At 70.1% G+C, this 56,444-nt stretch carries 51 protein-coding genes (2 of these 51 only partly in view); 26 read left to right on the forward strand and 25 right to left on the reverse strand.

The window, feature by feature from the left end:
• Positions 1–66 carry the 3' end of an MmcQ/YjbR family DNA-binding protein gene (locus KIK09_RS00780; RefSeq protein ID WP_214316654.1) on the forward strand. 279 nt of this gene lie to the left of the window's left edge, so the window shows 66 of its 345 coding nt (coding positions 280–345); the start codon falls outside the window, past its left edge; its stop codon occupies positions 64–66.
• On the opposite strand, the gene KIK09_RS00785 is transcribed toward KIK09_RS00780, so the two are convergent.
• Entirely contained in the window at positions 48–917 is an 870-nt protein-coding gene (locus KIK09_RS00785) for a D-alanyl-D-alanine carboxypeptidase family protein (RefSeq protein WP_214316655.1), read from the reverse strand. The two genes, KIK09_RS00780 and KIK09_RS00785, sit on opposite strands and share 19 nt — an antisense overlap.
• Positions 918–1,018: 101 nt before the next feature.
• Between KIK09_RS00785 and KIK09_RS00790 the strand changes: the two genes are divergently transcribed.
• From KIK09_RS00790 to ptsP, 8 genes are read left to right on the forward strand one after another with little or no spacing between them, the layout of a single operon-like run.
• Positions 1,019–1,780: a DeoR/GlpR family DNA-binding transcription regulator gene (locus KIK09_RS00790; protein ID WP_214316656.1), complete on the forward strand. Its 762-nt coding sequence runs from the start codon at positions 1,019–1,021 to the stop codon at positions 1,778–1,780.
• Complete coding sequence (locus KIK09_RS00795; protein WP_214316657.1) at positions 1,777–2,775, forward strand: 1-phosphofructokinase family hexose kinase; 999 nt, start codon at positions 1,777–1,779, stop codon at positions 2,773–2,775. The genes KIK09_RS00790 and KIK09_RS00795 overlap by 4 nt, the downstream gene beginning before the upstream one ends.
• 46 nt (positions 2,776–2,821) lie before the next feature.
• Positions 2,822–3,979, forward strand: coding sequence for a mannitol-specific PTS transporter subunit IIC (mtlA, locus tag KIK09_RS00800; protein ID WP_214316658.1), 1,158 nt, complete (start codon positions 2,822–2,824; stop codon positions 3,977–3,979).
• A 4-nt stretch (positions 3,980–3,983) separates the two neighbouring features.
• Positions 3,984–4,292 (forward strand): PTS sugar transporter subunit IIBC family protein, encoded by a 309-nt coding sequence (locus tag KIK09_RS00805; RefSeq protein WP_214316659.1) that lies wholly within the window; start codon positions 3,984–3,986, stop codon positions 4,290–4,292.
• Complete coding sequence (locus KIK09_RS00810; RefSeq protein WP_308163867.1) at positions 4,285–4,698, forward strand: PTS mannitol transporter subunit IIA; 414 nt, start codon at positions 4,285–4,287, stop codon at positions 4,696–4,698. The genes KIK09_RS00805 and KIK09_RS00810 overlap by 8 nt, the downstream gene beginning before the upstream one ends.
• Positions 4,695–5,699, forward strand: a complete 1,005-nt coding sequence (locus KIK09_RS00815) for a zinc-dependent dehydrogenase (RefSeq protein WP_214316660.1) — start codon at positions 4,695–4,697, stop codon at positions 5,697–5,699. Before KIK09_RS00810 ends, KIK09_RS00815 begins: the two co-directional genes overlap by 4 nt.
• 10 nt (positions 5,700–5,709) lie before the next feature.
• On the forward strand, positions 5,710–5,982 hold the full coding sequence (locus KIK09_RS00820) for an HPr family phosphocarrier protein (protein ID WP_214316661.1): 273 nt from the start codon (positions 5,710–5,712) through the stop codon (positions 5,980–5,982).
• Entirely contained in the window at positions 5,975–7,561 is a 1,587-nt protein-coding gene (gene ptsP / locus KIK09_RS00825; protein ID WP_214316662.1) for a phosphoenolpyruvate--protein phosphotransferase, read from the forward strand. The genes KIK09_RS00820 and ptsP overlap by 8 nt, the downstream gene beginning before the upstream one ends.
• A gap of 3 nt (positions 7,562–7,564) precedes the next feature.
• Here ptsP and KIK09_RS00830 read toward each other — a convergent pair whose 3' ends face one another.
• The 6 genes from KIK09_RS00830 to KIK09_RS00855 form a co-directional block, all read right to left on the reverse strand.
• On the reverse strand, positions 7,565–10,099 hold the full coding sequence (locus KIK09_RS00830) for an ATP-dependent Clp protease ATP-binding subunit (protein ID WP_214316663.1): 2,535 nt from the start codon (positions 10,097–10,099) through the stop codon (positions 7,565–7,567).
• A gap of 230 nt (positions 10,100–10,329) precedes the next feature.
• The gene (locus KIK09_RS00835; RefSeq protein WP_214316664.1) at positions 10,330–10,740 is read right to left on the reverse strand and encodes an SRPBCC family protein; all 411 of its coding nucleotides are present in this window, start codon (positions 10,738–10,740) and stop codon (positions 10,330–10,332) included.
• Between the two features lie 110 nt (positions 10,741–10,850).
• Positions 10,851–11,348, reverse strand: coding sequence for a helix-turn-helix domain-containing protein (locus tag KIK09_RS57250; RefSeq protein WP_250572472.1), 498 nt, complete (start codon positions 11,346–11,348; stop codon positions 10,851–10,853).
• Between the two features lie 862 nt (positions 11,349–12,210).
• Positions 12,211–13,332, reverse strand: a complete 1,122-nt coding sequence (locus tag KIK09_RS00845; RefSeq protein ID WP_308163868.1) for an RNA-guided endonuclease InsQ/TnpB family protein — start codon at positions 13,330–13,332, stop codon at positions 12,211–12,213.
• 394 nt (positions 13,333–13,726) lie between these two features.
• Positions 13,727–14,791: a DUF6461 domain-containing protein gene (locus tag KIK09_RS00850; protein WP_214316666.1), complete on the reverse strand. Its 1,065-nt coding sequence runs from the start codon at positions 14,789–14,791 to the stop codon at positions 13,727–13,729.
• 149 nt (positions 14,792–14,940) lie between these two features.
• Positions 14,941–20,721: a LamG-like jellyroll fold domain-containing protein gene (locus KIK09_RS00855; RefSeq protein WP_214316667.1), complete on the reverse strand. Its 5,781-nt coding sequence runs from the start codon at positions 20,719–20,721 to the stop codon at positions 14,941–14,943.
• 416 nt (positions 20,722–21,137) lie between these two features.
• Here KIK09_RS00855 and KIK09_RS00860 point away from each other — a divergent pair, with 416 nt between their 5' ends.
• Positions 21,138–22,139 carry an IS66 family transposase gene (locus KIK09_RS00860; protein WP_214316668.1) on the forward strand — a complete coding sequence of 334 codons (1,002 nt, stop codon included), beginning with the start codon at positions 21,138–21,140 and terminating at the stop codon, positions 22,137–22,139.
• A gap of 229 nt (positions 22,140–22,368) precedes the next feature.
• Positions 22,369–22,761, forward strand: coding sequence for a VOC family protein (locus tag KIK09_RS00865; RefSeq protein ID WP_250572473.1), 393 nt, complete (start codon positions 22,369–22,371; stop codon positions 22,759–22,761).
• Between the two features lie 111 nt (positions 22,762–22,872).
• On the opposite strand, the gene KIK09_RS00870 is transcribed toward KIK09_RS00865, so the two are convergent.
• Positions 22,873–23,949, reverse strand: a complete 1,077-nt coding sequence (locus KIK09_RS00870) for an epoxide hydrolase family protein (RefSeq protein ID WP_250572474.1) — start codon at positions 23,947–23,949, stop codon at positions 22,873–22,875.
• Between the two features lie 51 nt (positions 23,950–24,000).
• On the opposite strand from KIK09_RS00870, the gene KIK09_RS00875 reads away from it, so the two are divergent.
• Together KIK09_RS00875 and KIK09_RS00880 are read left to right on the forward strand one after the other, a co-directional pair.
• Entirely contained in the window at positions 24,001–24,933 is a 933-nt protein-coding gene (locus KIK09_RS00875; RefSeq protein ID WP_214316670.1) for a helix-turn-helix transcriptional regulator, read from the forward strand.
• A gap of 11 nt (positions 24,934–24,944) precedes the next feature.
• A complete protein-coding gene (locus KIK09_RS00880; RefSeq protein ID WP_308163869.1) occupies positions 24,945–25,712 on the forward strand; it encodes an acyl-CoA thioesterase domain-containing protein in 768 nt (255 codons plus the stop codon).
• Here KIK09_RS00880 and gnd read toward each other — a convergent pair.
• On the reverse strand, positions 25,709–27,133 hold the full coding sequence (gene gnd, locus KIK09_RS00885) for an NADP-dependent phosphogluconate dehydrogenase (RefSeq protein ID WP_214316671.1): 1,425 nt from the start codon (positions 27,131–27,133) through the stop codon (positions 25,709–25,711). The genes KIK09_RS00880 and gnd overlap by 4 nt on opposite strands.
• 66 nt (positions 27,134–27,199) lie before the next feature.
• Positions 27,200–27,892 carry an HAD family hydrolase gene (locus KIK09_RS00890; RefSeq protein WP_214316672.1) on the reverse strand — a complete coding sequence of 231 codons (693 nt, stop codon included), beginning with the start codon at positions 27,890–27,892 and terminating at the stop codon, positions 27,200–27,202.
• Between the two features lie 23 nt (positions 27,893–27,915).
• Here KIK09_RS00890 and KIK09_RS00895 point away from each other — a divergent pair, with 23 nt between their 5' ends.
• Entirely contained in the window at positions 27,916–28,563 is a 648-nt protein-coding gene (locus tag KIK09_RS00895) for an NAD(P)H-binding protein (protein ID WP_214316673.1), read from the forward strand.
• On the opposite strand, the gene KIK09_RS00900 is transcribed toward KIK09_RS00895, so the two are convergent.
• Together KIK09_RS00900 and KIK09_RS00905 are read right to left on the reverse strand one after the other, a co-directional pair.
• A complete protein-coding gene (locus KIK09_RS00900) occupies positions 28,532–29,404 on the reverse strand; it encodes a TIGR03854 family LLM class F420-dependent oxidoreductase (protein WP_214316674.1) in 873 nt (290 codons plus the stop codon). The two genes, KIK09_RS00895 and KIK09_RS00900, sit on opposite strands and share 32 nt — an antisense overlap.
• A 75-nt stretch (positions 29,405–29,479) precedes the next feature.
• Positions 29,480–30,616 carry an RNA-guided endonuclease InsQ/TnpB family protein gene (locus KIK09_RS00905; RefSeq protein WP_308163870.1) on the reverse strand — a complete coding sequence of 379 codons (1,137 nt, stop codon included), beginning with the start codon at positions 30,614–30,616 and terminating at the stop codon, positions 29,480–29,482.
• Positions 30,617–30,880: 264 nt separating this feature from the next.
• On the opposite strand from KIK09_RS00905, the gene KIK09_RS00910 reads away from it, so the two are divergent.
• From KIK09_RS00910 to KIK09_RS00920, 3 genes are all read left to right on the forward strand, one after another.
• Positions 30,881–31,309 carry a type II toxin-antitoxin system PemK/MazF family toxin gene (locus KIK09_RS00910; RefSeq protein ID WP_214316675.1) on the forward strand — a complete coding sequence of 143 codons (429 nt, stop codon included), beginning with the start codon at positions 30,881–30,883 and terminating at the stop codon, positions 31,307–31,309.
• A gap of 7 nt (positions 31,310–31,316) precedes the next feature.
• Positions 31,317–32,357 (forward strand): NAD(P)/FAD-dependent oxidoreductase, encoded by a 1,041-nt coding sequence (locus KIK09_RS00915; protein ID WP_250572475.1) that lies wholly within the window; start codon positions 31,317–31,319, stop codon positions 32,355–32,357.
• A 78-nt stretch (positions 32,358–32,435) separates the two neighbouring features.
• Positions 32,436–32,825 carry a pyridoxamine 5'-phosphate oxidase family protein gene (locus KIK09_RS00920; RefSeq protein ID WP_214316676.1) on the forward strand — a complete coding sequence of 130 codons (390 nt, stop codon included), beginning with the start codon at positions 32,436–32,438 and terminating at the stop codon, positions 32,823–32,825.
• A 9-nt stretch (positions 32,826–32,834) separates the two neighbouring features.
• Here the strand turns inward: KIK09_RS00920 and KIK09_RS00925 are convergent, their stop codons facing one another.
• Entirely contained in the window at positions 32,835–35,864 is a 3,030-nt protein-coding gene (locus tag KIK09_RS00925; protein ID WP_214316677.1) for an AfsR/SARP family transcriptional regulator, read from the reverse strand.
• Positions 35,865–35,923: 59 nt separating this feature from the next.
• On the opposite strand from KIK09_RS00925, the gene KIK09_RS00930 reads away from it, so the two are divergent.
• Together KIK09_RS00930 and KIK09_RS00935 are read left to right on the forward strand one after the other, a co-directional pair.
• A complete protein-coding gene (locus KIK09_RS00930; RefSeq protein WP_214316678.1) occupies positions 35,924–37,378 on the forward strand; it encodes an MFS transporter in 1,455 nt (484 codons plus the stop codon).
• Positions 37,379–37,513: 135 nt separating this feature from the next.
• Positions 37,514–38,950, forward strand: a complete 1,437-nt coding sequence (locus KIK09_RS00935) for a carboxylesterase/lipase family protein (protein ID WP_214316679.1) — start codon at positions 37,514–37,516, stop codon at positions 38,948–38,950.
• Here the strand turns inward: KIK09_RS00935 and KIK09_RS00940 are convergent.
• On the reverse strand, positions 38,947–39,504 hold the full coding sequence (locus KIK09_RS00940) for a TetR/AcrR family transcriptional regulator (RefSeq protein WP_214316680.1): 558 nt from the start codon (positions 39,502–39,504) through the stop codon (positions 38,947–38,949). The genes KIK09_RS00935 and KIK09_RS00940 overlap by 4 nt on opposite strands.
• Before the next feature lie 105 nt (positions 39,505–39,609).
• On the opposite strand from KIK09_RS00940, the gene KIK09_RS00945 reads away from it, so the two are divergent.
• Together KIK09_RS00945 and KIK09_RS00950 are read left to right on the forward strand one after the other, a co-directional pair.
• Positions 39,610–40,386, forward strand: a complete 777-nt coding sequence (locus tag KIK09_RS00945; RefSeq protein WP_214316681.1) for an SDR family oxidoreductase — start codon at positions 39,610–39,612, stop codon at positions 40,384–40,386.
• Between the two features lie 116 nt (positions 40,387–40,502).
• Complete coding sequence (locus KIK09_RS00950; RefSeq protein WP_214316682.1) at positions 40,503–41,612, forward strand: MBL fold metallo-hydrolase; 1,110 nt, start codon at positions 40,503–40,505, stop codon at positions 41,610–41,612.
• 155 nt (positions 41,613–41,767) lie between these two features.
• Here KIK09_RS00950 and KIK09_RS00955 read toward each other — a convergent pair whose 3' ends face one another.
• On the reverse strand, positions 41,768–42,670 hold the full coding sequence (locus tag KIK09_RS00955; RefSeq protein WP_214316683.1) for an SDR family oxidoreductase: 903 nt from the start codon (positions 42,668–42,670) through the stop codon (positions 41,768–41,770).
• Between the two features lie 74 nt (positions 42,671–42,744).
• Here KIK09_RS00955 and KIK09_RS00960 point away from each other — a divergent pair, with 74 nt between their 5' ends.
• Entirely contained in the window at positions 42,745–43,320 is a 576-nt protein-coding gene (locus KIK09_RS00960; RefSeq protein WP_214316684.1) for a TetR family transcriptional regulator, read from the forward strand.
• A gap of 22 nt (positions 43,321–43,342) precedes the next feature.
• On the opposite strand, the gene KIK09_RS00965 is transcribed toward KIK09_RS00960, so the two are convergent.
• The 3 genes from KIK09_RS00965 to KIK09_RS00975 all read right to left on the reverse strand — a co-directional run bounded on the left by KIK09_RS00965 (position 43,343) and on the right by KIK09_RS00975 (position 44,214).
• Positions 43,343–43,492, reverse strand: coding sequence for a hypothetical protein (locus KIK09_RS00965; RefSeq protein ID WP_214316685.1), 150 nt, complete (start codon positions 43,490–43,492; stop codon positions 43,343–43,345).
• A gap of 224 nt (positions 43,493–43,716) precedes the next feature.
• Positions 43,717–43,971 (reverse strand): WhiB family transcriptional regulator, encoded by a 255-nt coding sequence (locus tag KIK09_RS00970; RefSeq protein WP_250572476.1) that lies wholly within the window; start codon positions 43,969–43,971, stop codon positions 43,717–43,719.
• Positions 43,972–44,070: 99 nt separating this feature from the next.
• Positions 44,071–44,214: a hypothetical protein gene (locus KIK09_RS00975; protein ID WP_214316686.1), complete on the reverse strand. Its 144-nt coding sequence runs from the start codon at positions 44,212–44,214 to the stop codon at positions 44,071–44,073.
• A 310-nt stretch (positions 44,215–44,524) separates the two neighbouring features.
• Here KIK09_RS00975 and KIK09_RS00980 point away from each other — a divergent pair, with 310 nt between their 5' ends.
• Positions 44,525–45,421, forward strand: coding sequence for a pirin family protein (locus KIK09_RS00980; RefSeq protein ID WP_214316687.1), 897 nt, complete (start codon positions 44,525–44,527; stop codon positions 45,419–45,421).
• On the opposite strand, the gene KIK09_RS00985 is transcribed toward KIK09_RS00980, so the two are convergent.
• The 5 genes from KIK09_RS00985 to KIK09_RS01005 are packed head-to-tail and all read right to left on the reverse strand — an operon-like array spanning position 45,418 to position 51,187.
• Positions 45,418–47,442 (reverse strand): serine/threonine protein kinase, encoded by a 2,025-nt coding sequence (locus KIK09_RS00985; RefSeq protein ID WP_214316688.1) that lies wholly within the window; start codon positions 47,440–47,442, stop codon positions 45,418–45,420. The genes KIK09_RS00980 and KIK09_RS00985 overlap by 4 nt on opposite strands.
• Positions 47,443–47,480: 38 nt before the next feature.
• The gene (locus tag KIK09_RS00990) at positions 47,481–48,041 is read right to left on the reverse strand and encodes a COG4315 family predicted lipoprotein (protein WP_214316689.1); all 561 of its coding nucleotides are present in this window, start codon (positions 48,039–48,041) and stop codon (positions 47,481–47,483) included.
• A 31-nt stretch (positions 48,042–48,072) separates the two neighbouring features.
• On the reverse strand, positions 48,073–48,975 hold the full coding sequence (locus tag KIK09_RS00995) for an alpha/beta fold hydrolase (RefSeq protein WP_214316690.1): 903 nt from the start codon (positions 48,973–48,975) through the stop codon (positions 48,073–48,075).
• Positions 48,965–50,122, reverse strand: coding sequence for an LLM class flavin-dependent oxidoreductase (locus KIK09_RS01000; protein ID WP_214316691.1), 1,158 nt, complete (start codon positions 50,120–50,122; stop codon positions 48,965–48,967). Before KIK09_RS01000 ends, KIK09_RS00995 begins: the two co-directional genes overlap by 11 nt.
• A 9-nt stretch (positions 50,123–50,131) precedes the next feature.
• Positions 50,132–51,187, reverse strand: a complete 1,056-nt coding sequence (locus KIK09_RS01005; protein WP_214316692.1) for a zinc-binding dehydrogenase — start codon at positions 51,185–51,187, stop codon at positions 50,132–50,134.
• A gap of 171 nt (positions 51,188–51,358) precedes the next feature.
• Here KIK09_RS01005 and KIK09_RS01010 point away from each other — a divergent pair, with 171 nt between their 5' ends.
• Entirely contained in the window at positions 51,359–52,441 is a 1,083-nt protein-coding gene (locus KIK09_RS01010; protein WP_214316693.1) for a TIGR03118 family protein, read from the forward strand.
• 124 nt (positions 52,442–52,565) lie between these two features.
• Here KIK09_RS01010 and KIK09_RS01015 read toward each other — a convergent pair whose 3' ends face one another.
• Positions 52,566–53,540, reverse strand: a complete 975-nt coding sequence (locus tag KIK09_RS01015) for a coiled-coil domain-containing protein (protein ID WP_214316694.1) — start codon at positions 53,538–53,540, stop codon at positions 52,566–52,568.
• A 101-nt stretch (positions 53,541–53,641) separates the two neighbouring features.
• Positions 53,642–55,225, reverse strand: a complete 1,584-nt coding sequence (locus tag KIK09_RS01020) for a serine/threonine-protein kinase (RefSeq protein WP_214316695.1) — start codon at positions 55,223–55,225, stop codon at positions 53,642–53,644.
• A gap of 116 nt (positions 55,226–55,341) precedes the next feature.
• Between KIK09_RS01020 and KIK09_RS01025 the strand changes: the two genes are divergently transcribed.
• Together KIK09_RS01025 and KIK09_RS01030 are read left to right on the forward strand one after the other, a co-directional pair.
• Positions 55,342–55,980 carry a GNAT family N-acetyltransferase gene (locus KIK09_RS01025; RefSeq protein ID WP_308163871.1) on the forward strand — a complete coding sequence of 213 codons (639 nt, stop codon included), beginning with the start codon at positions 55,342–55,344 and terminating at the stop codon, positions 55,978–55,980.
• Positions 55,981–56,202: 222 nt separating this feature from the next.
• Positions 56,203–56,444: the 5' portion of a DUF4396 domain-containing protein gene (locus tag KIK09_RS01030; protein ID WP_250572477.1), read on the forward strand. The gene runs 178 nt beyond the window's last position; the window shows 242 of its 420 coding nt (coding positions 1–242); the start codon lies at positions 56,203–56,205; the stop codon falls past the right edge of the window.

Raw genomic sequence — 56,444 nt, forward strand, 5'->3', positions numbered from 1 at the left:
GTCATCGAGGCCTGGCGCATGTGCGTGCCGAAGAAGGTCTACAACGCCTACACGACGCTGCGGTAGAGGTCGCGGGTCAGCGCGGTGATCCTGGCGACCGACGAGCTCCACGAGGCGCCCGCCGGGTGGGCCGTGAGCACGGCCATGATCAGCCGGTCGTCCTTGCCGAGCAGCCCCGTGGTGTGCAGGACGGGCCGCCCGTAGTCGGGCACGCCGGGCAGCGCCCCGCCCGAGTTCGCGGACTTCTTGACGCACTTGACCGCCGGCACGTCGCCGAAGCCCGACCAGCCCTGCTTGACCGCCCACGGCGCGCGCACCGCGCTCGGGATGCCGAAGGTCTGGTCGAAGCCGTCGCTACCGCACGGCGTGGACGCGCGCAGGTGCCCCAGGATCGTGTCGCGGACCCGGCCGTCGGCGGTGTCGAGCAGGTAGCGGTAGGTCCTGACCACGTCGTACGCGCTCAAGGAGGTGTAGCCCCAGAAGCCCGGCTTGCTGGCCGGCGGCGGGGCCGTGTCGGCGAGCCCGAGCTTGCGGGCCACGCGCTTGATGATGGCGCCCTTGCCGTCCCTGTCCCAGAACGTGCTGGCCGCGTCGTCGTCGCTGGAGCGCAGCATCACCTTCAGCAGCGCCGCGTCCCCCGCGGGCACGCCGGCGTGGCTCTCCAGGTAGTCGATCGCGATCATGATCTTCACGACGGAGGCCGAGCGGAACTTCCTGTGCGCGTTCCTGGTCGCCACGATCTTGCCGGCCTTGCGGTCGAAGACCACCCACCCGGCCGTCGTGCCGAACGGCACCTTCGGGGCGGCAGCCGTACCGCTGCTGATGATGGAGGCCGACGCGGGCGCCGCTGGTCCCGCGACACATCCGGCTGCAAGGGGTACGGCTGCCGCCACGGCGGCCCAGGGCTTGATTCGCATCCGCCATAACTACCAGATTCGGAAATGTCACTCTTGACCGACCAACGAAAGCGGGTATAAACAAAGCAGAACCAACATCGAAACGGCGGTGAACCAACATCATGTACGCCGAGGAGCGGCAGCAGGAGATCCTCCGCAGGGCGCGCGCGTCCGGGCGGGTCGACGTGGTGTCGCTGGCCGACGAGCTCGACGTGACGACCGAGACGATCCGCCGCGACCTGACGGCGCTCGAGAGGGCGGGCGTGCTGCGCCGGGTGCACGGCGGCGCGATCCCGGTGGAGCGGCTCGGGTTCGAGCCCGCGCTGTCGGCCCGCGACGAGGTGATGACCGCGGAGAAGGAGCGCATCGCCAAGGCCGCGCTGGCCGAGCTGCCCGAGGACGGCTCGGTGATCATCGACGCGGGCACCACCACCGGGCGGCTGGTGCAGATCCTGCCGCCCGACAGGGAGCTCACGGTCGTGGTCAACTCGCCGCCGCTGGCGACCGTGCTGGCCGCGCGGGCCAACCTGCACGTGATCATGCTGGGCGGCCGGGTCCGCGGGCGCACGCTGGCCACAGTCGACGACTGGGCGCTGCAGCCGCTCGCGCACCTGCACGTGGACGTGGCGTTCATGGCCACCAACGGCTGCTCGACCGCCAACGGCCTGACCACCCCCGACCCGGCGGAGGCGGCGATCAAGCGGGCGATGGTGAAGGCGGCGCAGCGGTGCGTGCTGCTGGCCGACCACACCAAGTTCACCAACACCTACCTGGCCGGCTTCGCCTCGCTGCAGGAGATCGACGTCGTCATCACCGACACGGGGCTGGACCTGTCGGTCGCCGCCGAGCTGTCGGCGGCGGGGCCCGAGGTGGTGCGCGCATGATCCTGACGCTGACCCTCAATCCCAGCCTCGACCGCACGATCGAGATCGCCTACCTGGACCGCGGCACGGTCATCAGGGCCGCGGCGGCGCGCCTCGATCCGGGCGGCAAGGGGGTCAACGTCTCGCGCGCCCTGCTGGCCAACGGGATCGCCGGCCGCGCGGTCGTCCCCTTCGGCGGTGACGAGGGGCGGCAGCTCGTCCACCTGCTCGAGCTGGCGGGCCTGGACATGATCACGGTGCCGGTCGCCGGCCGTACCCGCTCGAACGTCACGCTCGCGGAGCCGGACGGCACCACCACCAAGATCAACGAACCTGGCATGGCCCTGTCGCTGGACGAGCTCGACACCATCGCGGAGGCCGTCCTCATCGCCGCCCACCCGCCGGCACCCGGTCAGCCGGGCGCCGCGGACTGGGTGGTGGCCTCGGGGAGCCTGCCGCCCGAGGTCCCGGCCGACGTGTACGCGCGGCTGTGCCGGAGGTTCGCCGAGGCGGGCATCAACGTGGCGGTCGACACCAGCGGGCCCGCCCTGGCCTGCGCGCTGGCGGCCGGGCCCGCCCTGGTCAAGCCCAACCTGGACGAGCTCGCCGACGCGACGGGCATGGCGCTGCGGTGCGTCGGCGACGTGGCCGCGGCCGCGGGGAAACTGCGCGCCGCCGGGGCGCGGGCCGTGCTCGCCAGCCTCGGCGCCGACGGTGCCATGCTCGTCTCCGACGAAGGCCTGTGGTACGGCCGGGCCCCTGTCGACGAGCCCCGCAGCTCGGTGGGGGCGGGAGACGCCATGCTGGCGGGCTTCCTGGCCGGTGGCGCCCGCGGCCCCGGAGCCCTGGCGGAGGCCCTGGCCTGGGGCGCGGCCGCGGTCTCCCTGCCCGGCAGCCGGGTGCCCTCCCCCGCCGACATCGACAGAACCCGGGTCCACGTGGGTCCACCCGACCCTGCCCGTCCCCTGTACACGACTCCCCATGCCCCACCCGGCGACGAGGCCGCGGCCCAGTAGAGGGCGCCGACCTGTCATCGCTCATCCCCCCGAAGGAGCACGTCCCATGGCCGACACCTACACCCCTCCGGTTGTCGGGACCGGAATCAAGGCCTCCATCCAGCGCCTGGGCGGTCATCTGGCCGGGATGATCATGCCGAACATCGGCGCGTTCATCGCCTGGGGCCTGATCACCGCCCTGTTCATCCCCACGGGCTGGGTCCCGAACGAGATGTTCGCCAAGCTCGTCGGCCCGATCATCACGATGCTGCTGCCCATCCTCATCGGCTACACCGGCGGCCGGATGGTGCACGGCCAGCGAGGCGCGGTCGTCGGCGCCGTGGCCACGATGGGTGTGGTCGTGGGTGCGGACATCCCGATGTTCCTCGGCGCGATGGTCATCGGCCCGCTCGCGGCCTTCGTCCTGAAGTACGTGGACAGGTTCACCGAGGAGCGGACCAAGGCCGGCTTCGAGATGCTGGTCGACAACTTCACCGCCGGCATCGTGGGTGGCGCGATGGCGCTGCTGGGCGCCTGGGGCATCGGCCCGATCGTCCGGGTCGTGACCACGACGGCGGGCGACGCGGTCGAGTGGCTGATCACCCGTGACCTGCTGCCCATCGCCAGCGTCCTCATCGAGCCCGCCAAGGTGCTGTTCCTCAACAACGCCATCAACCACGGCGTGCTCGGCCCGCTGGGCGTGGTGCAGGCCAAGGAGGCGGGCAAGTCGATCCTGTTCATGCTGGAGTCGAACCCGGGTCCCGGCCTCGGGCTGCTGCTGGCCTACCTGTTCTTCGGCCCGCGCCAGCTGCGTCCCAGCACGCCCGCCGCGATCATCATCCACTTCTTCGGCGGCATCCACGAGATCTACTTCCCGTACGTGCTGATGAAGCCCCGCCTGATCCTGGCCACCATCCTGGGCGGCGCGGCGGGCGTGTTCACCTTCCTGGTCACCGGCGCGGGCCTGGTCGCCACGCCGTCGCCGGGCAGCATCTTCGCCTACATCGCCGTCACCCCGAAGGGCGGCTGGTTCGGCGTGATCCTCGGGATCCTGGTCGCGGCCGGCGTCTCGTTCCTGGTCGCGGCGGTCCTGCTCGGCTTCGGGCGCGGCGAGAAGCCAGAGGAGACCCAGGACCAGCCCGAGACGCCCGCCGTGGACGAAGCCGCCGATGCCGAGACCGAGGCCGGCGACAAGGCCGACGCCACCAGAACGCAAGGAGCCTGATCACGTGACCACCATCGACACCAAGGACATCCGCAAGATCATCGTCGCCTGCGACGCGGGCATGGGCAGCAGCGTCATGCTGGCGAGCACGCTGCGCAAGCAGCTCATGGGCACCGGCGTCGAGGTCGAGCACACCCCGGTCAACGACATCCCCGCCGACGCCGACGTGGTGCTGTGCCACGTCGGCCTGGCGGCCAGGGCCCGCGCCGGCGCGCCCGGCAAGGTGCTGCTCTCGTTCCAGATCTTCCTGGGCGACCCGGTGGTCACCAACCTGGTCTCCACCATCAAGAAGGGCGGCACGGTCAGTGCATGAGGTTCTCGACAGGAGCGCCGTGCGCATGAACGCCACGGCCTCCAACCGCGACGACGCGATCCGGCAGTGCGGCCGCGTCCTGGTCGACGTGGGCGCGGTGGCCGAGCCGTACATCGAGGCCATGCTCCAACGCGAGCGGTCGATCTCCACCTACGTCGGCGAGGGTTTCGCGATCCCGCACGGCTACAAGGACGGGGTGCTGCGCGACGCGATCTGCTTCGTGCGCTTCCCCGGCGGGGTCGACTGGGACGGCGAGCAGGTGACCGTGTGCGTCGGCATCGCGGCAGGCGGCGGCGGGCACGTCAAGCTGCTGTCGGAGCTGGCCGAGATCCTGCTCGACCCGGACCGCGCCCGCGCGCTGCGCGAGGCGTCCGACGTCGATACGGTGCTGAAGGAGCTGCGGTGAAGGTCGCGCGATTCCATGCCCCCGGCGACATCCGCGTCGAGGACGCCCCCGAGCCCGAGGCCGGGCCGGGCGAGCTGAAGATCAGGGTGCGCAACTGCTCCACCTGCGGCACCGACGCCAAGATCTTCAAGTACGGTCACCACCACATCCGCCCGCCGAGGGTGATGGGGCACGAGATCGCCGGCGATGTCGTCGGGACCGGCGAGCGCGTCCAGGTGATCGCGGCGATCCCGTGCGGCACCTGCCAGGACTGCCTGCGCGGCCGCATGACGGTCTGCCCGAACCAGGAGTCGATGGGCTACCACTACGACGGCGGCTTCGCCGAGTACATGGTCGTCCCCGCCAAGGTGCTGGCGGTCAACGGCGTCAACCGCATCCCCGACGGCGTCGGATACGCCGAGGCGTCCGTGGCCGAGCCGCTGGCCTGCGTGCTCAACGGCCAGCAGCTCGCGCGCGTCGGCCCCGGCGACGAGGTGGTGGTGATGGGCGCGGGCCCGATCGGCTGCCTGCACGTACGGCTGGCGCGCGCCAGGGGCGCCGCCCGGGTGGCGCTCGTGGACGTCAACGCCGAACGGCTGGCGATGGCCGCCAAGCTCGTCGAGCCCGACGCCGTGATCGACGCCGACCCGGTGGAGTCGGTGCTCGAGCTGACCGGCGGCAGGGGCGCGGACGTGGTGATCACGGCGGCGGCCTCCGGCGCGGCGCAGGAGCAGGCGCTGCGGATGGCGGCCAGGCAGGGCCGCATCAGCTTCTTCGGCGGGCTGCCCAAGGACGACCCGATCATCCGCTGCGATTCGAACCTGGTGCACTACCGGGAGCTGACGATCGTGGGCGCCAACGGTTCCAGCCCCGCACACAACGCCGAGGCGCTCGCGCTGATCGCCTCGGGCGCGGTCCCGGTGGCCGACCTGATCACGCACCGGCTGCCGCTCGACGGCGTGCTGGACGCGATCGACCTGGTCAGCAGGGGCGCGGCCATCAAGGTCACGATCGAACCCTGAGGAGGTAGCCATGGCTAGCCGTACGGTGGTGATCGCCTCGGCCAGCGGGCTGCACGCCCGCCCCGCCAAGCTGTTCGTGCAGGCGGCGACGCGCCTGGGCGTGCCGGTGCGGATCCGGCTCGGCGAGAAGGCGGTGCCCGCGAGCAGCATGCTCGGCGTGCTCTCGCTCGGCGCGGTGCACGGCACCGAGGTGACGCTGGAATCCGACGCGCCCGGCGGCGACGAGGCCGTCGCCGAGCTGGCCGCGATGCTGGCCCGCGACCTGGACGCCGTCGATGGGTGACCGGCTCAAGGGTCTCGGGGTGAGCCCGGGGCTGGCGGCGGGTCCCGCCTACCGGCTGGCGGATCCGCCGCGGCTGCCCGCGCCGCGCCCGGTGACAGAACCCGCCGCCGAGGCGGCCGCCGTGGCCAAGGCCCTGCAGGCGGTGGCCGCCGACCTCAACCGGCGGGCCGCCGTGGGCGGCCAGGCCGGGGAGATCCTCGAGGCACTGGCAATGATCGCCGAGGATCCGATGCTGCTCGAGGGCGCCGAGCAGCGCACCGCGCAGGGCCTGGACGCCCCGCACGCGCTGGAGGCCGCCTTCGGCGAGCACCGGGAGGCGCTGGCCGCGCTCGGCGGCTACCTGGCCGAGCGGGCCGCCGACCTCGACGACCTCAAGCACCGCGCGATCGCCGCCGTGCTCGGCCTGCCCATGCCCGGTCTGCCCGAGCCCGGTCACCCGCACGTGCTGGTGGCGCGCGACCTGTCCCCCGCCGACACGGCCGCGCTCACCGCGGACGTGGTGGCGCTCGTCACCGAGCGCGGCGGGCCGACGAGTCACACGGCGATCCTGGCCCGTGGGCGCGGCCTGCCCGCCGTGGTCGCCTGCCCGGGCGCGGTCTCGCTGACGGACGGCACGCTCGTCTCGGTCGACGGCGCCACCGGCGAGGTCGTCACCGGCATCACCGCTTCGGAGGTTTCCCGGGTGCGCGAGCGCGCCGGCGCCGAGCGGGCCCGGCTGGCCGCGAGCCACGGTCCGGGCAGGACGGCCGACGGGCATCCTGTGCGGCTGCTGCTCAACATCGGCTCCGCCGCCGACCTGCGGCCGGGCGCCGAGGGTGTGGGGTTGTTCCGCACCGAGTTCCTCTTCCTCGACCGCGCCGACCTGCCCACGTTCGACGAGCAGGTCGCCGCCTACGCCGCCGTGCTGGCCGAGGTGCCCGACGCGGTCATCCGCACGCTCGACGCGGGCACCGACAAGCCGCTGCCCTTCCTCGGCCTGCCCGCCGAGGACAACCCCGCGCTCGGGGTGCGCGGCTTCCGCGTCGATCGCATACGGCCCGCCGTACTGGACACCCAGTTGGAGGCGATCGCGGAGGCCGCCCGCGCGACGGGAGCCGAGCCCCGGGTGATGGCCCCCATGATCACCACCCGGGCGGAGGCGGCGGCGTTCGCCGCGCGGGCGACGGCCCGCGGCATCGGGCACGTCGGCGTGATGATCGAGGTGCCGGCGGCGGCGTTGCAGGCGGGCGAGATCCTGCGCGAGGTCTCCTTCCTCAGCATCGGCACCAACGACCTCGCGCAGTACACCTTCGCCGCCGACCGCCAGCACCCCGACCTGGCCGACCTGCTCGACCCGTGGCAGCCCGCGCTGCTGCGCCTGATCGGCGAGTGCGCGCGGGCGGGCCAGGCGGCGGGCAAGCCGGTGGGCGTGTGCGGCGAAGCCGGCGCCGACGCGCGGCTGGCGCCGGTGCTGGCGGGGCTCGGCGTGACCAGCCTGTCGATGGCGGCCGTCATGGTGCCCGCGGTGCGCGAGGCGCTGGCCGGGCACACGCTGCAACAGTGCCGCGACCAGGCCGCCTCGCTGGTCCCCGTGGGCTGAGGATCACTCCGACGCGCCGGCGCCCGCCGGCGCCAGGGCCCGCAGGACGAGCTGGTCGTCGCTGACGTCGACCTCGACGGTGCCGCCCTTGTCCACCTCGCCGGTGAGGACCATGGTGGACAGGCGGTTGTCGAGTTCCCGCTGGACCGTGCGGCGCAGCGGGCGGGCGCCGAACTCGGGCTGGTAGCCGCGCTCGGCCAGCCAGTCCTTGGCGGCGTCCGTCACCTCGAGCGAGATGCCCTGACCGCGCAGCCGCTGACGCGTCTTGTCCAGCAGCAGGTCGACGATCTGGCGCAGCTGCTCGCGCTCCAGCCGTTTGAAGATGATCGTCTCGTCGATCCGGTTGAGCAGCTCGGGCCGCAGCGAGTGGCGCAGCAGGTCCATCAGCCTGTCCCGCAGCTCCGGCGTGTCGCCCTTGGCGTCCAGGATCATCTGGGCGCCGATGTTGCTGGTCATGATGACGATCGTGTGGGTGAAGTCGACCGTGCGGCCCTGACCGTCGGTCAGGCGGCCGTCGTCCAGCATCTGCAGCAGGATGTTCATCACGTCCGGGTGGGCCTTCTCGATCTCGTCGAGCAGGACCACGCTGTACGGGCGGCGGCGTACGGCCTCGGTGAGCTGGCCCGCCTCCTCGTATCCGACGTATCCGGGCGGCGCGCCGATCATCCGCGACACGGTGTGCCGCTCCTGGAACTCGCTCATGTCGATGCGGATCATGTGATCCTCGCCGCCGAACAGGGTCGCCGCCAGCGCTCGGGCCAGCTCGGTCTTGCCGACACCCGTCGGGCCGAGGAACAGGAAGCTGCCCACGGGGCGGTTCGGGTCGGCTAGGCCTGCCCTGGCCCGCCGTACGGCCTCCGCGATGGCCGTGACGGCCTCGTCCTGGCCGATCACCCGCTCGTGCAGCTGCTGCTCCAGGCGCATGAGGCGGTCGCGCTCCTGCTCGGTGAGCTGCGTGACCGGGATACCGGTGCGGCGCGAGACGACCTCGGCGATGTCCTCGACCATGACCAGCGGCACTTCCTCGTGGCCGTGGCGGGCCGCCTCGAGCTCGGGCCTGAGCTTGTCGATCTCGGCGGTGATCTCCTTGGCCCGGTCGAAGTCGTCGTCGGAGACCGCCTGGTCCTTGTCGCGGCGCAGCGCCTCCAGGCGTTCCTCCAGCTCCCGCACTTCGGCGCCAGGGGTGCGCGACCGCAGCCGTACCCTGGCCATGGCCTGGTCCATCAGGTCGATCGCCTTGTCGGGCAGGAAGCGGTCGCTGATGTAGCGGTCCGACAGGTTCGCGGCGGCGTCCAGCGCCTCGTCGGTGATGCGGACCTGGTGGTGCGCCTCGTAGGCGTCGCGCAGCCCGGTCAGGATCTCGATCGTCTGGTCGACCGTGGGCTCGGCGATCAGGATCGGCTGGAAGCGGCGCTCGAGCGCGGCGTCCTTCTCGATGTTCTTGCGGTACTCGTCGATCGTGGTGGCCGCGATCACGTGCAGCTCGCCGCGCGCCAGCGCGGGCTTGAGGATGTTGGCGGCGTCCATGCCGCCCTCGGCCGAGCCCGCGCCGACCAGGGTGTGCACCTCGTCGATGAAGACGATGGTCTCCTCGGAGTGCGCGACCACCTCGTCGATGACCTTCTTGATGCGCTCCTCGAACTCGCCTCGGTACTTCGACCCGGCCACCATGCCGGTCAGGTCGAGGGCGATCACCCTGCGGTCCTTCAGCGTGTCGGGCACCTCGCCGTTGACGATGCGCTGCGCGATGCCCTCGACGATCGCGGTCTTGCCGACGCCGGGCTCGCCGATGAGCACCGGGTTGTTCTTGGTACGCCGCGACAGCACCTCGATGGCCTGCTCGATCTCGTCCTCCCGGCCGACGACCGGGTCGATCTTGCCCTGGCGGGCCTGCTCGGTGATGTCCCTGCCGTACTCGTCGAGCGCGGGCGTGTCGCTCGTGCCCTGCCCCTGCCCCTGCTCCTGCGCACCCATGCCGGCCTGGCGCCTGCGGACGAGCAGGATCGCATCCTGCAGGTCGTCGGCCGTCACGCCCTGCTCCTCCAGGAGCCTGGCCGCGGTCGAGTCGGGGTTGGCTGCCAGCGCGAGCAGCAGATGCTCGGGGCCGATGTACGAAGAACCCAGCGCTCTCGAGATGCGCTGGGCGTCCAGGATGGCCCGCTTGGCGGCCGGGCTGAGCGTGGTGGGCGGCTCGGTGGCGGTGCCCTCCGCAGCGCTCTGGTCGATCCGGTCGCGCAGCCTGCCCAGGTCGACGCCCGCGGCCTGCAGCATGGCCTTCGTCTGGTCGTTATCGGCCAGGGCGTCGAGCAGGTCGAGCGCGTCCAGGTCGGGGGCGCCGCGCCGGCCCGCGATGTCCAGCGCGCTGGACAGGACCTCCTTGGCGGAGGCGCTGAGCAACTTGCCCACGTCCACGCGTTGCACACTGGGGCGGGTCGGCGGCCATGCGTCCATGTCGCCGAATACGCGGCCGGTGAGCTCTTCGAATCCTCGGAACGGGTCTCGCCCAAAGAAAGACCCAAATGGTGGCATATCGGTCATTGCTCCTCCTCCAGGGTGCCCATTGCCCGATAACCCGCCCAACAAGCCCCACAAACCGCAAAACCCCTCCAACCAGGCGGGCACGCTGTAGCGAGAGCCCATGGCCCGGCGATAGCCGGGTACCAGCTCTCTCCCGACCCGGTTGGTGACTTCGATGGCTGCCGACGTGGAGCGACCGTGTGCCGTGCGGGAGATCCCGGAGCCGTGTGCCTGAGTTTCGCGTGGTCAGGTCAGGTGCGTTCGAGGTGGCGGCGGAGGTTGGTGAGGTGGACGCGCCAGCCGGCGCGGTGGTCGGATGCGAGGGCGTTCCCGTCGGGCATGAGGTCCCGACCGGACTCCCGGATACGGACCAGGGTGACGCCGCCCTGGGGGTGGAGCGAGATGTGCACCTCGGTCGGCACGGGCTGGCCCTCGTCGGCCCAGGTGAAGCGAATCAGACGCACCTCGTCCACCTCCATCACCTGGCCGAGGGTCACCATCGGCTCGCCGTGCTCATCGCTCCAGCGTTCCTCGAGCTTGCCTCCGGGGACCAGGTCGAGGTCGATGTAGTCCCACCACTCGGCCCGCTCCCCCGGATCCGCGAGCGCCCGCCACACCACACCCACCGGCACAGCGATGACGACCGACTCGTCAACCATCATCGCCCCCATCCTGCTGGGTGGGTGAGCTGACGTTCGGGTCTTGCCGGGTGGGTGGGGTTGGGGGTGGGGGTTGAGGGGTGGGTGGGGTTGGGGTTGGGGGGTGGGTGGGGTCAGGGGGCATCGGCGGTGCCTCCCGGGGTCAGCAGGCGGCGGAGTGTGGTGGGGGTGTGGCCTACGTGGTGGCGGATCGTGCGGGTCAGGTGGGCCTGGTCAGCGAAGCCCAGGTCGGCGGCCAGCACAGCCAGGCTGGGCTCGCCCTCTTCCAGGCGGTCGAGTGCGGCGCCGACCCGGACGCGGTTGCGGTAGTGGGTCAGGGAGACGCCGAGCTCCCGGGTGAAGGCGCGGCTCAGCTGGTACGGCGAGACGTCCAGATATTCGGCCAGCGGAAGCAGCCCTTCGGCGGCCGAATGCCCCGAGGCGATGGCCTCTCTGGCGGCGTCCACGATCGGCTTGCCGGACGAGCACTCAGGCCGGCTCTCCACCGCGGCGGCCACCAACGAGACGAGCGACTCGGTGAGTGCATACGCGACATCGCCCGTACGGCCGGCCACCAGCACCCGCCGATGCGCCAGATCGACCCGCGCATCCACGTAGAACGTTGACGGCAACACTCGCCTCCCGGTCGCCGCCAGTTGCCTCGCAGGGCGCGTCGACCGTGCGGCATCCCTTGACAGCGAACCGGTTGCCCGCGTCGGCGCCGCCGGGTCGAGATCACGCTGGGCACCCGAGGAGGAACGTGGCGAACTAGCGGGATCGACCCGGGCTCCGGTGTCGCGCAGAACACTCGCGTCAGCGGGTGCGGTGGCAGCGGGATCACGCGGTGGACGTGCGGGATCGCGCCTGATCGCGGCGTCGCGCAGGGAGCCCGTCGGAGTGGGCGAGGCGTTGGCCGGATGGTGCCGGGAACTGGCGGAGGGTGGCGCCGCGCTCGTTGGGGCGGGTGGGGCGTTCACGGCAGCTGCGGGGGTGCGTCGAGCGGTGGTGGGCATGGAAGGGGGGTTTACGGCGGCCGCGGGGGCGCGTCGAGGGGTGGTGGGGGTGGGTGAGGGCAGTGCTGGGGTGGGTGGGGAGCTGAAGGTTGGGATGGGGAGGGAGGGTAGGAGGGTGTGCCAGAGGGTGGGAGTTAGGGCTATTGAGGTGCAGAGGTCGCCGCCGGTGGGGTGGGCGAAGTGTTCTTCCTCGCCGGGGATGCCTAGGTAGGCGATGGTGGGGTCCAGGTCGGCGGGGAGGCCGTTGGCCATGCGGCGGAAGCGGCCGCGGCGCACCAGGACCATGCGGTAGGCGGAGCTCACCTCCGTGGGGGACCACGAGCGGTGGTCGTCGACGCAGGTTACGGCGTCGATGGTGAATCCGGCTCCAGTGCCGAGGCGAACGGCTGAACGCATGTGCGAAAGGGTACGCCTGAGGTGTCATGACCCCGTGGCTGAAGCCAGGGGCTTGCAGCTCCTCGCCGTATCTGGCGGATACGGGTCAGGCCGCGTTCGGCTGCATGACGGCAGCCCAGCCCGCGACACCGCGCATGGCGATGTTGCGGGCCGCGTTGACGTCGGCGTGCTCAGCAAAGCCGCACGACATGCAGACGAAGGTTTCCTGGTCAGGCCGGTTGCGCTTGTCCACGTGCCCACACGCCGAACACTCTTGGGAGGTGTACGCCGGATCCACGCGTACCAGGGCGACACCGGCACGGGCCGCCTTATAGGCGATGAAGCTTCCGAGCTGGTGGAAGCTCCACGAGTGCAGCGTGACCCGCTGGGGCTTGCGCAGCCGTACCCGTTCACGGATCCCACTCAGGTCTTCGAGTGCGATACCGCGTCCGGTGCGTGCAGCCTCGGTCACGATGCTTTTCGAGATGCGGTGGTTGATGTCCCGCGCGAACCTCGCCTCAGCGCGACGGCGCCGCTTCAACAACCGCTTCGCGGACTTGGTCCGCTTGGCCTGCAACTTGCGGCGCAGTTGCCGGTTGCGGTGCCGTACCGCGTTCAGAGCCTTGCCCGCGTGCTTGACCCCATCGCTGGTGGTGGCGATGTTCGCGATCCCAAGGTCCACGCCGATGAAGGCGTCCGGGTCGGTGACGTCGGTGTCGGGGGCGTCGCAGGTGGCAATCAGCAGCCACAAGCCGTCACGGTGGACCAGGTCAGACTCGCCCCTGCGGTACGCCGCCAGGAGCCGGGCCTGCTCATCGGAGCAACCGAACCGAATGCCCTTCGTGCGTCCGTGGGTGGTCCAGAGGGACACCGTCCGGGCCGGGATCTGCCAGGACAGGCAGCGGTCATCGAACGGCTGAGCAGCATCACACCGGAACCCGATCGGTCTCATGAGCGCCTCACGCAGCTTGGCCTTCACCTGGGCGCGGACGGTGGTGTAGGCGTCGGCCACCTTCTTGATCACGTGCTGGGCGGGCTGCGCCGACAGCCCCATCTCCTTCAGAGCGCTGTAGGTGTGTCTGCGCAGGTCGTAGTTCCGGAACGTGTTGATCTCCCACGCGATACGGGACACCACGTTCGCCGCTTCGTTGCACAGACGCAACGTGTCCGCCAGCGCCGCCTCCTGGGCGGGCGTGGGAAACAGGCGCACCTGCACAACGAACTTCACGTCGTGAAGTTTACCCAAGATCGAACAGGCGGGCAGCCCAAACGCCATTCCCCCAGGACTGGAGTCCGGGGACTCTTGGCGAAGGAATCCTGACAATCCGCGTGGGCGTCGATGAGGTGGCCCGCTGCCGGTGCGAAGGAGACCATGGTCACGAGGTGGGCGTCCATGCGCGTACGGAGATGCGGATGAGACCGCGTTGCCGAGCGCGTAGCGACAGAGGGCGGAGGTGGGGCCATCGGGTGCGTTGGGACCGAGCGCGGAGGCCATGCCGACGCGTGTGGGCGGATCAGGTACGAAGGCCGGGCAAATGTGGCTCGACGCCCTCTTAACGCCATGCATTCACGGTCTCACGGAAAGTAATCTCGTGAGTCCAGAAACCCATAATCTCCTTAGATCAAAGGTTGAGGATATGCTGCTGGACAGTCGGCCATTCCATCCCAAGAGCTTCTTTGGCAAGCTGAAGCGAAGACAATTTGGGGTTGCCCTGTTCGATCTCCCTAAGCGCAACTCGGATGGCAATCCCAGCCCTCCATCGCAACCTTTTGGACTCAGAGTTCGCAGCGGAAGATTCATATTCATTGGTAGCCTCCAGCCAATCTCGACCGAGGCGAAGCGTGCGGTCCATGACCTCTGCGTGGAGCGCTTCCTCGGGAACACGCCCTGAACCGTAAGCGCTACGAGCCTCTGAAATTTCCGGCCATTCAAAGCCGAATTTCGTGGCAAGTAGGTCAATAATCCAGAAGAGAAGTGCAGACTTCTTGCTGTGCGGCCACACATCCGAAGAATTCGGAATTGTTGGTTGCGAAGCGGTGGCACCACGGTGTACCGAATCGCTGACCGGAACGTCGACGTAGACGACTTCGTGGGTTGAATTTAGCCACTCTTCGGTTATGCGGAGTCCTGATCGAGCTTCCAGGATTGCCAGCGCCGCTGCCTTTTGCGCGAGAACGCCAGCAGGACTGTCCTCGGAAAATTGGTGGATGAATTGCAGTTCTCGACTAAGTGCTTCCGGATTGGTTCCGTCAGCGAGCTCGCGCGAGAAACCTTCAGGGAAAGACGCGACAATATCCCCATCCTCGGCATACGTAATGGCCTCCCAAGTTTTGCCACCCCACTCGATTCCCAGCGCCGACGCACCGCTGCTCAGAACGCGGCAGTAGTCTCTCAGAGAGGTGGATTCAGAGGATAGGTTGAGGATCGAGATCGTCCCATCTCCCGCGGATCGATGGACAAAGAATGCCGCTATCGGACAGTGCAGCGTTATTGGAAGTTCGTATCCGTCTTCTTGGCGAACCTCGGGCGGAGTCCCACCTGCGAGAACTTCGTGGATATCGTCGATCTTAATCGATTGATGAGCGTTTGGCGTGACAGAGATCCACCACATTCGATCGGATAGCCACTGAACAGAGCTGGAACGCAGCAAGGGCAGATAGTAATCAATTGCAGCAAGATCGTACATGATGCCTGATACTACTCCTCGATAAGTCGATTGGGAAGATGGTTCATGTCGAGCCGGCCCGGGAGCGCTAAAACTTCCATTCTGGGCACCCGAGCCAGCTCAACCAGGGTGTGCTTATCGCGTGACGCTAGAGAGCGTCGCCCGATGCTCTACCGTCTGCGATCATCCCAATCTTGGTATTCCTTGGAGGGATTGCCGCAGAGTTGCTCGATCGGCCGCAGGTCGATCTTGGTTTTGAATCGGACGAAAAACGGATCGCCATGCAGGATCCGGTCTCGAAGATAGAATCTCTTGTCGAGCGCGTCACCGGCCTTTTTGTTGTCGTCATTCGGAATGGGGCAGACCGAAAACTTGTCGGGATTGGCCGGCTTGTCGCCGTCCCAGAGCGAGGACCATTCCCATCGCTCATAGGTGGAGGCGAAGGGGTATTCATCGCATTGACGGGTTTGGTTCTGCGTGTAGTTTACTCCCCAGATCTCTATGCACTTCGGTCGCGTATACTTTCTACGGTAGGTGTCGGCGAGGTCGCCTGACAGTCTGTGGAGCCATGCCCTGCTCTTATCCTCGCCGCCGCATCCCTGGATGATGGTCTTCCCTGCCCCTCCTCCGGGGCCGACGTAGCCGAGAGGCTTCTCGTAGGTGTCGTTGGGATCGTTGCAGGCCTTCCAGTAATGCTCGTATGCAGCGTCATAGCCTGAACCGGTGCTGAATACGATCGAGGGGATTGCGCTGTCGAAGATGCAGCCACCATCGCCTGCGATGTAGCTAGCGCTGTCGCACCGAACAATGGTGCGATCCTCGAGAGGTTTCCCTGAAACCGAATAATAGCCTTGAATACCCGGCCAGTTCGGCCAGTTCACATACGTTCGGAAGCCGTCGATTGTTACGGCTTCCACGTTTGCCCTATCTTCGGTCTTGGCGGGAGTTCCGTTGTCGTGCTCTTCCCAGACAAGTGTCCGCGTCGGATCCGCTTTCTCCTTGGGGCAGCGCAGTCGGAACCGTGCAGTGCTGCCGTCCCAGCTATTTATCGACATGGTGCGATAATTGAGGTTTGGACTACCCCCGAATTCGGTCACGTGCTGGCATCGGGTGCCCACTGGATTCACGCCGATCGTCATTTGGCGCGAACCGATGCCTATGTTATAGATGTCGTCGAGTTTCTTGTCCAAGTAGTAGACGTCAATCACGATGTCTCGCGATGTGGCACCCTTTGCTTCATCCGCGCCCAGACTGCCCTTGCCGTGGAAGGTGTGGGCAATGGTCATCACCTTTCCCTTGGCCTGGCAGAAGGTGATGCGGCAGTTGGGGGTGGAGCTGTCTATCGCCGAAACGTCGCCGATGGAGCACCAGGCATAGTGGTTCTTGATCCAGCCCTGCGGACGACCCGCTTTGGCGATTTCCTTCTTGCAGTCGTCGGGGGTAATGCGATCGAATTCATAAATCGGAATCGGGTCGTCTGCGGCTGGCGCGCTCTGGACGACGGCGTTGTCGAGTTTACGCTGGACTGGGCGAGTCTCAGTAGGTGTGGCTGCAGCGATGCTCACGCTGATGGTGTGCCAACCAGTCCAGGCGCCGTTGGCACCGGAAGCGGTCGCGCGGGCGCGCCATCTCACCGAATGGCCGTCTCCCAGCCGCCCACTGGGGACCTGCAGCGTCACCCGGGAGTCGGCGCGCTTGGCGGTGGCCTGACCTGACCAGACCAGTTGCTTGCCCTCAGTGGTCTCGTCCGTCTTGACGAACTTGCCGGGCTTGCTGGCCTTGGCGGGGAGGCGAGAAATTTCCACCTCGACTTTCGCCTCGTCGTGGCGCCCAGCGGGCAGCCAGGTGGTCAGGCGGGGGGTGAGGGTGGAGACGGTGGTGACGCCGTCCACGGTGCGGCTGTCGTCGACCGTCAGCTTCGCGATCCCCGCGGGGTCCGAGGTACCCAGGCTGAGCTCTTGTGGCGTTCTGCTCGCCGCAGCGCCGATCGGCGTGTTCATGTCGGCCTGGATCTCGGCTTCGCTCTGGACACGGTTGTAGATCCGTACCTCGTCGATGAGTCCGGTGTAGAACTCATCCCAGAAGGCGTTGCCTCCCATCCGGAGAGCACCTCCGTCATCCACGATGTCGCCGGTCAGCGCCGCCCGCGACACTAGCGTGCCGTTGACGTACAAGCACGCGAAGGCACCGTCATAGGTGACCGCCAGGTGGCTCCACTGGTCCAGCGGCAGCGGGTCCTCACCGACGAGCCCGCCACCTTCGGAAGTGGTTTTGAACCAGCCCGCCGGCGAGTTGTACTCGGATGAAGCATAGATACCGTAGACGCCGCCCTCGGCATGCTCCTTCATCAGCACCGTCCGCCACAGGCTGTCCAGCGTGGAGGGCCGCACCCACGCCGACAGCGAGAGCTTGTTCGTCAAGCGCAACGAAGCAGCGTGCTCCACCGTCAACCAGCTGGAGGTGCCGTTGAACGACAGCGCCTTCCCGTACTTGCCCGTGGTCCAGGTGGTATCCCGGGCGACTCCGGTATTGCTCTGGCCGGAGGAGTCGCCCACGGTTGTGCCCACGCCCTCGTCCATGCCGTAGGCCGCAACCAGCCCGGACGGTGGTTTCGTGCCGGTGGTGAACGACCACGTGTACGGCTCGGCGATAGCGTTGCCTGCGAGGTCCTTGGCTCCGGACACCACGGCAGTGTACGCGGCGTTCTCCGCCAGCGACTGCGCGGGAGTGAACGTCAGCACCCGCTGGGCAGCGTCCATCGCGGAGGATCCGGCTACCGCCGTACCTGAGGAGTTCTTCAGCGTGAACTGAGCGTCGGTTACCGCTTCACTGAACGTCGCAGTCACCGGCGTCGTAACTGGAATACCCGTCGCACCGGCTACCGGACTGACCGCAGAAACAGTCGGCGGGGTTGTGTCGGGGTCTGGTGTCGCGGAGCCGACGGGAGTGTTCATATCGGCTTGGATCTCCGGGATGCTCAGGGCCCGGTTGTAGACGCGCACCTCATCGATCAGACCACTGAAGTACTCACCCCACACCTGATTGCCGCCAATCCGCAACGGGCTGCCGTCGTCGACAAGAGCGCCGTTGAGCGCGATCTCGGCTACCTGCTGACCGTTGACGAACAGCCGCAGGGCAGCGCCGTCGTAGGTCGCTGCCAAGTGGCTCCAGGTGTTGATCGGCAAGGGTAAGGTGCCGTTGACGACCGCCGGCTCCGCGGGAGACGTCTTCGCCCAACTGGAGGGAACCGTCCCGTTGGAGGCGTAGAGCAGGTAGGAGACGGCGTCGGCTGCTTGGAGTTCCTTGCCGACAACACTTCTCCAGCCATTCACCGTCGTAGGGTTGACCCAGGCCGACAGCGTCATCCTGCTCTCCAAGCGCAGCGAGGCGGCATCCTGGGCGGTCACCCAGCTGGAGGTGCCGTTGAACGACAGCGCCTTACCGTACTTTCCGTTCTGCCACGAGGTGGCAGTGGCCGTTCCGGTGTTGTTGTGGCCGGAGGAGTCGCTCACGCTCGTCCCGACACCTTCGTCCATGCCGTACGCCGCTACGAGCCCGGTCGGTGGTTTCGCACCAGTAGTGAACGACCAGCTGTACGGCGCGGTCAAGGCGTTGCCCGCGAGGTCCTTTGCGCTGGACACCTCGGCGGTGTAGGTGGAGGTCTCAGCAATCGGCTGCGCAGGAGTGAAGGTGAGCACTCGATCGGTGTTATCCATCACCGAGGTTCCAGCAATCGCGGATCCGCCGGAGTCCTTCAGCGTGAACTGGGCGTCCGTGACCACTTCGCTGAATGTCACTGTAATCGGCGTGGTGATTGGAACATCAGTCGCCTCGGCCACCGGACTCACCGAAGACACCGCCGGTGGCGTGCCATCAGTCGTAAACGACCAGGAGTAGGGGGTCATCGCGTTACCCGCTAAATCCTCGACCCCACTTAGCTGGGCAGCGTAAACCGACCCTGGCGTCAGGGGTTCAGTTGGGGTAAATCCGATGAAATCCGCACCCTGGCCGGTTATTCTAGTTCCGGGAACAGCGTTTCCAGCGGCATCATTGAGAGTTATCTCAGCCTTCGATACGTCCTCGCTGAAAACAGCCCAGACATCAAGCTTGATGGCCGTGTTGGTTGCGTCCCTGGCGGGCGATGTTGTCACGACGCTCGGCGGAGTTGCATCAGGCTGTGGTTCCTCGACAGGCGCAGGACCATTCAGAAGATCGTCTGCCGAGGTGGAGATGTCCTGGCTGGAACGGAGCTTAAGCTCCGAGGCCTTCTCCCACGAAACATCTTCAGGGCTTGGAAGAGCAGTTGCAGAGCGTCCCTTCGCCGGATCGGCCGCAAAGGCGCGGATCTCGTCCGCCGTCGCCGGATGGGGCTCTCCAGGATAAAGCCAATATCCAATGTTTGGCACCGACGGCGGAGGCGGTTCAAAGTCCACGGTAAGGATCGGTGGGTGGAGCTGTCCCTTGCAGGCCTCAAGTGGGGTGGTCCTGCAACCGCCTGCTTCGTCGGTGCGGTAGCGGCGCCAGTTGGTGAGGTCCGATTCGTTGCCGGCGGTGAGCTGGACACCGTAGTTGGGGGCGCCGTCCGACCATGCCTGGACGATCTCGTCGATCGAGTAGATCAGGTCCCATTCCTTGCCCGCCCAGCTCGCGGCTCCGCTGGTGCAGTTAGGGCTATAGGCGCCGTACTCGGTGATCTGACCCGTTGTGGTGACCGACGGCTGGCTGTTCCACGTCATGGTCGCCTCGTCCCAGGCCGAGGTGACACGTCGGGTGGTAACGCCGGAGCCGACGGAGTCCCCGCAGTCGTTGGACAGGTGGTTCCAGAGGATCAGGTCGGCGTTCTGTACCTTCATGCCTCGGAACTCGGCGGGCATGTCGAGAAACTTGATGTAGCTGCGCCAGCGCACGGTTCCACTGTTGGACTTGCCGACCAGGATCCGGTCCAGGGGGAAGTTGTCCCAGCTGTCTTGGTAGTCGGCGTCGTTGACGAAGGTGTCCCAGCCCTGTTTGGGCAGGCCGCCTGCGCCGGTATGGGTCTCCCACCAGTCGTCTGCCACTGCCGCCATGGTCACGGGATAGGTGACCGCAGGATCGGCCAGGAACGCGGCGTCCGGAGTGAACACCAGTGTCTTACCGTCACCATCGAGACTGACGGCGGCCTTACCGACCTTGCCCGCATCGATCGGGCCGTAGGCGTCGGCAGCCTTGGCGTCCTGCAAGAGCGTTGGCCGCACCTCGGTCAGCGTCTTGCCGTCCTTGCCCACGATGATGGGCTGCGCTTGCGCGTTCTTGCTGAAGGAGAGTCCGGCGGGCAGTGCCACCGGCATTTTGAAGGCGACCGGGCCGGTAGGCCGTTCGGTGAGGACGACCTGCTGCCGAAAACCGGTCGCCGTTGCGGTCACCAGGAGATCGCGGCCCTTGCCGTAGGCGGCTGGGTAGTGCGCTGTGCTGCCCTTCAACGTGGGCTTGGGCAGCGCTGCTGGCGTGGTGATCTTCGCTGTGTCGGCGCCTGCTGTTGCTTGGCTCTTGAGCAGGGTTCTGTCCTGCCCGGCGGACAGGGTGAGGGTTCCGTTGATCGCCTTGGGTTTGATCGCGCCAGCCTCTTCGACAAGGGTAGTGTCGATCGGGGTGAAGCCCTTGCCATCGGCGTCCTTGACCCGGACTGGCTGGTTGTGCAGCTCCATCCGGAGCGTCTTGCCGTCGGGGTTGGCGTAGAGGGTAAGCGCCTCGGTGTTGCGATCGGGGATCTCCACCCGCTTGCCGGTCTTGACGGCTTCCTTCTTTGCCGTCTCGATGGCCTTGTCGCCGATTGGTAGGTCGGAAACCTGTGCGATTTCCTTCCTGATCGACGTTGTCGATGGTTCCAGCGTGGGTTCTTCTGCCCAGGAAGGGCTAGCGGACAGGCTTGCCGCCAGAGTGATCGCGGCGGCGGCGGATAAGATCCGCAGCATGCGCCTTCGGCCTCGTCGTGGCGTCGGGGGTAAGGCGCGGCCGTACCCCGTGAAGTTGTTCACCCAGTTGCTCCTGCAGACACACGGAGGCGACTCGCCACATAACATGACGAGTCGCCTATTTCTGACATTTCGGTCAGAAGCTATCAGCAAAGATCAGGTAAAAGAAGATCTACATAGCTCTCACAGGTGATCTTCAGGTTCCCAGCTCAGACCCCCTATGCCGGTTGAGGATCTCGTGAGCGCGCAGGCTGGAGCACCGGTCACTCGCCGTGCGCCTTTCAATGCAACGGGCTCTCCATGGTTTCTGTCGTCAAGTGGTTCCGGTGGCCCTGGGTTGCGGATCGCCCCGGATGCGCTGCTCATGCTGTGCGAAGGTCACCACCGCGGCTGTGCCGTGAAGGCAGCCCGGGACAGTGTCGTACGGAGCGAACGTCAACAGCGCGGCGATCCTGCTGTCGTTCTTCGGCAACGCGCCGATCGAGCGGACCGCGCACGTGATGGAGGCGCTGCTGGGCGCCAAGGTGTCGAGCGGGTTCGTGGCCCGCGCGCATGAACGCTTCGACGAACGCCTGGTCGCGGCTGGGTTCGATGAGGCGATGCGGGCGGCACTGCGCGCCGAAGACGTGCTGTGCGGCGATGAAAGCCCGGTCAACGTGCTGTGCAAGGACCGGGACGAGGTGAGCGGCGAGCCCAAGGCGGGGCAGCCGCACGCGGTGGTCATCCGCACCCCCGATGCGCGGCTGGTGTGGCTGGCGCCGATCGGCGCGCGGACCAAGGACGCGTTGAAGGGCCTGGATGTACTGTCTGGCTGGCGGGGCGTGTTCGTCCGCGACGATTACAAGGGCTGGCAGCAGTTCGACGCCGACCTCGGCGGGGTCCAGCAGTGCGTTCAGCATCTGCTGCGTCACTTGCAGGAGGTCGCCGACCTGCATCCCACCTGGCAGAAGTGGGCCACCGACGTGCAGCAGGTGCTACGCGAGGCCAACCAGGCGGTCCTCGCGGCACTGGCCGACGGCCGCAACCAGCTCGACCCGGATCTGCTCGCCGACCTGCGCGAGCGTTACGACCAGGCGGTGAACTGGGGTGAGATCACCAACCGGCACCGCGACTGGCACGAGGGCAATCATCCCGGCTATGTCCTGGCCCGGCGGCTCGCGGACAAGGCCGAGCAGGTCTGGACCTTCACCAGAAATCTGGCCGCGCCCTGGACGAACAATGCCAGTGAGCAGACCCTCAAGGGTCCTAAACGGCATCAAGCGGTCTCCGGCTACTGGCACACCATGGCCACGCTCGGCCGTTATCTTCGCGTGCACTCCTACCTGACGACCGCCAAGGGCCACGGCATCCGCGCCCTCGACGCCATCCACGCCACCCTTGTTGGACGGCCTTGGCTACCCACACCGGTCACCGCCTGACAGCTTTCCGCCCGTGAATGGACACGAAGAAGGGGGTAAGAAAACGACCCCAATACCACTAACTTCGCTGCCGCGCCGAAAGAACGCACGCGCGCAACCATCGCCTGGACCATTCGACGAGTAACTTCTATTGGAGTTTCGTCAGTGCCCGGTAATGCGCTTTGCTTCTTCCCGAGGGGTGAGCATCCATCTCGGCAGGGCGGAGGGTGAGCTGACCGGGGGTGCAAGGATGTTCAAGACCGGGGGGCGGGTGGGTGAAGAGGGTGGAGGCATGACTGTTACCTCCATCTCCACAGTGATTTTCGATTCGGGCGATCCGGCGGCGCTGGCGGAGTTCTATGCCAAGGCGACCGGTTGGCAGGTGGCCGACAGCGGGGACGACTGGGCGAGTGTGGAGGGCGGGCCCGTGGGGCTGGCCTTCCAGCGGGTGGACGGATACCAGGGGCCGGGGTGGCCGAACGCCGGTAAGCACGTGCATCTCGACCTGAAGGTGGATGATCTCGCGTCCGCCGAGAAGGAGCTGGTCGCGTTGGGGGCCACCCGGCCTGAGTTCCAGCCGGGGAACGGCGGCTGGGTCGTTCTGCTGGATCCCGAGGGCCATCCGTTCTGCATCGCCGCGTAGTCCGCCCAGGCCCCGCCCGCCGTTCGTGCGGACGGGGCCGAACGGGAGCTGTTCGGCTGGATCTCCTCGGGGAGGCTCCGCCGTTCGTACGGGCTGGGCCGGAAGAGCCGCTCAGGCGAGGGAGCCGAAGAACTTCCTGATGTCCTGCGCCAGCTCGTCGGGCGCCTGGAGGGCGGCGTAGTGGCCGCCCGTGCGGTATTCGGACCAGTGGACCACGTTGTGCGCCTTCTCCGCGTAGCGCCTGACGGTGCTGTCCCCGGCGAAGACCGCGACGCCCGTCGGCGTCGTGCCGGGCGCCGACGGGCGCTCCCAGGCGGCGGCGCTCTCCCGGTAGAGGCGGCCCGACGAGCCCGCCGTGTCCGTGAACCAGTAGATCGATACGTTGGTGAGCACGTCGTCCCAGGGAACGCCGCCGACGTCGCGGCCCCAGGACTCGAAGCAGTCCAGGTTCCAGGCGAGCTGCCCGGCCGGTGAATCGGCCAGCCCGTAGGCCAGGGTCTGCGGCCGGGTCGACTGGATGGCGGCATATCCGGAGATCTCCTGCCAGCGCTCCACCCCTCGAGCCCGCTCCACCTCCTCGGGAGTGAGCCCCGCCATGTCGTCGTCGGCGAACGTGGTGAGCGCGTTGACGTGCACCCCTGCCACATGATCAGGATCCAGCCTCGCCACGGCGGGCGAGATCAGGGACCCGAAGTCGCCGCCCTGCACGCCGTACCGCGAATATCCGAGCGAGGCCATCAGCGACACCCAGGCGGCGGCCACCCGCGCGACGCTCCACCCGGCGACCCGGGTCGGACCGGAGAAGCCGAACCCGGGGATCGACGGGATCACCAGGTGGAAGTCGCGGCTCAGCTCCGCGGCGAGGTGCGAGAAGTCGGCGAAGGAACTGGGCCATCCGTGGGTGAGCAGCAACGGCAGCGCGTCGGATCGGGCCGAGCGGACGTGCGCGAAATGCACCCGCTGCCCGTCTATCTCCGTCACGAACTGCGGCAGCCGGTTCAGCCGCTCCTCGTGTTCACGCCAGGAGTAGCCGGAAAGCCAGTACGAGGCCAGCTCCCGCACGGCGGAGACGGGCACGCCGTACGACCAGCCGACGGACTCCAGCTCCGCGGGCCAGCGAGTACGGCGCAGCCGTTCGTGCAGGTCGTCGAGCTGGGACTGGGGGATGTCGATCCGAAAGGCTTCCATGACGAGCACGTTAGGAGGCATCGCGGCCAGGATCGGGCCACAATGGGCGACGTGTTGGATACCTCGGCGCGGCTGCTGCGCCTGCTGTCGCTGTTGCAGTCCAGGCGCGAGTGGGCCAGCGCCGACCTGGCGGAACGGCTGAACGTGGCGGTCAGGACCGTCAGGCGCGACGTCGAGCGGCTGCGCAGCCTGGGCTACCCGGTGCACTCCTCCCCCGGCGTGGCCGGCGGCTACCGGCTCGGCGCGGGGGCCAGCCTGCCGCCGCTGCTGCTCGACGACGAGGAGGCCGTGGCGGTGGCGGTGGGCCTGCGCACCGCGGCGGGCGGCACGGTGACCGGGATAGAGGAGACGTCGCTGCGCGCGCTGGCCAAGCTGGAGCAGGTGCTGCCCGCCCGCCTGCGCCACCGCGTCAACGCCCTGCAGACCCACACCCTGCCGGTCACCAGGGAGGGCCCGACGGTCGACCCGGAGACGCTCACGAGCATCGCCGCCGCCTGCCGCGACAGGGAGCAGCTCCGCTTCGACTACACCGACCACCACGGCGAGTCGAGCGTACGGCGGGCCGAGCCGTACAACCTGGTCAGCAAGGGACGCCGCTGGTACCTCGTGGGCTGGGACAGCGACAGGAGCGACTGGCGCACCTACCGGGCCGACAGGATCCACCTCAGAACCCCCAACGGCCCCCGCTTCCCGCCAAGAGACCTCCCCGCCACGGATATCGCTAAGTGGGTAGAAATCCGGATCGGCCGGGATATGTGGCCCATCGAGGCAAGGATCCGCATCAAGGCGCCGGCCGGCGCCATCGAAGGCCGTAGCTCCGGCGTCGTCACGCCGGTCGACGAGAACACCTGCGACCTCCTCCTGCGCGGCGACGACCTCGGCCTGATCGGCGTCGTCGTCTGCTTCCTCGACGTCGACTTCGAGGTGCTCGAGCCGCCCGAGCTGAAGGACCACCTACGACGCCTGGCCCGACGCCTGCTCTAGAATCTCGTTCTGTGACGACACCGTTCTTCAGCGCCAAGGGCGGCGACCTGGTCCCCGCCCCGATCGCGCGCAGCCCCTGGTCGCCCGACATGCTGCACGGCCGCCTGCTCGGCGGCCTGGCCGCCCGCGCCGTCGAGGCGGAACACCTGGACGGCGACCTGCACCCGGCCAGGCTCACCGTGGACCTGTTCCGCAACAGCCCGCTGCTGCCGGTGTCGGTGACGACCACCAGGATCAGGGACGGCCGCCGCATCCGGGTCGTCGACGTCGCCATCAGCACCGAGCAGGGCCCGATCGGCCGCGCGAGCGCGGTGCTGCTGAGGAAGGCCGAGCAGCCGGACGGCGAGCGGATGGTGACCCCGCCCTGGGACGAGAAGCCGCCCGCCGAGCCCGCCTCGTTCCCGGCCGTGAACTGGGAGCCGCCGTTCGACCTGTGGCGGCTGACGGACTGGGAGACCGCCGGACCCAAGCGGGTCTGGACCAGGGAGACGCACCCGCTGGTCGGCGAGGAGCCGGTGACGCCGTTCGTGCGGGCCGCGCTGGCGGCCGACTTCGCCAGCCCGCTCAGCAACTCGGGCACCGCGGGCGTGGCCTTCATCAACGCCGACTACACGCTGACGCTGGCCAGGCTGCCGGAGGGCGAGCACATCGGGATCGAGTCCACCGGCCACCTGAGCACGGCGGGCATCGCGACGGGCCAGTGCACCCTGCACGACGAGGCGGGCCCGATCGGCTACTGCGTGGTCACCGCGGTGGCCAACCGGGCCCTCGGCTCCTAGGCCGGGTGCTCGGCGCGGTCGCCCGACCAGTCGGTGTGGAAGGCGCCCTCGCGGTCGACCCGGTGGTAGGTGTGCGCGCCGAAGTAGTCGCGCAGCCCCTGCACCAGCGCGGCCGGCAGCCGGTCGCGGCGCAGCCCGTCGTAGTAGGCCAGCGCCGAGGAGAAGCCGGGGGTCGGCACCCCGATCCGCACGGCCGTGGTCACCACGCGCCGCCACGCCTCCTGGGCCGCGTTCAGCGCCGCCGCGAAGGTGGGCGCGGTCAGCAGCGTCGGCAGGTCCGGGTCGGCGTCGTAGGCCTCACGGATCCGGTCGAGGAAGCGGGCCCTGATGATGCAGCCACCGCGCCAGATCGTGGCCATCGCCCCGAGGTCGATGTCCCAGCCGTACTCCTTGGAGGCGGCCGCCATCTGGTCGAAGCCCTGCGCGTAGGCCACGATCTTCGAGGCGTACAGGGCGTGCCGTACGTCCTCGATCAGCTCGCGCCCGCCCACGCCCGACAGCTCGGGGCCCTCGAGCGAGCGGGCGGCGGCGCGCTGCTCGGGGTGGCCCGACAGGGCGCGGGCGAAGGTGGCCTCGGCGATGCCGGTCACGGGCACGCCCAGGTCGAGCGCGCTCTGCACGGTCCAGCGGCCGGTGCCCTTCTGCTCGGCCTGGTCGACCACCACGTCCACGAACGGCTTGCCGGTGGCCGCGTCCACCTGGTCGAGCACCTCGGCGGTGATCTCGATCAGGTACGACTCCAGCTCGCCCTGGTTCCACTCGCGGAACACCTCGGCCAGCTCGGCCGGGGTGGCGCCGAGCGCCTGGCGCAGCAGGTCATAGGACTCGGCGATGAGCTGCATGTCGGAGTACTCGATGCCGTTGTGCACCATCTTCACGAAGTGCCCGGCCCCGTCGGGGCCCACGTGCACGGCGCACGGCACGCCGTCCACCTTGGCCGAGATGTCCTGCAGGATCGGGCCGAGCGCCTCCCAGGACTCCACCGAACCGCCGGGCATGATGCTGGGCCCGTGCAGCGCGCCCTCCTCGCCGCCGGAGATGCCGGTGCCGACGAAGTGGATGCCGCGCTCCTTCAGCGCCGCCTCCCGCCTGCGGGTGTCGGCGAAGTGCGCGTTGCCGCCGTCGACGATCATGTCGCCCGGCTCCATCACCGCGGCCAGCTCCTCGATCACGGCGTCCGTGGGAGCACCCGCCTTGACCATGATGATCGCCCGCCGCGGCCGCTTGAGCGAGGCCACGAAGCCGGCCACGTCCTCCGACGGCACGAACGTCCCCTCGCCGCCGAACTCCTTGACCAGGGCCTGCGTACGGCTCGCCGAACGGTTGTGCACGGCCACCGCGTACCCGTGCCCGGCCAGGTTCCTGGCCAGGTTGCGGCCCATCGTGGCCAGGCCGGTGACGCCGATGTCTGCCAAGTCCATCGAAAGCTCCTCTGTCGTGGATACGCTCGGATCCAGCCTGGTGGTTCGGCCCGATATTCCCACGGGTCACCCGGCCAGCCGCACCCCGAGCTCATCAAGTCTGCTCAGCATGTCTGCCGGATCCGCGTAGACCCGGAAGGCGCCCGAGCGTTCGAGCTCGTCGCGGCCGTAGCCGCCCGACAGCAGCCCGATCCCGAGCGCGCCCGCGCGGCGGGCGGCCAGCAGGTCCCAGACGCTGTCTCCCACCACCATCGCATGGGCGGGATCGATGCCGAGCAGCGACGCCCCCGCCAGGAACAGGTCGGGGTCGGGCTTGGCCCTGCGCACCATGTCCCTGGTGACCATCGGCGTGTCCGCGGGCAGGCCGAGCATGCCCAGCGCGAGGCGCGCCGTACGGGCGTAGCCGCTGGTGGCGATCGCCCAGGGCACGCCGCGCGCGGTCAGCTCGGTCAGCAGCTCCACGGCGCCGGGCAGCGGCCTGACCGAGTCGACCTGCTCGGCGTAGGCGTCGGCGTGCGTGGTCTGCAGCTCGTCGATCTGCTCGGCGGTCAGCTTCAATCCCGTCTCGCGCAGCAGCGCGGTCACGAACAGGCCGCCGCTCATGCCGATGCGCCGGTGGATGCGCCACACCGACAGGTCGATGCCCATCGCGGAAAGCGCCTGACGCCAGGCGATCACGTGCTGGTAGACGCTGTCGATCAGGGTGCCGTCCAGGTCGAACAGGAACGAGGGCGAGGGTGCCTCAGGAAAGTCGTACATGGCCCCATGACACCATGGTGAGCATGAAGATCGTCATAGCGGGCGGGCACGGGAAGATCGCGCTGCGGCTCGAGCGGCTGCTCGGCGCAGACGCGGTCGGCCTGGTGCGCAACCCCGCGCACGTCGCCGACGTCGAGGCCGCCGGCGCCCTGGCCGTGGTGCTCGACCTGGAGAGCGCCACCGTCGACGAGGTCGCCAAGGTACTGGAGGGCGCTGACGCGGCCGTCTTCGCGGCAGGCGCGGGCCCGGGCAGCGGCGTGGCGCGCAAGGACACGGTCGACAGGGCCGCCTCGGTGCTGCTGGCCGACGCGGCCGAGCGGGCGGGCGTGCGGCGCTTCGTGCAGATCTCCTCGATGGGCGCTGGCAGGCCGCCCGCGCCCGGCTCCGACGAGGTGTGGGCCGCCTACCTCACCGCCAAGACCGAGGCGGAGGACGACCTGCGCCGCCGCGACCTGGACTGGACGATCCTGCGGCCCGGCGGCCTGACCGACGCCCCCGGCAACGGCCGGGTACGGCTGGCGCCCCAGGTGCCGCGCGGCACGGTGCCGCGCGACGACGTGGCGGCCGTGATCGTCGCCCTGCTGGCCGAGCCCCGCACCGCGGGCCTGACGCTCGAGCTGGTGTCGGGCGACGCCCCGATCAGTTCTGCAGTGGCGTCAGCTCTCGGTTGAACCCGTCGAGGAACTCGCGCAGCCCGGGTTCCCGTCCGGCCGGCCGTACGACGAACTTGGTGAGACCGGCGGCCACGTAGCGCTCGACCTGGGCCCGCGCGGCTGCCCAACCCGCGGGCACGAGCGCGGCCGGGTCGGCGTCCGGGCGGCGGCGCCTGATCGAGGCGAGCAGGTCGTCGGAAACGTCGCCGAGGGCGACCGCGATCGAGAGGCCGAAATGGTCGGGCTCGATCTCGCGCCCGGCCTCGGCGGCGTGGCGCTGGATCTCCTCACGCGCGGCGCCCGCTTCCGCGGGGGTGAGCAGGCTGCCCAGCCAGCCGTCGGAGAGCCTGCCCGCCCTGCGCAGCGCGGCCGGGGCGCTGCCGCCCACCCACAGGTCGAGCGGCTTGGCGGGCAGCGGGCCGACGGTGGCGTCGGTGACGCGGTAGTGGTCGCCCTTGAAGGTGACCCGCTCCTGGCGCAGCAGCTGCCTGAGCAGGCTCAGTCCCTCGTCGAAGACCTCGCCGCGCGGACCGTCGACGGGGAAGGCGTCGCGCTCGCGCGGCCGGGCCGGGGACACGCCGAAGGCGGGCAGCACCCGGCGGGGATGGAGCAGGGCCAGCGAAGCCAGTTGCTTGGCCACCAGGACGGGGTGGCGGCCGGGCAGGATCGCCACGCCGAAACCCACCTTCAGCGCGCGGGTGCGTGACAGGGCGTGGCCCATGCCGATGAACGGGTCGATCGAGGCGTCGTAGACGCGTTCGGAGATCCAGAGGGAGTCGATGCCGAGCTCCTCGGCCAGGTCGACGGTCTGCGTGAAGTCGGCTGCGGGGGGCGGCGCGATTCCGAGGCGAATCTTCATACTGGAATGGTGAGTCAGCTTCCCGGTCGTGAACAACCGAGCTTGCAGCTCATCCCCGTCGATGGCATCGACGGTTCAGGCCGCGTCGTCGGCAGCGTGACTCACTGCCCAGCCTGCGACACCACGCGCAGCGATGTTGCGGGCCGCGTTGACGTCGGCATGCTCGGCGAAGCCACACGACGTGCATTTGAAGACAGCCTGGGCTGGTCGGTTGCGCTTGTCCACGTGGTGGCAGACCGAGCACTCCTGGGAGGAGTAGGCAGGGTTCACGTGCACGAGGGCGACTCCGGCCCGGGCCGCCTTGTACGTGATGAAGCTCCCCAGTTGGTGGAAACTCCACGAGTGCAGGGTGACCCGCTGGGGCTTGCGGAGCCGTACCCGGTCACGGATGCCCTGGAGGTCTTCCAGGGCGACCCCGCGGCCGGTGCGTTCAGCCTCGGTCACGATGCGCTTGGCGATTACGTGGTTGGTGTCGGCGGCGAATTTGGCCTCCTTGCGGCGGCGTCGCTTCAACAGCCGTTTCGCGGACTTGGTGGCCTTGGCCTGGAGACGGCGGCGCAATCCCCGCTGCCGATGCCGGTGCGCGTTCAGGCCTTTGCCCGAGCGCCGGATGCCGTCACTGGTGGTGGCGATATTGGCGATGCCAAGATCCACGCCGAGGAATCCGGCGGTCGGCACGGCTACCGGCCGGTCCGGCAGATCGCAGGTCGCGAGCAGGAACCACATGCCATCCCTGCAAATCAGATCGGACTCGCCTTTTCGATGCGCAGCGAGGGTCTTCAGCTGCTCAGGTGAGCATGTGAACGCCACATCCTTGACCCGGCCAGCGACCGTCCAAATCGAGACCGTCCCCGCCTCGAGTTGCCAGGACAGGCACCGGTCATCGTAGGTCTGGGCCGCGTCAGCACGGAAGACGACCGGCTTGCCGTTAGCCCGAGCCAGGCGCGGTCTCGCCTTCAGGTTCGCCTTCACCGTGGTGTAGGCGTCGGCGACCTTCTTGATCACGTGCTGGGCGGCCTGCGCACCCAGCCCGTACCGCTGCTTGATGTCCTGGTAGGTGTGCCCGCGCAGGTCGTACTCGCGTGTCGCCCCAGCCGTGAAAGCAATCCGTGAGACATCGTTTGCGGCCTGGTTGACCGCGTGGAGGGTCGCCTCCAGCGCCGCCGTCTGCTCGGGGGTCGGCAGGAGCCTCACCTGCACCACCAGCTTCACAATCGAACACAGTACCCAATAGTCCATGTCGCCGCGATAGGAACCGCACCGGATATCCGCCGTGGACCCGCTTTCGCCCGGAGCTTGCACGTCCACTTGGTCTTCACCCCAAAGGACCAGCGGGTCTTCATCGCCGCGCTCCTGAGTCGTCCCTGGCCTGGCATCGAAGATTCCGGACTTGGGCGGTGAGAGTCCCGGAGTCCGGCGCCACGGCTACAGAGGCGGACATCATGGGGCATATCCGAGGTTCGATAGGGTGCGGGGATGGGTGATCTTGGGGAGGACCCGCGGCCTGCTCGGGGGGCCGTGCGGGAGGTGTTCGGGGTCGATCGGGTGGCGAAGTTGGACTACTCGCCCGAGCTGGACGGCGCGGCCGATCCCGGGGAGATCGTGTGGGCCTGGGTGCCGTACGAGGAGGACCCCGACCGGGGCAAGGACCGGCCGCTGCTCGTGGTGGGCAGGGCGGGCGGCGAGCTGCTCGGCGTGATGCTGTCCAGCCACGGCGACCACGGCCCCGAGTGGCTCGAGCTGGGCGCCTGGGGACGCGACGGCAAGGTGTCGTACGCGCGCCTCGACCGGGTGTTCCTGCTGTCTGAGGAGGGCATCCGGCGCGAGGGCGCCGTGCTGGACGCCGGCCGCTTCACCCGGGTGGCCGCCGCGCTCCAGGAGCTCCACGGCTGGCGCGTCGCATGACCCCGGAATGACGACCATGCGGGTCGTCGTGATCGGGAGCGGGATCGTCGGGGCGGCCGCCGCCTACGAGCTGAGCCGCCGCGGCGCCGAGGTCGTCGTGCTGGACGCGGGAAGCCCCGGGCAGGCGACGGCCGCCGGCGCGGGCATCGTGTGCCCGTGGGTGGACCATCCGGACGACGAGCCCTGGTACGAGCTGGCCCGCGCTGGCGCCGTGCACTACCGCGAGCTGGAGGAGACCCTCGGCCTCGGCTACGCCCGGGTGGGCGCGCTGCTGGTGGCCGAGGACCCGGCCGAGCTGGACGACGTCCGCGAGCTGCTGCACCGCCGCCGCCCCGGCGCGCCGGAGATGGGCGACGTCGCGGACGTGCGGGATCCGTCGGGGCTCTTCCCGCCGCTGGATCCCGCACTGCACGCCGTACTCGTGCCGGGGGCGGCGCGGGTGGACGGGCGGGCCGTACGCGATGCCCTGCTGCGTGCGGCGGGAGCCGAGGTCCTGCACAGGACGGCCGTCCTGACGGAGTCCGGTGAGGTCGCGGGGATGGACGCGGACCAGGTGGTGGTGGCCGCAGGGGCGTGGAGCGGGCGGGTGTGCGCGCCGCTGGGGGTGGACTTGCCGGTCCTGCCGCGGCGGGGGCAGATCGTGCACGTGACGGTCGACGGGGCCGACACCTCGGGGTGGCCGATCGTGCTGCCGCGGCGGGGGCCGTACCTGCTGGGGTTCCCCAGCTCGCGGGTGGTCGTGGGGGCGACCGTGGAGGACGCCGGGTTCGATCCGCGGGTGACGATGGGCGGCCTGGACGAGGTGCTGTCCGCGGGGTTGCGGCTGGCGCCGGGGCTGGCCGCGGCGACCGTGGCCGAGACGCGGGTGGGGCTGCGGCCGGTACTGGCCAACGGGCGTCCGCTGATCGCCAGATTGACCGATCGGGTGGTGGTCGCGACGGGGCTGGGCGCCTACGGGCTCACGGCCGGGCCGTTCGCGGGGCTGGTGGCGGCGGCGCTGGCGCTCGGCGAGCCGCCGCCCATCGACGTCACCCCGTACGGGGTCTGAACCTGTCTCGATAAGCGCATCGCGGACGTGTAGGCTCATCCTGAGTTAGTCAACTAACACAGGATGGGCTTTGGGGCGATGAGTCTTTTGTCGGTCGCGGACGCGACGTTTCTCGAGGAGCCGCACGCGGGGGTGTTCACCACGATCCGGCCGGACGGGTCGCCGCACGTGGCGCCGGTCCGCTTCACCTGGGATGACGACCAGGACGTGGCCAGGGTCATGACCAGGTCGGCCACCCGCAAGGTCCGCAACCTGCTGGCGGTGCCGGAGTCCCGGGTGGCGATCTGCCAGGTGTGGGGGCCGCGGTGGGTGACGCTCGAGGGCGTCGCCACGGTTTCCGACGATCCGGATCGCGTGGCCGAGGGGGCTCGCAGGTACGCCGCCCGTTACGGCATGCTGCCGCCCGAGCCGCCCGGCCGGGTCGTCATCGAGATCGCCGTCGACCGGGTGATGACGCTGCCGTGGTGAGAAGGAGGCCTAATCCAGCACGGTGCGGACGTCGGCGAGTTTCACGCGGCGCCCGCGCTCGAACTCCGCCTCGAACGCGGCATCGCCCAGGGCCTCCCGCGCGCCCGCCGTGATGCGGTCGAGCTCGACCTGGCTGCTCGGCCCGGCGGGCGTCCCGAGCGAGGCCATGGCTTCGGTGACGACCCCGAGCAGCCGGGCTGCCACCGCCGGCGATCCTGTGGCGGCCAGCGCGCCGGCCAGCCCGGCGACCGCGAAGGCGCCGGTGCGCGGGTCGCCGATCCGCTCGGCCAGGGCCAGCGCCTCCAGATGGAGTTCCCTGGCGGCGTCGGCCCGGCCCTGCGCCTCCTTCATGAAGCCCAGCTCGATGAGCGTGTCGGGCAGGTGCAGTGCGGGCTCCACGTCAGGATCGCGCGGCACGCCGTCAAGCAGCCGCGTCAGGTGCTCCTCGGCCAGTTCGAAACGCCCCGCGCGGCGCGCGGAGAATCCCAGCCCCATCCCCGTGAACACCAGCCCCTCGCGGAACCCCTGCTCCACGGCCCGGTCCATGCCGCGACCGCACAGCTCGATCGCCCGGTCGTAGTCTCCCGACTCCATGGCGATCCAGCCGCGCCAGGCCAGGAACCGCACCGACTCCGGCCACAGCCGCAGTTCCTCTGCCATGCGCAGCCCCTCGGTGAAGAGCCGGTCCGCCGTGGCGTGGTCGCCCTGCATCTCGGCCAGCCCGCCCAGCCAGCCGATGTGCTTGAGCTGGCCCCAGCGGTCACCCAGCGTGCGGAACAGCTGCCTGCCGCGCGTCGCGTCGCGTTCGAGGGCCGCCGCGTCGCGCCTGGTGAAGGCGTCCATGGCGCGCATGTTCAGCGCCCACGCCTCACCCCAGGTGTCGCCGCGCTCGATCAGCGTCGGCAGCGCGCGGCTGACCAGCTCCTGCACGGAGGCCAGGTCCGGCATCGCCTGGGCGGCGAACAGCAGCGCCCGCGGGTCGTCGTGGCCGTCGAGCACGGCGGCCCGGTCGGCCTGCTCCCCCAGCATCAGCGCGAACCCGGTCCGCCACGCCGCCGCCCGCGGATCGTCGGGGAAACGGTCGAGCGTCTCGCGCGCCTCGACCAGCCTGCCGCGCAGGAACCAGTACCAGACCAGCGCGTTGGCCAGCCGGGCCGAACCGCGCGCCGCGCGCAGGTTCGCGGCCTCGGCGTCGAGCCTGTCCAGCCACTCGCGCTGCTCCCCGCCGCGCAGCAGCGGGTCGGCGCGTTCCGCGAGCGCGGTGTAGTAGCCGGCATGCCGTACGGCCAGCTCCTCCTGCTCGCCCGCCTGGGCCAGGCGTTCGCGCGAGTACTCGGCGACGGACTCAAGCAGCCGGTAGCGGATGCCGAGCGGCGTGTCGACGGTGGCCACCAGCGAGCGGTCGACGAGGCGGACCAGCAGGTCGAGCACGTCGTCGGGGTCCACGTCGCCGCCCGAGCAGACCTCCTCGGCGGCCTCAAGCGTGCAGCCGCCCGCGTGCACCGACAGGCGGCGCAGCACGATCCGCTCCGGCTCGGTGAGCAGGTTCCAGCTCCAGTCGATCATCGTGGTGAGCGTGGTGCCGCGGTGTCCCATGGCCAGCAGCCTGAACCGGTCCTCCAGCCGCTCGGCCAGCTTGTGCACGCCGAGCGCGCGCACCTTGGTGGCGGCCAGCTCGATCGCCAGCGGGATCCCGTCCAGCCGCCTGACCAGCCGGGCGACCGCGTCCACGTTGCCCTCGTCGAGGGTGAATCCCGAGGCGCGGGCGGTGAACAGCCTGACCGCGCCGGAGTCCGCCACGGCCCGCGGCTCGGCCCCGTCGGGTACGGCGAGCGGCGGCACGCCCCACACGGCCTCGCCTGGCAGGCCCAGGGGCTCCCTGCTGGTGGCCAGCACCCGCAGCCCGGGCGCGGCGCGCAGCAGCCGCCCGACCAGCTCGGCCACCGGCTCCACCAGGTGCTCGCAGTTGTCGAGGACCAGCAGCAGCTTCCTGGCGCGCAGAGCCTCGGCCAGGTCGGTGTCCTGCCGGATGTCCAGCGCCTCCTCCACGGCCTCGAGCGGCGAGTCGACGGGCGCCAGCTCCACCAGCCACACCCCGTCCGGGTACGCCTCGACCAGCCGGCCTGCCGCCTCGACCGCCAGCCGGGTCTTGCCCACGCCGCCCGGACCTGTCAGCGTGACCAGCCGCCGCTCCCCCAGCAGCGCGCCCACCTCGGTCACCGCCGCGTCCCTGCCGATCAGGTCGCTGAGCTGGGCGGGCAGGTTCGTGCGCGGCCGTTCGCGGGCCGGGTTCAGCGCGGGGTCCTGCTCCAGGATGGCCTGGTGCAGCGCGGCCAGCTCGGGGCCGGGGTCCAGGCCGAGCTCGTCGGCCAGCCGCTCGCGCAGCTCGCCGTAGCTGGCCAGGGCCTCGCTCTGCCGTCCCGACCGGTACAGGGCCTTGAGGTGTACGGCGCGCAGCCGCTCCCTGAGCGGGTGCCCGGCCACCAGGTCGCCGAGCTCGCCCACCAGCGCACCGTGCTCACCCAGCTCGAGCCGCGCCTCGACGTGCTGCTCGAGCGCGCTGAGCCGCTGCTCCTCCAGCCGGACGACGGTGGCCTGGGTGAACTCCTCGTCGGCGAAGTCGGCGAAGGCAGGGCCCCGCCACAGCGACAGCGCGTCGGCCAGCAGCGCGGCCGCGGTCCTGGTGTCACCCGCGGCCTCGGCGCGGGCGACCAGCGCGGCGAAGCGGCCGGCGTCGACCGCGTCGGGCTCGACCTGCAGCAGGTAGCCGGGAGAGCGTGAGACCACCAGGTCGCGGGCACCTGGCTCGGCATCCTCGAGCGCCTTGCGCAGCTGCGACACGCGCACCTGCACCGCGGCCGACGGATTGCCCGGTACGTCCTGGCCCCACAGGTCGTCCACGAGCCGGTCGACCGACACGGGCCTGCCCGCGTGCACCAGCAGATCGGCCAGCAGGGCCCGGACCTTCAACCCGGGGATCGTCACCCGCTCGCCGCCCGCGGTCCACACCTCCAGCGGTCCCAGCACTCCGAAACGCATGCAGCCGACCTTAAGGCCACGAGAAGGAGACCTGAAGCGCCCGAGCGCATCGTGAAGCCATGAACACGAACACGACCCCCAAGGCGGGACGCAAGGAATGGATCGGGCTGGCCGTCCTGGCGCTGCCCACGCTGCTGCTGTCGCTGGATGTGAGCGTGCTGTACCTGGCGCTGCCGCACCTGAGCTCCGGGCTCGGCGCCACCGCTCCCCAGCAGCTGTGGATCATGGACATCTACTCCTTCATGCTGGCCGGCTTCCTGGTGACGATGGGCACGCTGGGCGACAGGATCGGGCGGCGCAAGCTGCTGCTGATCGGCGGTGCGGCCTTCGGCGTCGCCTCCGTAGTGGCGGCCTACTCCACCAGCGCCGAGATGCTGATCGCGGCCAGGGCGCTGCTCGGGATCGCCGGCGCCACGCTGATGCCGTCGTCGATGGCGCTCATCCGCAACATGTTCCGCGACCCCCGGCAGATGGGCGCCGCGATGAGCGTGTGGTTCGCCTGCTTCATGGGCGGCATGGCGCTCGGCCCGCTGGTGGGCGGCGTGCTGCTCGAGCACTTCTGGTGGGGCGCGGCGTTCCTGCTCGGCGTGCCGTTCATGGCGCTGCTGCTGGTGGCCGGTCCGATGCTGCTGCCCGAGTACAAGGCGCCCGGCTCCGAGCGGCTCGACCTGGCCAGCGTCGCCCTGTCGCTCGGCGCGATCCTGCCGGTGATCTACGGGCTGAAGGAGATCGCCAGGAACGGCTGGCACCCGCTGTCCGTGGCCGCCGTGGTGGTCGGCGCCGCCTTCGCGGTCGTGTTCGTCCGCCGCCAGCGCCGCCTGGCCGACCCGCTGCTCGACCTGCGGCTGTTCCTCAACCGGGCCTTCAGCACCACGCTCGGCGTCATGCTGCTGGGCGGCGTGGTGATGGCGGGCACCTCGCTGGTCAGCACCCTGTACCTGCAGTCGGTCGCCGGCCTGTCCCCGCTGCACGCCGGGCTCTGGCTGATCCCGCAGAACATCGTGATGATCGCCGCGATCGTGGCCGCGCCCAAGATCGGTCAGCGGGTCAGCCCCGCGTACGTGATGGCGGCCGGGCTGGCCGTGGCCGCGCTCGCGCTGATCGTCCAGACGCAGGCGCCCTCCGCGGGCGGCGTGATCGTGGTGGTGGCCGGGCTGGTGCTGGCCTCCGGCGGCATCGCACTGCCGATGGGGCTGGGCAACGGCATCGTCATCGGCTCCGCCCCGCCCGAGCGGGCCGGGTCGGCCGCCTCGATCCTGGAGACCTCCGGCGAGTTCGGCGTCGCCCTCGGCGTGGCGCTGCTGGGCAGCCTGGCCAGCGCGGTCTACCGGGCGGTGCTGCCGGAAGGCGCCCCGGACCAGGTCCGCGAGGGCATCAGTACGGCGGGCGGCGCGCCGGCCGCGCTGGACGCCTTCACCACCAGCCTGCACACGGTGGCCGGGGTCGGCGCGGCGGTCTTCGCGGCCCTGGCGCTGCTCACCGTGGCGGTGCTGCGCAAGCCCCAGGCCGCGTGAGGCCCCCGCTGACCACATCCTCGAAGGCGCCGGACCCCTGGGTTCGGCGCCTTCGACTCATAATTCGCTTTTCACCAAAGTGGGAAGGGGTGAGACTGAAGATCCCTTGACCTCCACGGGCAGAGAGGACGCGCGATGACCACGATCACGACGGGCAGGATCCGCGGTCTGGAAGAGGACGGCGTCGCCGTCTTCAAAGGCATCCCCTACGCCAGGAGCCCGTTCGGGGCGCTCCGGCTGGCCGCGCCGGTGCCCGCCGAGCCGTGGGACGGCGTGCGCGACGCCCTCGCCTTCGGCCCGCGGCCGCCGCAGCCGCCGCTGTTCGCCGGGATGCCGGCGTGGGACCCGGCCGACGGGCTCGACTGCCTGACGGTCAACGTCTGGACGCCCGACGCGGGCGGCTCGGGGCTGCCGGTGATGGTGTGGATCTACGGCGGCGGCTACGTGACGGGCTCGGCCGACATGCCCGAGTACGACGGCACCCGGCTGGCCCGGGAGTGCGTGGTCGTGGTCACCTTCAACCACCGGGTCGGCTTCGAGGGCTACGGGCACGTGGACGGCGCCCCGGACAACCGGGCGCTGCTCGACCAGGTGCTGGCGCTGCAGTGGGTGCGGGACAACATCGCCGCGTTCGGCGGCGACCCGGGCAACGTCACGATCTTCGGGGAGTCGGCGGGGGCCGGCGCGGTGGCGTGCCTGCTGGCGATGCCGTCGGCGGCCGGGCTGTTCCGGCGGGCGATCGCGCAGAGCGTGCCGGGGATGTTCTTCACGCCGAGGTACGCCGCCAAGGTGACGCGGGCGCTGCTCGGGCTGGCGGGGGCCGGCACGCCGTACGAGGTGGCGCCCGAGGCGGCGGCGGAGGCGGCGGGGCAGCTGGCCTCCGGCGAGATGCGGGGCGATCCCGAGCGGTGGGGGACGATCGCGTTCGCGCCGACCCCGTTCGCGCCCGTGGTGGACGGGGAGGTGCTGCCGGACACGCCGTGGAACGCGCTGGCCGACGGGGCGGGTAGCGACGTGGAGCTGATCACCGGCTACAACAGGGACGAGTACCTGCTGTTCCAGCTGATGAGCGGCGGGCGGACCGGCGAGCTGGGCGCGGCGTTGAAGACGCTCGCCCCGGCGGACGCGGACGTCGTCTACCGGACGGCGCACCCGCAGGCGTCCGACGCGGAGCTGCTGGTGATGCTGATGTCGGACTGGATGTTCAGGATGCCGAGCGCGCTGCTGGCCGACGCGCACACCGGGCCCACCTTCGCCTACGAGCTGACCTGGGCGCCGCAGCCGGAGCTCGGCGCCTGCCACGGGCTGGACGTGCCGCTGACCTTCGGCACTGTCCACGGGCAGCTGGCCGCGCTGACCATCGGGGGTTCGCCGCACGCGGAGGACCTGTCGCGGCAGTTCCGTACCGCCTGGACCCGCTTCGCCGCCACGGGAGACCCCGGCTGGCCCGCCTACGACCCGGTGACCGCCACGACCCACCTGTTCGACGTCGAGCCACGCGACGTGCCCGACCCCGAGGCGGCCTCCCGTGCCCTGTGGTCCGAGCCCGGCTTCCCCCCGGTCGACGGCTAGAGGCCCCGGTCGGTGCCGACGCCGCGCAGCAGGGTGTCGACGACGAGGGTGGCGGCGGCGTCCGGGTCGGCGGCGCGGGAATGGGCGGCCTCGTGGATGAGGGCGTAGTAGACGCGGCGGGCCCAGTCCAGGTCGGCGTCCGCGCGCAGCAGGCCCGCGTCGCGGGCGCGGCGGAAGAGGCGGTCACACTGCTCCTCGACGTCCGCGTGCACCCGGGCCACCTCCGGGTCCTGGTGGCTCATCGCGAAGCCCCAGTGGGCCTTGACGCGTAGCACGTTCGCCGTGACCTGGTAGAGCGCCACCAGCGGCGGCGTCGAGTCGGGGTGCGCGGCGGCGACGGCCTCGGCGAAGCGGCCCGCCGCCCAGGCGGCCATGGCCGACACCAGCGCCTCGCGGGAGGCGAAGCGGCGGTGCACCGTGGTGCGGGCCACCCCGGCCGCCTCGGCGATCTGCTCCATGCTGGCCGCCGGGCTCTTGCTGAGCACGCGCTCGGCCGCCTCGAGGATCGCCTGGATGGTCCGTGAGGTGTCCGATCTGAGCGCACGCTGAGTCACACGGTCAGGCTACTGCATGGTGCCCGTTCGAGTACGACTTGCATCATCAATGTTGCAAGTCGTAGAGTCACAGCATCGATGAAGATGCATGTGGAAGGAATGACCATGGACATGCGACTCAGCGGCAAGTCCGCACTCGTCACGGGCGCCAGCCGGGGGCTGGGGCTGGCGATCGTCAGGGCGCTGACGGCCGAGGGCATGCGCGTCACGGGTGCCGCCCGGACGATCTCGCCCGAGCTCGAGGCGACCGGCGCCACGGCGATCGCCGCGGACCTGTCGACCGCCTCCGGTGTCGCCGCCGCGCTTGACGGGGTCGGCGACCTCGACCTGCTGGTCAACAACGTGGGCGGTGGCGACGGCGGCGAGGGCCAGTTGGGCGGCTTCCTCGGCTTCGACGACGAGCAGTGGCGCCAGGCCTACGACCTGAACTTCCTCAGCGCCGTCCGCGTCACCCGCGGCGCGCTGCCCGGCCTGGTGCGCACGCGCGGTGCTGTGATCAACATCTCCTCCAACGGCGCCCGCATGCCGCACGCGGGGCCGGTCACCTACACCACGGCCAAGGCCGCGCTCACCGCGTTCGGCAAGGCCCTGGCCGAGGAGTTCGGCCCGCAGGGAGTGCGCGTCAACACCATCTCTCCCGGCCTCGCGCGCACCGCGATGTGGGAGGCCGCCGACTCCTACGGCGCGGCCCTGGCGGGAGCCATGGGGATGGACCACGATCAACTGCTGGCGGGGCTGCCGTCGAGCGTCGGGATGACCACCGGTAGATTCGTCGAGCCTGAGGAGGTCGCCGCGCTGGTGACGTATCTGGCCTCGCCGCATGCCGCCAGCGTCAACGGTGCGGACTACCTCATCGACGGCGGATCCATCAAAACCGTTTAGAATCTATCGCGATATATCTGTCCAAGAGGGCGGGCGGGGGCGCCTCTCGGGAACAGCCGGGGATCGCGGCAGGTTCGGACAGAGGGTGGAGTGAGTACCCCAGGGGAGTGTGGCTGATGGCAGGAATGCGGAAGATCCTCGTGGGCGGAGCGGCGCTGGCCGCCGCCGGGTGGGCGCTGCGCCAGGTCCCGGCGGAGCTGGGGACGCGCCCGTTGCAGTCGGGGCCCGACCGGGCGGCCAGGATCCGCCGGTCACCGCAGTTCAGTAACGGCACGTTCGTCAACACCATGCCGGACGCGAGCACCGCCGTGCCGACCGCCCCGCCGGTCGGCATGCTGCGCGAGCTGTCCAAGGACAGGGAACAGCGCCGCCCCAACGGGCTGATCCCGCTACGGGTGCCGCCGACCGACGACCCGGTCGGGCTGCGCGCCGTCTGGTACGGCCACGCCTCCACGCTGGTCGAGCTCGACGGGCGCAAGGTGCTGTTCGACCCGGTGTGGAGCAAGCGTCCCTCACCCTCCCAGCTGGTCGGCCCCAAGCGGCACCACCCGGTGCCGATCGAGCTGAACGAGCTGCCGCAGGTCGACGCCATCGCGATCTCGCACGACCACTACGACCACCTGGACATGGCGACCGTGAAGTGGCTGACCGCCACCCAGAAGGCGCCGTTCCTGGTCCCGCTCGGCATCGGGGCGCACCTGGAGCGGTGGGGCGTGCCGCTGTTCCGGATCATCGAGCTCGACTGGGAGGAGGAGGCCGAGGTCGCGGGCCTGCGTTTCGTCTCGACCGCGGCCCGGCACTTCTCCGGCCGCTCCCTGACCCGCAACGACACGCTGTGGGGGTCGTGGGTGATCGCTGGGCCGACCAAGCGGGTGTTCTACGCGGGTGACTCCGGCTACTTCGAGGGCTACAAGGGGATCGGGTCGGCGCACGGGCCGTTCGACCTGACGCTGATGCCGATCGGCGCCTACAGCCCCGCCTGGCCCGACATCCACATGAACCCGGAGGAGGCGGTCAACGCCCACCTCGACCTCGGCGGCTCACTCATGCTGCCGGTGCACTGGGCGACGTTCACGCTGGCGCTGCACCCGTGGGCGGAGCCGGTGCGGCGGCTGTGGCGCGAGGCCAAGGCCCGCGACGTCAAGATCGCCGTCCCCCGCCCCGGCCAGGCCATCGACACGACCGACACTCCCGCCGTCGACGCCTGGTGGGAACTGCTCGCCTGACAATTTCCAGCTGTTGTACGGCGGGCCGCCGCCACCGGCCGCCCGCCGTACTTCGCCCGAGGACCCGCATCCGGCGCCCCTGGCGAGTCGATGCCACTCCCCCGCCGCAACGCCGCCCGCAACCCGGGCACCGCGGACCCTCGCGCGCCCGTAGGTCACTCATCCTCGCCCGCCGTACTGGCGAAGTAGTGGCCCTTGGACAGGTCCTCGAGGAGCGCCGGGTGGAACGGTTGCCAGCCGAGCAGTTCGCGGGTCAGGGCGCTGGAGGCCGGCTGGTCGACCGCGAGGATCGGTCCCAGGAAGCCGAAATCCCCGACTGGAGCGGAAGCCGCAGGGACGTTCAGGTGGCGGGCGATCACCTCGGCGATGTCGCGGATCCGGACGCCTTCGTCAGCGACCGCGTGCAGCACCGATCCGGCCGGCGCCTGCTCCACGGCCAGGCGGAACAGGCGCGCGGCGTCCTGCACGTGCACCGCGGGCCAGCGATTGAACCCGTCGCCGACGTAGCCGGAGACGCTCTTGTCGCGGGCGATGCCGATCAGGCGGGCGATGAAGCCGGGGTCACCTGCGCCGTGCACCGTCCGTGGCAGCCGGACGACGGACGAACGGACGCCGTATCCGGCCAGGTCGACAGCCGCCTGGGCATTCGCGGCCCGGCCGGCCGTGGGCGAGCCGGGAGCAGGCGCGTCGCGCTCGGTGGCCACCCGGCCATCCGCGAGCGCGGGCGTTCCTGAGGCGATCACCAGAGCCTTGCCTGTGCCCTCGAGCGCGGCGCCCATCGCCTCGATGGCGCGCGCGTCGGCGCTGATCGAATCCGCGAATCGCGTGAAGTCGTGAATGAACGCGAGGTGGATGACCGCGTCGCAGCCGGTGGCCCCGGCGCGCAGGGCGTCGAGGTCGTCGAGGTCGCCGCGCAGCACCTGCGCTCCGGCGGCCGTGATGGCGGCGGCCGAGGAGTCCGACCTGGCGAGCCCGACGACCTGATGGCCCGCACCGAGGAGTTCGGGAACCACGGCCGAGCCGATCCAGCCGGACGCACCCGTGACGAATATCCGCATGAGACCTCCTGATGTCAGTGACTGTCATCACTGTAACGCCGATGACAGTCACTGTCATCACGTAAGGTTGTGCCATGGGCCGATGGGAGCCGAACGCACGCGGCAGGCTGGCGCAAGCGGCGCTGGGTCTTTACGCCGAGCAGGGCTTCGACCAGACCACCGTGGCGCAGATCGCCGCACGGGCCGGATTGACCGAGCGGACGTTCTTCCGGCACTTCGCCGACAAGCGCGAGGTCCTGTTCTACGGCACCGAGATCATGCGGGAGCAGCTGGTACGCGCCGTCGCGGACGCGCCGGCCTCCGCGACGCCGATGGAAGCGGTGAGCGCGGCACTCGAAACCATGGGCGCCCTCCTGCAGGAGAACCCCGAACGGGTCCGGATGCGCGATGCCGTCGTGTCCGCCCATGCGGACCTGCGTGAACGCGAGCTGATCAAGCTCGCCGGGCTCGCCGCGGCGATGACCGACGCCCTCGGCGACCGCGGCATCCCCGCGCCCGCCGCGAGCCTGGCCGCAGAGACGGGAATCGCCGTGTTCAAGGTCGCCTTCGCCCACTGGATCAACGAACCGGGACAACAGGACCTACTGGCGATCCTCCGCACCTCGATGGAGGAACTGAGAACCGTCCTCGCACAACGCGCACCCGCCTGACCATCCATCGATCGCTTCGCGTTCATGCCGAGGCGTCGAAGAGGGCTCCGAGCTCTGGTACGGGCGGGTTGGGGTTGGCCTCGGCCAGGTAGGGGAAGACCCGCGCCGCGGGAACGGCGGCGGCGTCCACGCCGTCGCTGACCCGGGTGCCGTTCCAGCCCCCGACGATCACCGAGTAAAGGGTGTCGATGACGTCGTCGTTGAGCCATCGGCCGCTGCAGGTCTCGTAACCCTGGCCGGTGAGCGCGCCACGCTCGACGTCCAGGTAGCCGTGTTCGCGCCCGTCCGCCGTCGGCTCGCCGGATTGCAGCGGTTCGTGACAGTGCGCGGCGGCGAGTACTTCTTCCTGCCGAGCATGACCGCGATCGCGTGGCTGGCCTCCCTCCCCTGAGGGGGTCAGTCGAGCGTGCCGACCTGTTTCACGGATCTGAGCCGCCGGCGTTCCTCCGGCGTCGAACCGCCCCACACGCCTTCCGCCTGGCCGGTCGTCACGGCCCACTCCAGGCAGGCAGGCCGTACGGCACAGCCCGCGCAGACCGCTTTCGCGTCCGCGACGATGGCGAGGTTGCCCTCTTCCCAGCCCGGCGGGAAGAAGATGTCGGGGTCGGACCTCCGGCACGCGGCCCGGTCCATCCAGTCGATAGTCAACATGCCCTCAATTGCGTGCAGCCTATGCGGGCGGCACATCACTCGTCCTTACCAAAGAGAAGGAGAGCCGACGGACTCGCCCTCGGCTCTCCTCGGAAGTGGTTACCACCACCACCCTCCGCCGCAGCCGCCGCCGCAGCCGCCGCCGCAGCCGCCGCCCCACCAGCGGCGACGTCGCCACCAGCGCCGACGGCCCCAGCCCCAGCCGCCCCAGTCGTTCCAGGCACGGAAGCCTCCGCGTGCCATGATTTCCTCCTCATGTGCAGCCCCCATCGCGGGGGGCACCTACATGCGGACAAATACGACATTAATCCGCAAACCTCGGCACATCATTAGATGTGTTGAGTGTTGGTGAGACTTTGGGGTGGACTTCGATCTATCGGCATTTACCCAAGTCAACGCATGGAACGTGGCCACGGCTCGCAAAGGGGCAAACACCGGCGGTGCCGACTCGTTCTCATGCAGTGAGACTCCGCGGCGTCCGCGTTCCGACCAGCCCCGATGCCTTGGTGAGCTCGCCACTTCGGTGCTGCGGCGGTGGCCGTACAGTCGTGGGATGAGCAACCTGGAGCGGGACCCGCAGGAGCTGCGGTGCGGGCAGGTGGGCGGCGCCGACGTCGAGCTGCTCGAGGCTCGGGAGGTGCCGCTGGGCGGGCCGCGTGCGATGAAGGTGCGCAGGGCGCTGCCCGGGGTGCACCGGCGCATGATCGGCGCGTGGTGCTTCGTCGACACCTACGGGCCCGAGGTGGCCACGATGCGGGTGCCGCCGCATCCGCACACGGGGCTGCAGACGGTCAGCTGGCTGGTGGCGGGCGAGGTGCTGCACCGCGACAGCCTGGGCAGCCTGCAGACCATCCGCCCGGGGCAGCTCAACCTGATGACGGCGGGGCGGGGCATCTCGCACTCGGAGGAGTCACGCGAGGGAGTGCTGCACGGCGTGCAGCTGTGGGTGGCGCTGCCGGGCGAGCACCGGCACGTGGAGCCGGGCTTCGAGCACCACGCCGACCTGCCCGAGGTGACCGGACCGGGGTACACGGCGACCGTGGTCATGGGGACGTTCGCCGGGGCGAGATCGCCGGCGGCGGCCTACAGCCCGCTGGTCGGCGCGCAGCTCGCGGTGGAGGGGACGGCGGAGGTGCCGCTGGATCCCGCCTTCGAGCACGGGGTGCTGTCACTGGACGATCCGCAGGCTCCGCTGCGGTACCTGCCGCCGGGACGGACGTCGGTCACCGTGGAAGGCGGGCGCGTGCTGCTGATCGGCGGTGAGCCGTTCGCCGAGGAGATCGTCATGTGGTGGAACTTCGTCGGGCGCGGGCACGACGAGATCGTCGCCTTCCGCAAGGAGTGGATGGAGGGCGAGGGCTTCGGCTCCGTCGAGGGCTTCGACGGAGACCCGCTGCCCGCGCCCATCCTGCCGACCTCGAGGCTCAAGCCGCGCGGCCGGGTCCGCTAGCCCTTGGTGGCGTAGTAGATCAGGTCGACGTTGTCGGCGTTGACGGGCACGTCGGCCAGCAGGCGGACCATGGTGCCCGACATGTCGAGCACGCGCAGTTGCTGCCGCGAGCCCTTCGCGTCGGGCTTGGCCCAGCACATCACGTGCTCCTCGTCGAACCACTCGGGCGGATACTCGCACTGGGACTCCAAGCGCTTCAGCTCGGCGCCGGTGCGGGTGTCGAAGACGCAGGTGGTGGCGCTGTTGTCGAAGCCGGGGCAGTCGGTGGCGAACTTGCCGCCCGACGGGGAGAACAGCCGCTTGGCCAGCCCGGCGCCCACGTTCGGCACCCGGCGCACGCTCGTGCCCTGCTCGTCGAAGAAGCGCAGCGCCTGCGTCTTGCTGTCGGAGCCCATCACGATCACGCCGCTCTGTCGGTCGTCGAAGCCGTAGCTGATCCCGCGCAGCGCCCCCTCGCGCAGCGTGACGGGCTTGAAGTCGCGCGCGGTCACGTCGACGATGCCGAACCCGGTGGACTGCCAGACGCCGTCCTTGCCCGAGTCGCCGATGTTGACCAGGATGCGACGGCTGTCACGGGACCACACCTGGAGGCTGGCGTTCTGCGGCTTGTGCGTGGTCCTGATGGATAACTTCTCGCCCGACACCTGATCGGTGATCTCCACCGCGTCGTAGCCGTCCTCGAAATGCTTCGTGCGCAGCGCCTGGTATCTGCCGTCGGGCGACAGCAGGATCTGCTCCACGTCGGAGCGGCGCTTGAAGGGGCCCGTCAGGGAGTCGCGCGGGTAGTCGGTCCATTCCTTGGTCTTCGGGTCGTAGATCGAGTACCCGGTCAGGCGGACCGGGTCCGACGGGTGCTCGTAGATCGTGCCGGTGGTGCCGGGCAGCTTCGTCGACGACAGGCCGGACGTGGGCACCGGCGAAGGCGTCGGGCTCGTGGCCGGCCGCGAGGCGGAGGGCGAGGCGGCCGTGGGCCTGGGTTCGGGCAGGTTGCGCAGCGCCACCCCGACCACGACGACCGTGGCGACGATGGCCAGGCCCGCGGCGATCCCGGCGACCACGAAGCCGCGGTTGCCGCGGCGCGGCGGCATCGGCGCGGGCATGCCGTACGGGCCCGGTGGCGGCGGTTGGAAGCTGGGCGGCGCCCACTGCGGCTGCGGCGGGACGTTGCCGCTGACCAGGGCGGCCGCCTGCCGCAGTTCGGCGGGGTTGGAGTTCGGCTGCTCGAGCAGGCGCAGGATCACCTGCTCGGCGGTGGGCCGGCGGGCCGGGTCCTTGGACAGGCTCGCGGCCACCAGGTCGCGCAGCGGTCCGGTGAGGCTGCGCAGGTCGGGCTCGGTGTAGAGCACGCGGTGGATGGTCGCGGGCACGGACTCGGCGGAGAACGGGCCGACCCCGCTGGCGGCGTAGACCATCGTGCTCGCCCAGGCGAACATGTCCGCGGCAGGGCCGACCGGGTGGGCCAGGATCTGCTCGGGTGCCATGAACGCGGGCGTGCCCACCGGCATGGAGGTGATCGTGGAGGTGGCGTCGAGCGCCTTGGCGATGCCGAAGTCGATCACGCGCGGGCCCTCGGCGGCGAGCAGCACGTTGTTCGGGCTGAAGTCGCGGTGCACGATCCCGGCCTGGTGGATGGCGGCCAGCGCGGTGACCGAGCCGATGGCCAGCCGGTGCAGTGCCGACTCCGTGCGCGGCCCCTCCTCGGTGACCGCGCGGTGCAGAGACCTGCCGTCCACGAACTCGCTGATGATGTACGGTCGCCTGTCGTGTACCCCCGTGGCCAGCACCTTGGCCGTGCAGAACGGGGCCACCCGCTGTGCGGCGGCCGCCTCCCTGGCGAAACGTTCCGCGGCCGTGGCGTCCGCGGCTAGGTGTGGGCGTAACCACTTGATCGCGACCTGCTGCCCCCTGTCGGCCGCTCCGAGATAAACCACGCCCTGGCCGCCCTCGCCCAACCGCCCTTTCAGCTCATACCCCCCGATGGCGGCTGGATCGTTCTCGCTGAGTGCGGCAATCAACGGCATAACAGAATTATGCCGATCATTGCTTGCAGATCGCTTGCCTATTCCATGGCCTGGCCGTTGGTCTTGACGGCGTACCACTCGGCGCCGAACTCGTTCTTCTCCTGGCCGGTGGTGTCACCCGGCTTCTTGTCGTCGGCGTAGGTGTAGACCGGGTGGCCGCCGTAGGTCACCTGCATGGTGCCGTCCTTGCGGGCGACCATGGACACCTGGTCGACCTTGGCCCCTTCGGTGGCCGTGGGCTTGCCCTGCGTGATGTAGGGCTTCCACTCCCCGGTGCACGGGCCGTAGCACGCCGGCGTGCCGTCCTCCTCCTTCTCGAAGTGGTACAGGGTCATGCCCTTGCCGGTGACGATGACCTCTCCGAGCTTGGTCTTGGCCGCCTTGACCGTCTGCGCCGCGGCCTGGTTCGCCACATAGGTGGATGGCGTCGGACTGGCCGCCGCCTGCTTGTTCCCCGCCACGTACGGGGTCGGACTGGGCGCCGCTTTAGCCACGTACCCGGTCGGGGTCGGGCTGGGCGCCGCCTGCTGGGTGGTGGTGCCCGTGCTGCCACACCCTGCGACCAGCAGGAAGGCGGGCACCAAGAGTGCTTTTCTCATATCCAGGGCACGAAGATGACCTTGGCCTGGTTCAGCGGCCCGTCCAGTCGAGCTCGTCGAGGAAGCGCACCAGAGCCGCGTTGACCTCGTCCGGCCGTTCCTGCTGGATCCAGTGGCCCGCGCCCTCGAGCAGCACGGTCCCCCGCAGGTCGGGCACCCAGTGGCCGAGCGACTCCACCCGCTCCTTGCGCATCGCGGGATCGAGGGTGCCGCCGATGAACAGGGCGGGCACGCGGACCAGCGCGCCGTCGTAGGGGGCCATCAGCTCCCAGTTGCGGTCGAGGTTGCGGTACCAGTTGAGCGCGCCGGTGAAGCCGGTCCGCGTGAACTCGGCGGCGTAGTGGTCCAGGTCGGCCTGGGTGAGCCAGTCAGGCGGGCCGCCCGGCTCCGGCAGGCGCTCGACGAGGCCGCGGCCGTCGTCGGCGCCGGCCAGCCCGTCGCTGAGCCCGCCCATCATCCTGCGCATCGTGGTGGCGGGGTCGCGCCCCAGGTCGGCGTCGGCCACCCCGGGCTCCTGGAAGTAGAGCACGTAGAACCAGGTGCCCGCGAACGCTTCCTCGATCGCGGCCCGCGAGCGCATCACCCCGCGCGGCTGGAAGGGCACGCTCAGCGCGGCCACCCCCATCACACGTTCGGGCGCCCGCAGCGCCAGCGACCAGACGACCAGCGCGCCCCAGTCGTGGCCCACGAACGCGGCCCGCTCGATCCCGCGCTCGTCGAGCAGGCGCAGCAGGTCGTCGGTCAGGTGGGCGATGTCGTAGTCCTCCACCGCGGGCGGGATCGGGCTGCGCCCGTAGCCGCGCTGGTCGGGGGCCATCACGTGGTAGCCAGCCGCGGCCAGGACGGGCAGCTGGTGGCGCCAGGAGTACGACAGCTCGGGGAAGCCGTGGCACAGCACGACGGGCCAGCCCGCCCCCTGTTCCTCAACGTGCACGCTTCTTCTCCTCCTCGTGGCGCTGCATGGCCGACATGACCGCGGCCCCCGCGGCGCCGATGAACTCACCCCGGTTGGCGGCCGCCCAGTCGCGACTGGCGGTCAGCGTGGTCGACGTGTTCTGGAATTCCGGCATGACGTAGCGGGCGAACAGCTCGTACGACCGCAGGGTGGCCGCGGTGTCCGCCCAGTCATGTCCCATCAGCAGATATGTCCCGAAGCCCCCGGACTTATCCAGCAGGCGCCGGATCTGCGCGATGGCGTCGTCCGGCGTGCCGATCACCGCGAGCCCGGTGCCGTTCATCACCTCCACCAGGCTTTCCGCGTCGTCCACGCCCTCCGGGGCCAGCGGCAGCGCGGCCACCCTGCGGAAGTAGTCGACCCACTGGGGCAGCCCGAAGGCCACCTCCTCGGCCGCCCGCTCGCGGGTCTCGGCCAGGTGCATGGGCCCGACCAGCCGCCACCCGTCACGCGAGACGGCCGTGCCGTACTCCGCGGAGCGCTCCTCCATGATCCCCCAGTGGTAGCCGAGCGCGTCGAACCCGCCCAGACTGGTCGCGCCCAGCGACAGCAGCGAGCAGCCGAACCGGCCCGCGGCGCGCGGCCCCGCCGGGGAGACCTGGGCGGCGACGGCCACCTCGAAGTGCGGCCGCTGGAAGGTCCGCAGCTGCAGCCGGGCGTCGACCAGGCGGAACCAGTCGGTCTCGTAGGTGACCGGCTCGTCGCTGCGCAGCAGCATGAGGATGGCCTCCAGCGCCTCCTCCATCATGTCGCGCTGCCGCGCCACGTCGATCCCCATCATGTAGGCGTCGCTCGGCAGCGCGCCGGGCCCGGCGCCGAACATGACGCGCCCCCGGGTGAGGTGGTCGAGCAGCACCATCCGGTCGGCCAGGATCAGCGGGTGGTGGTAGGGCAGCGAGGACACGCCGGTGCCCAGCCGCAGGTGCCGGGTCCGCTCGGCGGCGGTGGCGATGAACACCTCGGGCGAGGCGATGATCTCGTATCCGGCCGAGTGGTGCTCGCCGAACCACGCCTCGTCGAAGCCCAGCCGGTCGAGGTGGACGATCAGGTCCAGATCGCGTTCCAGGGCGAGCGTGGGATTCTGCCCGACGGGATGGAAGGGGGCCAGGAAGATGCCGAACCGCATGCCGTACTCCTAGGGCTTGACCATGATCTTCACGTGCTCGCCGGGACTGCGCAGCGTCTCGAACGCCTCGGCCACCCCGTCGAGTCCCACCGCCCGCGTCACCAGCCCGCCCGGCGCGTCCCGCAGGAGCGTGGCGGCGAACTCCTCCTGCGTGTACCCGATCGAGAAGCGCACGTCGAGCTCCTTGACGACCGCGGGGAACGGCTCGAACGCGTCCTCGCTCATGCACACGCCCACCACCACGATCCGCGCGCGCGGCGGCGCCCCCTCGACGATCTCCCGCAGCATCCCCGGCACGCCCACGCACTCGAAGATCACCGCGTTCCTGGACGCCACCCCGAACAGCTCGTTCGCGCCGCGCTCGATGATGGTCGCGGGCACGCCCAGCTCACCCCACCGCGTGTACGGCGAGCCCGCCGCGGGATCCACCACGACGTCGGCGCCGAGCCGCTCGGCCAGCGCGCGCCGCGCGGGCGAGAAGTCGGCGGCGACCATGGGCCCGTGCCCGCGTGCCTTGAGCGCCGCGATCACCGCCAGCCCGACGGGCCCGCACCCGACCACCAGGCACACGTCGTCCTGGCCGGGCGCGGCCCTGACCACGGCGTGCTCCCCCACCGCCAGCGGCTCGGTCAGCGCGGCCTGCTCGGCCTGCCTGCCCTCGGGCACCGCGAGCAGCCCGGCCTCCTGCAGCACCATCAGCTCGCCGAACCCGCCGGGGAAGCGCTGGGAGTAGCCGACGTTCTCCGGCCCCTCGGGCCCGAGCACGAGCGGCACCGCGCACACCATGGTGCCGAGCGGCAGGCTCCTGGCCGTGTCGGGCCCGTAGCCGACCAGCTCGGCGCTGAACTCGTGGCCGAAGACGACCTGCCGGCGCGGATCCAGCCCGCCGGGCGCCCCCACCCTGGCCATATGGGCGGCGAATCCGGCCAGGTCCTGGGCGGCGTGCAGGTCGGATCCGCAGATCCCGCACGCCAGCGTCCTGACCAGCACCTGCCCGGGCCCGGGAGCCGGGTCCTCCACTTCGGTGACCACGATCCGGTCGCCGCGCACCACCGCCGCCCGCATCCCGCCTCCTGCTTCTCACCCGGACCGAACGATATTCTGGTTACCGGCCTATCATCTGGCGGGCAACGGGGCAATCTTCGGCATCCCGCGAAGGCTTAGATCCTTCTGAACCCGCGTGGGCGCCCCGCCGTGTCTGTTGCGTAGCGCACCCTCGCAAACCAAGGAGGCCTGATGTTAATCAGGCGGAAAACATCCCTCGTCACCTTGTGCGCCGCGGCCCTCGTCCTGAGCGTGTCCTCCGCTCTCCCCGCCCAGTCCTCGGCGGCGGCCGCCCATCGCCAGACCCGGTTCGAAGAGGTCGACCTGGTGTCCGACCAGCCGGGCAAGGCCCAGATCACCGACCCCAACCTGGTCAATCCGTGGGGCATGAGCATGGGCAAGTTCCTGTGGGTCTCCGACGCCGACAAGGACGTGTCCACCGTCTACTCCGGCGGCGGAACCGCTGGAGCGATCCACAAAGAGAGCCTGGAGGTCAAGGTGGACGGCGGGCCGACCGGGCAGGTGTTCAACCCCGGGCGCGGCTTCACGGTCTCCACCAAGAGCGGCTCGGGCCCGGCGATGTTCCTGTTCGCCACCGAGAGCGGGACGATCCGCGGCTGGAACCCGCAGGCCGACCCGACCACCGCGCTGCTCGGCGCGACGGTCAAGGGGGCCAGCTTCAAGGGCCTGACCATGGTGTGGATCCACGGCAGGCCGTTCCTGCTGGCGGCCGACTTCCTCAACGGCCGGATCGACGTCTTCAACTCCCACTTCAAGCTGCTGCCGACCTTCCGCGCCTTCCGCGACCGCGGGCTGCCGCGCGGGTACGCCCCGTTCAACGTGGCGGCGGTCGGCGGCACCGTGTTCGTCGCCTACGCCAAGCACAAGCCGGGCGACGGGGACGAGATCGCGGGGCCCGGCAAGGGGTTCGTCAGCCAGTTCACCGCGAACGGGCACCTCCTGCGGCGTTTCGCCAGCAGGGGTCCGCTCAACGCGCCGTGGGCTCTCACGGTGGCGCCGCGCTCCTTCGGCACGTACGCCGGCGACCTGCTGGTCGGGAACTTCGGTGACGGCCGGATCAACGCCTACGACCGGTTCAGCGGCCGCTTCATGGGCCCGCTGCGCCACCCCGACGGCTCGGCGATCTCGATCGAGGGCCTGTGGGGCCTCGTGCCCGGCACCTCGGCCAACGGCGGCAGGAACGCCCTGTGGTTCGCCGCCGGCGTCGACGACGAGAAGCACGGATTGGTCGGCCTGATCCGCCCGGCCTACTGATCCGCCCAGTCTGTACGGCGGGCCACGGCTCGCCGTACATCCCGGCCTCGGCGGCCGCCGCGGTTCTCCCCGACTCCCCGCTCCGCGGCGGCCGCCGTGGCCTTGCCGTACCGGGGGAAGGCCTTTAGTAGACGGAGATGTGCGGATGGTCGAAGTGGTTGGCGGTGACGCCGCCGCGGTTGGACATGGTGCGCCAGTAGCCGCGTTTCACGTGCCAGATGCGCTGGCGGTAGATGATGTACATGATGCCGAGCCGCTTGGCGTTCTTGATCGCCCAGTTGGCGATGGCGTAGCCGCGGGCGACCTCCGCGGCCGACGGCATCGAGCCGCCGCGGCTGAGCATGAAGTCGCAGGCCCGGCCGAGCGGGTGCTCGCCGCCGTCCTGGATCGTGCGGTAGCAGCCGATGCCGAAGTCGTCGCCGAAGCGCTCCTCGACCAGGTCCCTGACCAGGCGCATCCGGGGCGTGATGTTGTCCGGCCCGTCGGGTAGCTGGGGCACCCAGGTGCCGTCCGAGCGCCTGACGCCCGGCGCGTGGTAGAGCTGGTCGAGCTTGTCCTTGATCTTGTCGATCAGTTTCTCCGCCTGCTTCTTGCGGGTGCCGAGGTCCGCCACCAGCGCCGCCAGCTCCTTGGCGCGGGCCGCCGCCTCCGCCTCGGCCCGCTGGAAGCCGTCGCGAACCGCGGCGAAGCCGCTCAGGCGGGCGTTCTGGGACTCGACCAGGTGCTGGGCCAGCGCCAGGCGGTTGAGCAGCCCACTGGGGTCGTCGCTGGACGCCATCATGGCGAGGAGGTTGGTGCCCCCGCCGGTGTACTGGGCGACGGCCATCTCCCTGAGCGCCACCGACTCGCGGTCGTAGACCTCCTGGGCGGCCTTCAGCTTCTCGGCCGCCGCTTTCTCGGACTTGTCCGCCTTCAGCAGTTCGATCCGGCGGTTGTAGTAGTCCTTGATCAGCGTGTCCGACTGCTTCTGCAGGTCGGACAGCTCCTTCTTGAGCTGCTTGACCGTGGGCTTGGGCGCGGCGAGTCCCGCCGTGGAGGTCTGCACGACCAGAAGGAGAGCGCCGATCAACGCGAGCAAGAGGTCCCTGCGGGACGGCACACTTCTCCTTCGCCCGGACGGCAGGGCGAAACCCGGTCAGGGCCGGGGGTGCCCTCTTTCCCGATGGACGATAGTAGGGGATGCCGCGACCGGACGGGCAATCAGGTCATTTCGGTATCGCGCTCGTGCCTGGTCCTGCGGACGGCGAACCGCCTGCCGAGCAGCACCGAGCCCGGCACGACCACGAACCCGAGCAGGCCGGTGCCCACGCCGAGACCCACGTCGGCGTCCAGCAGGCCGTCGCCCTTGCCGCTGAGCACCGGCACGTCCAGCGACACCTTGACCGACACCGACAGCAGCGGCTTGGGCCTGGTGGCCGTACCTGGGTCCGGCGGGCTCGACGTGGGAGGTTGCTGGGTCCTCGTCGGTTGCTGGGTCGGCGGCCGGGTGGGCTCCTGGGTTCTGGTGGGCTGCCGGGTGGGCTCGCGGGTCCGCGTCGGCGTGGGCTGCTGCGTGCGGGTGGGCTCCCGCGTCCTGGTGGGCTGGGGTTCCTGGGTTCTGGAGGGTTCGGGGGCCTTCGTGATCGACGGTCCCGGGGTGAAGACGGGCCCGGCGGTGGCGGGCTCGGTGATCGTGGGCGGCGTCAGGCTCGGCTCGGGCGTGGCGGGCTCCGCCGTGGTGGTCTCGAACGGCGGGGAGGCCTGCGCTGTCCTGGTCGGGGGCGGGAAGGCGCTGACGTTCTTCTCCTCGGGACCGCTGTTCCAGACGGAGAACGCCGAGATCACCGCCACCGCGGTCGCGACCACGAGCCCGCCGGTCACCAGCAGCTTGCCGGGCGGCGAGAGCGTGCTGCTGAACAGGCTTGTGCTGCCCTCCGCGGCCGACAGGGCCAGCGGCAGGAGCGCCGTGAACGGCAGCGTCAGCGCTCCGAGCCCGGCGCGTCCGCGCTCCTCCCAGTCGCTCCCGTAGGCCGCGGCCGCGGTCGCCTCCAGCTCTGCCAGGAACGCCTCGGCGGACACGGGACGGTCGGCCGGATCCTTGGCCAGCCCGTGCTCGACCAGCGCCCTGATCGGCCCGGCCACGTTCTCGATCGGCGGCGGCACGTTCTGGTGCTGGTAGGCCAGCGCGGCGATGTTGTCGCCGAGGAAGGGCCGGTGGCCGGTCAGGCACTCGAAGAACACCACGCTGGCGGCGTAGACGTCGGTCGCGGGGCTGGCGGGGGCCTCCTCCCACTGCTCGGGCGCCATGTAGGAGGGGGTGCCGACCAGCGGCACGCTCTCGCCCGAGTGCACGGCCACGCCGAAGTCGACGAGCTTGCTGTCGCCGTCCTGGGAGACGATCACGTTCTCCGGCTTGAAGTCGCGGTGCACCACGCCGTGCCTGTGCGCCTCGGCCAGCGCCAGCAGCGCACCCTTCAGTACGGCCAGCGCCGCCTCGGGCCCGGTGCCGCCCTCGTGCTCGAGCAGGCGGCGCAGCGTGACGCCGTCGACCAGCTCCATCACGATGACGGCGTCGCCGTCCCCCTCGACGTACTCCAGCAGCCTCGCGGTGTGCGGGCTGTCGAGCTCCTTGATCACCAGTGCCTCGGCGCGGAACCGCTCGACGAAGTCCTCGTCCTGGAGCAGTCGCTCCGAGATGTGCTTGATCGCGACCGGTAATCCGTCCGAATCGCGCACGGCCAGCATGACGCGCCCTGTCCCGCCGTGCCCCAGCTCCCGTACTTCGGTGTAGCCGGGAACCTGCATCAGGGTAACCCCCCTGTCCAGACAAAGATCCTTGTGTCGGGACGTTAACCCCTGGTAACACCCGCTGTCGAGGCCTGCCTCCAGCTCCGGATTTACTATTCCGTATAGTTCGGCGCGTGCTGCTGACGGAACATTTGCGACATTGGCTGGGCGCGTGGCCGCCCTCGGGCGAGCTCGACGTGATCGGGTCGCCGCGGCGGTCCGAGCCGGGCTGGGACGGGCGGATCCACCCGGCGATCGGGGTGGGCTCGCCGGACGGCGGCGTGCTCTCGGTGGCGCCCGAGCACGTCGAGCGCGTGGCCGCCGCGTCCCCGTCCGAGGTGCCCGCCCTGGTGGGGTATCCGCGGCGGGGTTGGTTCACGGCGGTCTATCGCTGGAGTACGGCTCCCGCCGCGCTGCCCGACGCGGGCGTCTGGGTTCCCGCCTCCTTCCCCGGCGTACCGGAGTGGCTGCGTCTCTTCGGCGGGGAGGTGCTGGTGGCCGTGGATCCCGGCACGGGAGAGCACCTGGCCGGGGTGGGGGTCAAGCGCCACGACGCCTACGGCCACGAGCTGTCGGTCGTGACGGCTCCGGCGGCGCGGGGGCGCGGGCTCGCCCGGCGCCTGGTCGCGCAGGCGGCCCGGCGGGTGCTCGACGAAGGGGCGGTGCCCACCTACATGCACGCCACGTCCAACGCGGCCTCCGCGGCGGTCGCGGATGCGGCCGGCTTTCCCGCGCAGGGGTGGACGGCCTTCGGGGTCACGGAGTTGCCCTAGTACCCCTAGGGGGTATATACCTATCTTCGCTTGACGATGACGAAGTGAGGAACCCCCATGTCGACGCACTCCCACGGTGACCATTCAGCCCACGCCGACCACGCGGGACACGACGCGCACGCCGGCCACGGCGAGCACAGCGCGCATGCCGGGCATGGCGAGCACGGTGCGCATGCCGGACATGGTGCTCATGGCGGGCACGGTGGCGGGACGTCCTGGAAGATGGCGGCGCAGGCCACGTTGCACTGCCTGACGGGATGCGCCATCGGCGAGATTCTGGGCATGGTGATCGGCACGGCCCTCGGCTGGTCGAACCTGCCGACGGTGGTGCTGGCGATCGCCCTGGCCTTCGTGTCCGGGTACGCCCTGACGATGCGCGGCGTGCTCAAGGCGGGCCTGACGTTCAGCCAGGCGCTGCGGGTGGCCCTGGCCGCGGACACGGTGTCGATCATCGTCATGGAGAT

Source organism: Nonomuraea sediminis, assembly GCF_018531495.1.
Classification (GTDB): Bacteria; Actinomycetota; Actinomycetes; order Streptosporangiales; family Streptosporangiaceae; genus Nonomuraea; species Nonomuraea sediminis.

What these genes read in the sequence shown, in the direction of transcription:
- KIK09_RS00990 (WP_214316689.1), bottom strand. Translation starts at nt 48,041, where the DNA reads ATGAGAAAAGCACTCTTGGTGCCCGCCTTCCTGCTGGTCGCAGGGTGT.
- KIK09_RS00955 (WP_214316683.1), bottom strand. Translation starts at nt 42,670, where the DNA reads ATGCGGATATTCGTCACGGGTGCGTCCGGCTGGATCGGCTCGGCCGTG.
- KIK09_RS00835 (WP_214316664.1), bottom strand. Translation starts at nt 10,740, where the DNA reads ATGATGGTTGACGAGTCGGTCGTCATCGCTGTGCCGGTGGGTGTGGTG.
- KIK09_RS00915 (WP_250572475.1), top strand. Translation starts at nt 31,317, where the DNA reads ATGACGACCATGCGGGTCGTCGTGATCGGGAGCGGGATCGTCGGGGCG.
- gnd (WP_214316671.1), bottom strand. Translation starts at nt 27,133, where the DNA reads ATGGACTTGGCAGACATCGGCGTCACCGGCCTGGCCACGATGGGCCGC.
- KIK09_RS00975 (WP_214316686.1), bottom strand. Translation starts at nt 44,214, where the DNA reads ATGGCACGCGGAGGCTTCCGTGCCTGGAACGACTGGGGCGGCTGGGGC.
- KIK09_RS01000 (WP_214316691.1), bottom strand. Translation starts at nt 50,122, where the DNA reads ATGCGGTTCGGCATCTTCCTGGCCCCCTTCCATCCCGTCGGGCAGAAT.
- KIK09_RS00945 (WP_214316681.1), top strand. Translation starts at nt 39,610, where the DNA reads ATGGACATGCGACTCAGCGGCAAGTCCGCACTCGTCACGGGCGCCAGC.
- KIK09_RS00790 (WP_214316656.1), top strand. Translation starts at nt 1,019, where the DNA reads ATGTACGCCGAGGAGCGGCAGCAGGAGATCCTCCGCAGGGCGCGCGCG.
- KIK09_RS00820 (WP_214316661.1), top strand. Translation starts at nt 5,710, where the DNA reads ATGGCTAGCCGTACGGTGGTGATCGCCTCGGCCAGCGGGCTGCACGCC.
- KIK09_RS00795 (WP_214316657.1), top strand. Translation starts at nt 1,777, where the DNA reads ATGATCCTGACGCTGACCCTCAATCCCAGCCTCGACCGCACGATCGAG.
- KIK09_RS00925 (WP_214316677.1), bottom strand. Translation starts at nt 35,864, where the DNA reads ATGCGTTTCGGAGTGCTGGGACCGCTGGAGGTGTGGACCGCGGGCGGC.
- KIK09_RS00910 (WP_214316675.1), top strand. Translation starts at nt 30,881, where the DNA reads ATGGGTGATCTTGGGGAGGACCCGCGGCCTGCTCGGGGGGCCGTGCGG.
- KIK09_RS00920 (WP_214316676.1), top strand. Translation starts at nt 32,436, where the DNA reads ATGAGTCTTTTGTCGGTCGCGGACGCGACGTTTCTCGAGGAGCCGCAC.
- KIK09_RS01010 (WP_214316693.1), top strand. Translation starts at nt 51,359, where the DNA reads ATGTTAATCAGGCGGAAAACATCCCTCGTCACCTTGTGCGCCGCGGCC.
- KIK09_RS00855 (WP_214316667.1), bottom strand. Translation starts at nt 20,721, where the DNA reads ATGCTGCGGATCTTATCCGCCGCCGCCGCGATCACTCTGGCGGCAAGC.
- KIK09_RS00870 (WP_250572474.1), bottom strand. Translation starts at nt 23,949, where the DNA reads ATGGAAGCCTTTCGGATCGACATCCCCCAGTCCCAGCTCGACGACCTG.
- KIK09_RS00950 (WP_214316682.1), top strand. Translation starts at nt 40,503, where the DNA reads ATGGCAGGAATGCGGAAGATCCTCGTGGGCGGAGCGGCGCTGGCCGCC.
- KIK09_RS00830 (WP_214316663.1), bottom strand. Translation starts at nt 10,099, where the DNA reads ATGACCGATATGCCACCATTTGGGTCTTTCTTTGGGCGAGACCCGTTC.
- KIK09_RS00985 (WP_214316688.1), bottom strand. Translation starts at nt 47,442, where the DNA reads ATGCCGTTGATTGCCGCACTCAGCGAGAACGATCCAGCCGCCATCGGG.
- KIK09_RS00930 (WP_214316678.1), top strand. Translation starts at nt 35,924, where the DNA reads ATGAACACGAACACGACCCCCAAGGCGGGACGCAAGGAATGGATCGGG.
- KIK09_RS00970 (WP_250572476.1), bottom strand. Translation starts at nt 43,971, where the DNA reads ATGTTGACTATCGACTGGATGGACCGGGCCGCGTGCCGGAGGTCCGAC.
- KIK09_RS00960 (WP_214316684.1), top strand. Translation starts at nt 42,745, where the DNA reads ATGGGCCGATGGGAGCCGAACGCACGCGGCAGGCTGGCGCAAGCGGCG.
- KIK09_RS00865 (WP_250572473.1), top strand. Translation starts at nt 22,369, where the DNA reads ATGTTCAAGACCGGGGGGCGGGTGGGTGAAGAGGGTGGAGGCATGACT.
- KIK09_RS00935 (WP_214316679.1), top strand. Translation starts at nt 37,514, where the DNA reads ATGACCACGATCACGACGGGCAGGATCCGCGGTCTGGAAGAGGACGGC.
- KIK09_RS00895 (WP_214316673.1), top strand. Translation starts at nt 27,916, where the DNA reads ATGAAGATCGTCATAGCGGGCGGGCACGGGAAGATCGCGCTGCGGCTC.
- KIK09_RS00850 (WP_214316666.1), bottom strand. Translation starts at nt 14,791, where the DNA reads ATGTACGATCTTGCTGCAATTGATTACTATCTGCCCTTGCTGCGTTCC.
- KIK09_RS00785 (WP_214316655.1), bottom strand. Translation starts at nt 917, where the DNA reads ATGCGAATCAAGCCCTGGGCCGCCGTGGCGGCAGCCGTACCCCTTGCA.
- KIK09_RS01020 (WP_214316695.1), bottom strand. Translation starts at nt 55,225, where the DNA reads ATGCAGGTTCCCGGCTACACCGAAGTACGGGAGCTGGGGCACGGCGGG.
- ptsP (WP_214316662.1), top strand. Translation starts at nt 5,975, where the DNA reads ATGGGTGACCGGCTCAAGGGTCTCGGGGTGAGCCCGGGGCTGGCGGCG.
- KIK09_RS00980 (WP_214316687.1), top strand. Translation starts at nt 44,525, where the DNA reads ATGAGCAACCTGGAGCGGGACCCGCAGGAGCTGCGGTGCGGGCAGGTG.
- mtlA (WP_214316658.1), top strand. Translation starts at nt 2,822, where the DNA reads ATGGCCGACACCTACACCCCTCCGGTTGTCGGGACCGGAATCAAGGCC.
- KIK09_RS00890 (WP_214316672.1), bottom strand. Translation starts at nt 27,892, where the DNA reads ATGTACGACTTTCCTGAGGCACCCTCGCCCTCGTTCCTGTTCGACCTG.
- KIK09_RS01005 (WP_214316692.1), bottom strand. Translation starts at nt 51,187, where the DNA reads ATGCGGGCGGCGGTGGTGCGCGGCGACCGGATCGTGGTCACCGAAGTG.
- KIK09_RS00900 (WP_214316674.1), bottom strand. Translation starts at nt 29,404, where the DNA reads ATGAAGATTCGCCTCGGAATCGCGCCGCCCCCCGCAGCCGACTTCACG.